Consider the following 57,671-nt stretch of genomic DNA (forward strand, 5'->3'; position numbering starts at 1 on the left):
GGCGGCGGAGGCGGCGGAGGCTGGGGATAACGGTGAATGGCGGCTGCAGGTTAGCCAGGCAACTAATTCAGAGAATTCTGCAGCCAAGTGGAATCACCTTGCGTCGCAGGAATGCGGCTTAATCAAAGAGATAGAGCCGGATTCTCAGTTCAATTTGAACGTATCCCGCTTGCGGATCCGGGCTACGATCTAACTCGTATCCGCTGATTGGCGCAGCGCCTCTGTCTCTGCCAACTGGATGCCCATTTCGACAAACGCGGAAAGAACGGAAAAGCGGTCCTCCAACGCAACGCGTGCCAGTCCGGCCAGAACCCCCGCACTCACAGCGCGGGCGGCTGTCGGCAAGGCCGATAGCGCTGGCGCCTCCATGGCTGAACCGTTGCCGTGCCGTCCTGCAGCCAGGGCAATCCAGGCGGCCGGCGTTGTTGGCTGCATTGCCGCAGCCTCGCTCACTTCCGGGCGATGGTGAGGGCTCTCCGGTTGGCTGACCCAGTCACGAACAACCGCGAGCAATTCCTGATCCCTGCTGTCGAGCAGAACGGTGAGGTGGCTCAGGCATTCATGGGCCCACCACACTGCAGCCCGCTCGGGAAGCAGGTAGGCACAGAACGTAATCGCCTCCTCGGGCACCCGCCCGGCCAGCAGGGCGCGGCAAAATTCGATTGAAGGCTGTTCGGTCGGAAGTGCCACCATGTCCCTGGAAACAGCGGGGCAGGCCATGAAAAGGTCCCGTGCCGTTTTGAATCGAAGCTCATTGGCCATGGCGCCACGCTTTTTCCCCAGGGAACAATCGACACTGAAGCCCTGGACCGGGCGGGTCAAGTCTCCAGTCCCTGGCAAGATGCGACTGCCCTCCATCACTCGTATGCTTGACGTTTATTGACAGACAACCGCTTCGCAATTTGGTATTGTCCGCAGTCGATGAAATCGATGCTCAAGACAGGAGTAACCGTTATGCGGTTGGGCAGTTTAGCCTTCGTGTTTACGGTCGCGTTTTATTCGACCCACGCTTTTGCTGATCCACTTCAGAAATCAGAAGACATCGTGAAGTTTTTTGACGCGGCGAGCGAGCTCGGCCCGCCGCGTGGAATTTGCGTCGGCACCGAAGAAGAGTGCAACAGCAAGAACAAGGCAGCGCCTGCCGAAAAAACCAGCCTCGACATGCTGATCAATTTCGGCCTTGATTCTGCGGAACTCGATGCGACTGCGCGCGCTGAACTGGACGAGTTCGCCAAGGCACTGAAGGACAGCCGACTGAGCACTTTGAACTTCGTTGTCGAGGGTCACACAGATGCATCCGGCTCGGAGCGCTACAACGAGGGGCTGTCGGAACGCAGAGCCAGATCGGTAACAACCTTCCTCACCTCGAACGGCATCGATCCTGCCCGCATCAAAGCGACAGGCCTGGGCGAAGCGAGCCCGCGCAACCCCAATCCATTCGATCCGGTAAACCGCCGGGTGGAAATGCGGATAAGGACTGAGTAGGGCCGCTCCGACCACCGAGGCACGGCCAGCGTCGACACGCCTGAAACTGGCTCGTCAGTTGTTGTTGAGCACGCCACCCACGGCCACACCGGTGCCGAAAATCAGCGCCTTGGTGAGGAAGTCGTTGTTGTCCGGCGGCGGAACATCCCGTCGAACCACGACCTGCTGCCTGCGGGGCTTCTGTGCCACCACCGGCTTTTGTGTGCGGGCCTTCTGTGCCACCGGCTTCTTTGTGCGGGCCTGCTGCACCTGTTTCTTCGGCTGTGCTCGAGCCAGATCGGCAGCGTAGCTGGCGCGCACCGAATCCATCATTGGATCCGTCTGGATCACCAGGAACGTCAGTTGCTCGCGTGTCAAAAAGGTCGTCTGCGGCAGGCCGTTTTTCGCTTGCCAGATGCCGATTGCCTGGCGGGTTTTTGGGCCTATGTTTCCGTCGATACGGCCAAGCTCGTTGCCCAAGGCTTCGATGCGCAACTGCAGATCGATGCGGCCCTGGCGATCGAGACCGATCGCGCTTTCCGTCAACTCGGTGCCCGGGGCCTGCTTCACCTCGTCCGAAACCCCAACCGAGGTGCGAACGGCTGAGCCGGAAATTGCGTTGGCCTCGTCCTCATCGACTGCCGGGACCTGCCGATCTTCGGCCTTCGGTTCGTTCAACTGGTCGATGTTCAGCCGTGCCACCGTGGCGAAGCGGCCGCTCGGAAACTGTTCAAGATAGGCTTCGTAGAACGGAATGGAATTGCGCTTGGAAGCTTCGTCCCACAGACGCTGCTCAACCTCCCAGGAAGGAGGCTCGTTGGTCACCGGGGCAGGCGCCGGTGTCATCGCGCCGGACGCACCAGCGATCGGTTTTGTGGCAGGCGCCGCTTCCGCTTTGGACTGTCCCAGGAAGACCTCGCGTCCCAGTGATGCGTTGTGCCAAGGTCTTTGGCGACCTTGTGTCGTTTCGGTCACCTGGCCGCGCACACGCGTCAGCGCGCTCTGGATTTCAACGCCAGGTTCAGTCAGGTGTCTGGCGAGCGCCGCGGAGTAGGGACTGTTTACGCCGTTGCCGTCGAAAGCGATGGCGCCGGGGTCGGTTGCATACGCAATCAAGACTCCGCCGGTTCCAACGCCGTCCGATCTTGCTTCAATCGGCGCCAGTCCGGAGCCAAACGAGGCGGAACGGCTCTTCGGCATCGAGGCGGCCAGCGTCCTGGCCAATGGATTGTCGCGGCAGGCATCGAGGATGATGACGCCGATCGCCGGCTCGGCTGGTAACGCTGCCATGAAGTCGTCGATCTGAACGGTGCGGGTCTTGAGATGAGCGGGCGATGTCAGTTCGGCGTCTATCGGAATCAAGAAATTCTTGCCGTCGACCTGCATGCCGTGGCCGGCATAGAAAATGACGGCGAGCTCGGCATCGTAGGATTGCTCGGTAAACCGACTGATGAGGCTGTGCATGCCTGCATTGTCTTGATCGAGCCCCTCGATCACCTGGAAGCCGGCATTGCGTAGCGTGGATGCGATGAGGTGCGCATCGTTGGCGGGATTGGGCAAGGCAACGGCATGGACATATTTACTGTTGCCGATGACCAGTGCTACGCGTTTGGCATCAGGCGCGGCAGCCTCGGCTCCAAGCGACGTGATGACCAACAGGACAAACCCGCTCAGAAAGACGGCAAATGCTTTCATGGTCCAGCCCTCCGCCCGCCGGGGCGCACTATCGATGTCTGCGCATGCCAAAATGGCTCCTGGGCGTATGTGATCTCGACCACAGTTTTGGTTCACAAAGGCCCAAAAAAAGTTGGCTATAGTAGCACTTGGCAGCAGGAACGCCAATGGACTAACGGCAAACTCGCGCGCCTCGAGAAGCACGTTCAAAGGGTATTCTGCATCGAGCCTATGAGAGCCGTGATCGCCTGCTTGTATTTTTCGAACTCGGGCGATGTCTGCCGGACTTCCGTCGTTGTCGTTGTTTGTTGGCTCACTTCAACCATCGCCGGGCTCAGCTTCCGCCCCATTTTCCTTTCGGCCCAGCTCACGACATAGCTGGCGGACTTGCCGGTGAGGAACGGGTTGGCTTGAATGACGGCCGATCCGAGCACGGCGTTCAATTGCGCCGAGCCCGGCGACGACAACACTTGATGGGCGCCTTCCATTCCCAGGAAATGACAGAGATAAAGCCGGCCGGCTGTGATCTGGTGGCCGCGTGCCCGAAGATAGGCTTCGCCTTCGCGCGCCAGATTGCTGACCATCTCGCGTGAGATGGTGGCGTCAAAACGCAGAGCGAGCAGGTCGGCGGTTGACAGTGTCCGCGCCAGTTCGGGGCGGTAGGTGTTCATCATCCGGATCCACGTCTTGGTTATGAACTGACCGGCGCCGGTCGCCGAAGAAAGCGGGTTCTTGGCGCGGGCTTTGCCGCCACTTTCGACTTGAACGATACGCTCGGTCAGGGTTTCGACAGCGGAAGCGTCCGTCGCGATTGCCGTAACCGTGCCCAGCGGATCGATGGCCTGGCCGTTGCGATAGAGTTCGAAATGCAGGTGCGGCCCGGTCGAAACACCGGTGGTGCCGATGTAGCCAATGATATCGCCTGCCTTCACCTTCGCGCCGACACCGCCCTTGTCAGCGAATTTCTGCATATGCGCATAGCGCGTCTCGCTGCCGTCCCCGTGCGAAATCTTCACCAAATTGCCGTAACCACTTCCATCGCCCTGAAAGACGATTTCGCCGTCGAAGGCGGCGGCTATCGGCGTGCCCAGAGGCGCCGCCCAATCGACGCCCTTGTGGATACGAACGGTTCCGAGGATTGGGTGCTTGCGTGGGCCGAAAGTCGAGGTCATGACCCCGTTGACCGGTGTGACCATGCCGTTGGCGACTGTCAGCGAGCGAACCTGATCGTCGCCGCTGACGCATGCATACTGGCCGTCGGTCTGCTGGAACACGAAACAGTCAAGGCTTTTCTCGCTACCCCGGACGCCAACATACAGCACCCGTCCGGCCGTCTCTTCCTTGCCACGCGGCCTTTGCGAATAGATCAGGACCAGACGCTGGTCTTCGCTGGCGAAGGCATCCAGATCCTGTCCTCGCGACAGATACATGATCGCTTCTCCGATCACGCCGGTTGGAACCTTGTTGCGCGCTGCTGTCGAGTAGATCGCGTCGAGCAGCCGGTATTGCCTTTTGTGCGTGCCTTGCGCCTGTGCGCCCGAGTAGTTGAATAAATCTTCGCGGACCCACGGGTCGACACCAGACACAAACACACCGGCGGCATTGCGCGTCAGCGTGCCGACAAATACGTTCTTGGCGTAGATCGAAACCTGCATGAGGGACATGGTTGTCGTCTCGCGCGTCGGCCTGAAACCGCGCATGGCGACGACATGACCTGGCTCAAGGCTCTCCCGATTGAAAAGCGCCTTCAGTGCCTCGCCTGCCAGCCTGGCATCCTCGGCGGAGAAATGCGCATCGAGCGCAACGCTGTCCAGGCTGCGGTCGTTGAGGATCTTTACGAAAATGTCCTCGGTAGCCTCGTATCGTTGATGTTCACTGATGACATTTGCAACGCTTGTGTTGTTTTCGATCTGGGTTTTCTGGAACGCGGGAAGGGCTGCCTCGCCTGAATCGATTGTTTCGCCCCAACCTGCTTCGGCATCATCGGTATCCCCCTGCGGGTCCGAAGCAACCGGAGCCTCGTTTGGAACGGGCGGTGGCTGAACATCGTTTTGCAGCTCGTCGGATGGCGCCGGCGCGGTCTGTCGCTGCGCCTGGAAGAAAGCGAAATCTTCTTGCGTCGACGGTATCGTTGTCATGAACTTTTCGCTGGCGCTAAGCATCACGTCGGACAGAATTTCGATCTGCGGAGAAACGCCGGCCTGATCCAGCTCTGCCGGCCGCGGGATCACCTGGCTTTTTGTTGCGCCGCCGGTGTCGGGCGCAAGGGTGATCCACATCGGGTCGCCCGGGAGATCGATGATGGCAGGCACATAGACAGATGCGTCGGCCGGCACATCGTCGGTTCCCTCGACGGCGCGCAACTCCTCATCTTCGTCGCCAAACGACCAATAATCGGCGGTGAGATAGAAGCCGGCAGCGATCGACAACAGGACAGCCACAGCAAGACCGGCAAGCAGCCTGCGCCAGAGCCTGCGTCTTCGCAGGGCGGCGCGCGCCTGCTTTTTCTGCCTGAAGCTTGTGTCGATACTGTGCGTCACGGATTGCTTCCGGTCAGAAAAAAGGTCCACCGCACCTGTTCAAGCGTATCGACTTCGAGAAATCGTGCGGCGATATGGCCGCGCTGCCAGCATTCATCGATGCCGCGTATCGAGAAACGCCGCCGGTCGATGCACATTTCGGTCGACCCGGTCAGGGTCGCATGGCCAAAAACGTCCGTCGCATAGATGTAGATGTAGCGGTTGGTGAGTTCCTCGCGGATGACGTTCACGCACTGATTTGCGCCGATGGTCCACCAGCCATCGGTCTGGTCCGCATTGTCGACCTTTTGGCCGACAGCGAGATTGACGACGTCGAGCGTCTGATTGCAGACGGTGAATTCGGCGCGCGCTTCGTGGGACGACAGGAGAGCCAGCAATGTCGCGCCCAATATCACCACAAGTCTGGTACGGCCTGTCAGGGCAAGCAGGCTGCGAAGCCAGTCACGCTGATTGTTGGGCGGGACAGCGGTCAGGAAGGAAAAACGCGAGCTGCGGAGGTCCATCGGCGTCCATGCTACCCGCCGAGCCGGAAGTACTTTGCCGTGGCGGAGAACTCAGCTCGGTTGGCGTCGATCTCTTCGAGTATCCTGGGCAACAGCAGCGCGGCTGGTGTCGGCTCGGAGAACGCCGCAGCGTGAATATCCTGTGGACCCGTGATCACCATTATGATCTGCGGCACGACCTTGCCGGCCGCCTTGTCGGCTGCGCCGAGATCGATCGGAATGTTGAAGGTCGCCTTGTCCGCTTGCGCCAGCATAAGATCGTCGAGGCTGAATGCCATGCCCCTGTGGTCGATCAGCAGCACGCTGGAAATCAGGCCGCCCTGCGTCACCAGCGTGCCACCGATCGGCGAGCCGCTCGGCACCGTCGTTCGATCGAGAACAAGCTGCGGCTTGTCAGCCGGCATCTGGTCCAGAAAGCGCAGAAAGTTGGTGACTTCGCATTGAGCCGGCTCAATGAGGCGGACGCTGATGTCCGGTTCGACACGGAATCTTGCCTGGAAATCGGACAGCATTCGTTCGAACGGCTGGACCTCCGTGCCCAATCCTTCGATGGCGGCGGCGGCCTCGGTTGCCGACGTCAACGTCGCATAGAAACAGTCGCCGCCGTTGAAGTCCCGCACCCAGGAGACCCGTTGCGCAGCGGGGTCGAGGGCATTTTTCGGCGGCAGTTCCAGGTCCGGTTTCGGCACGTTCAAGGCAACAGTGGCTTCGCCCGGCTGTTTGCCTGCCGCCGGCTCGTCCTGCTGCCGTTTTGCGTTCGCATCATCCGTCTGGCTTGCCGCGGGTTCGGGCACCCGCCCGGCCGCCTTGGGTTGTGCCTGCTGGCTGGCCGGCCGATCGGGCTTCCGGCTCTCCATCATTTCGGGCTGGACCGCTGCGGGCGGCGAGGCCTTGTCGGCCGGCGGCATTGGCGCGACCTGGATGCGCGGCGGAACCGGCGTTTCCTCGGTTGGCGAAAGGACTTCGGCGGGCGGTGTCGGCTGCAACTTTTGATCAGCCGCGGCATCTGCCCGATCTTCAGCTGGCGATGGCGCCTCGGCTGCCGCCGGCTCCGAGGTGTCCTCGGCGGCCGCCCGCTGCGGGGTTTCCTCGGTTGGCGAGAGGACTTCGGCGGGCCGCGTCGGCTCCAGCCTTTGATCCGCCGCGGCATCTGCCCGATTTTCAGCTGGCAACTGCGCTTCTTCTGCTGCCGGCTCCGAGATTTCCGCGGATGCCGCCGGCTCCGAGCTTTCTTCCGATGCCAACCGCTCCGGGGTTTCCTCGGATGGTGAGAGGACTTCGGCGGGCCGTGCCGGCTCCAACTTTTGATCCGCGCCTGCCTGACTTTCGGTTGGCGGCGCAGTGGCTTCTGTTCGTGACTGCTCAGGTGCAACTGCTTTTGCCGGCTCATCGCCCGGCGAATTTGCCGCGCTGTCCGTCGGACCCGGTTTGGATGCTTTTGGCGACAAGAACGCTGTGTCGCCGGCGGTCGGCGTGGAAGGCGCCATCACGCCGCTGAGATAAACGCCTGCACCCGACGCGACAGCCAATGTCGCCAGGACAGCGATCGCGATCGATCGGGTCCTGGCGGACTTTGCCGGGACCTTTGGCAAGACCGCCCGAGCAGGACCGGCAACTGGCGACGGCCTTGGCTCGGACAGAAGCGCCGGCCGGACATGCGGAACGAAGCGCTGCTCACCGGCGGCCGCCGGAGATTGACTTGCAATCTTGGGGCCGGCAATCTCGGGGCCGGCAAGCCTGGGGCCAGGCGCGGCGGTTCCCCCGGTTCGCGGCGTCCGGTCGCGCGGTGTGATCGACGTTGGCGGCCTTGTCTCCTCGTCCGTGTCGTCACGTGTCGCCCTGGCGATATCGGCCATGCTGATCGGCCGGTCTTGTGGGTCCGGCTGCAGCATGGCCTCGACAATTCCACGAAAATCGGCGTCGATGTCGGAGAGGTCCGGAACGGTTCGGCGTTTTTCCACGATCTCGTACTGGGAGCCGCCCATGTCGATCGGTTTCCCGCGCAGAGCAGCGGCCAGCACCAGGCCCAGGCTGTAGATGTCGGATTGCTCGCTGACATCGCCGCTGTACAGCCCGAGTTGCTCGGGAGAAACGTAATTGTACTTTCCCGCGAACTTTCCGCCGATCAGCGTCTCGCCGCCGACGGTCGCCGATCGCGCGATGCCAAAATCGATGATCTTTGCGCGATCGACCCGGCCTCCTGGCAGGATGATGTTATCCGGGGAGAGGTCGCGGTGTATCGCTCCGGCCTGGTGCACGGCGCTCAAGCCGGAAGCCAGACGATGGCAGAGCTTGCGCACGTCTTCCGTCGGCATCGGGCCACGTCCCATGATATCGAACAGCGATTGGCCGTCGACGAACTCCATGGCGAGGTAGGGGCGGCCGATACCCGGGTCGATCGTGAAGACGTGATAGCGCACGACCGCGTCGTGCGACAAATGATTGAGGATCGTCGCTTCCTTGCGGAACAGCGACAGGATCGTCTGGTCACGGGCGAACTCGGGCAATACGATCTTGATGGCGACATGGTCGCCGGTCTGGATGTTGTGGCCACGGTAGACTTCGCCCATGCCACCGAATGCGATTCGCTCGTCCAGTTCATAGATGCCGCTGAGTTGCGTGCCGACCGCTGTGGTGGCCACGTCAGGCGATATCCGCGTCTTGTCGTCGGCGCTCATCGGCCTCAGCCTTCCGCTCTGGAAGGACCGGGATAGGCCCCATTGCGCCCGTCTCCGATCTTGACGAGCACGATCGTGACATTGTCCGTTCCCCCGCGCGCCAGCACCATCTGCAGCAGGTTTTCGCAGGCCGCCTGAGGTGTCGCCGACACCGCCGCCGCCTCGATCTCGGCGTCTGTGACATGCGCTGTCAGCCCGTCGGTGCTCAACACGAATATGTCGCCCGGCATGATTTCGCCTTGCTGGAAATCGATCACGATCTCGTCGCTGACGCCGACCGCATGGGTGATGACGTTGCGGCGCGGCCAGGCGAGTGCTTCGGCTGCGCTGATCATGCCCTTGTCGAGAAGTTCCTGGACTTCGGTATGGTCCTTCGAAATCTGCGAGATCGAGCCGTTGCGGATCAGGTAGACGCGACTGTCGCCTGCCCACAGGCAGGCAAACCGCCCATCCATCGCCAGCAGGGCGGCGACAGTGGAGCCAATGGTTACCCCACGGGATTGCGATATCCTGCGGATTTCGGCGTTGGCCCGGCTCAGCCGGTCCTCGAAGCGCGCGCGCAGATCCGGTGCAGAGCTTGCAATGCCGATCGTTGCCAGATGATCGACGATGCTGGCCGAAGCGACTTCCCCGGCATCATGGCCACCCATTCCATCGGCTACCACCCACAGGCCGGTTTCCGGCTCGACCAGATAGCTGTCTTCGTTGAGCTCACGGACACAGCCTCTGTGGCTAACGCCGAAGCTTTCAAAGGGAAGGGCGACAGTGTTCACTTTGCCACCAAGCGCTTCTCAAGCGTCCTCTGCGGCGCCCCGTCAGGTGCTCGCTCGCGCCAGTTTGCCACAGGCTCGAACGTTAGAGTATCGAAATAAACGTCCGCCCATCTGTTGCCGATGGACAGCCGCACCGTGTTGGGAAATTCAAAAATCATCTCAAAACGCCTTTGGACAGCTGAACCCGGAAAGCGCAGGAAGGAAGAGAGGGTTTTGGTCCGAACTGGCCTGGACCGTATAGGCGACATCGCGTCCGCCGATCACGAAGCGGGCTTGCGTGTTGCCGCCGGTGCTGGTGATATCGGCCTTGTCCAGCAGGCGCTTCAGTGCCCACGGACCGTCGAACTTGATCGCGGACTCACGGCCCGGCATTTCGGGAATGAGGCTCAGGCTCGCCGACGCGGAAGCCATGCCGCTCGGCCAGGTCACCGTGCTTGGCGCGTTGCCGGCCTGGTTGCTTTGGACGATCTGGCCATCGACGTCGAGTACCGCCGTATCGGCATCGCCATGCAGTGAAAACGGTGTAAAGGTGACACTGACCGACGGCACCGAACCACCTGAAGGAAAGAAGGCGTTGCGGATTTCCGCCGCCAGCTGGAAGTTTTTCAAGGTCGACTTCGACAGGTCGCGCCCGAAACGCGCATCCTGCTTCCAGTTCCAGTCCTGGCCGGTCATGTCGATCAGCGATGCGAGATTCTGTGCGAAGAACCGGTCCATCAGCCCGCCTGGAGCGAACAGTTTCGCAAAATCCGCCATCGCAATATCCTCCGGGCCATCGCTGGCGAAGGGATAACGGCCCTCGACCATCTCCTCGCAGGCGCGCGTGACCGTCTGGTCGAGCAGCTGGTTCAAATTCGTCAGCGAGGTTTCTGCGACGTTGCCGTCAAGCTCGTCGGCGGTCGCAGTAACCATTCGGGCGAGTTGCTTGGGCAGCCGCGAGACATTGGCGCGAAGCGTGGATATCTGCAGCTGCAGATTCATGTTGGCGCGTTCCGTTTGCGAAGGGATATCGGCCGCCAATTGCAGGCTTTGATGGATGTCGCGGAAATTCTGGGTCAGTGCATCGATCGGGCGGCGCCCAGTGGGACCGCTCACCAAAGCCTGGAATGATCTGAATTGCGCTTCGATGTTCGCCCCGGGGTACTGGTTTTGCGCGCGAGCGGACCCCGTGCCGGCCCGGCTTTGCGATTTGCCGCCGGCGATTTGAATGCCGATGCGGGCCAATCCGCTGGCGATATCTGCAGCGTTTTGCGGCTGGTTTTGAAGCATGCCGGCTTCGGCCCCGGAGCCTGACTCTTCACTGGAACCAGCTTCTCGCGTCAGCGCTGTTTCGTCGGCTATCGCCGTAAAAAGCTGGTCGATTGGCGAGCTTGGTGACGCGGCGGCGGAGAGCGCGATATAGTCCGGCTTGTCCTCCAGCATTGGCTTGAACTTCAGCTTTTCGAGAACGCCGTTCCACGCCGCGGCGAACTCCCTGCCATAGCGCTCGACAAGTTCGGGACCGAGTTTTGGCAATTCCTGGTCGATGCCGCCTTGCTCGGCGCCGCCGCCGAGAACCCACTGGTCATCGACAAGCATCTGCGCGATGCGCGAGAGTTGTGCGAGATAGAAGTTGTTGAAGCCGCTATAGGTGTAGATACCGGGAACGCGCAGGCCCGACAGATCGCCACCATCGACACGCTCGAACAACAGCTGCGCTTCCGGGCCGCCTTTGACGGAGACTGAAAAATCGTCCAGTGCTGCGGCGTATACCGCCGACTTCACCAGGGCAGAGGCACGATCGGCAAGGCTCATGCGTCCGAGCGAGCGTTGAGCGGCTTCGACAAGTGGCTGGTTGAGTTCGAAAACCGGATCATAGGCGTCGTCCAACGCCAGCATGGCGCGCAGATGCTTTTCGAGTTGCGCCCGTCCCTCGCGGTTGTTTTCACCCGGATACCGGTTCTGCTCCCAGTCCTGCCTCATCCACGACACGATCAGTTCGTCGTCGACCTTGGGCGCCTTGCCGCCAAGCATCATGTAGATCTTCAGCGGTTCGTAGAGCGCGGTGGGATCAGCCATCCTGGCCTGGATCGTCCGTTCGGCCTGAAGCAGCAGGCGCGAGCGGAACATGCGCTCCAGCGCCTGCCGGTAAGCTGTCTTTGATGCCGAAAGCAGTCTTTGCCGCTGACTGAGACCGAACGTCTCCTGGATCGGGATCGGCAAGGCACCGGTGTCAAACCCGGCCGGCAGTTCGCGTAACTGGTCGAGCGGGCCGATGACGTTTTCAAGGTCGACGTCGGCGACTTCAGTGCTTTTGAGGAGCGGGTCTGCCGTCTCGCGATACTGGCTTGCAGCTTGCGTGGTGGAAGCGATCAGCGACCTGTTGGCTGAAAAGCTCAGGGCCAGGGTGCCCAGAGCCGCAGCAGCCATCAATGCTATTGCGCCAAGGCCGCCATACCTGGCGATCGCTGCACGCCTTTCAGCCGATTTGTCGTATGAAACCCAGCCGGATTCCGCGAAAATGACGCCGGTCAGAAGATCATGCAGGAAGAAGCTTTTGCCGGTGCCGGAAAGATGGGCGCGAGAAGCGCTGCCGAAACTGCGACCGATTGCGCCCAGCACCTGGTCGATCGGCGTGCCCTCCTGCGTGCCTGACGAAAAATAGAATCCGCGCAGGCTGACATTCACCTGGCTGCGGGCCGGATCGAATATGCTGGCGACGAAACCGGCAATACGGCTTTTCAGCGCGTCGAATTGAGCTGGAAAGCCAAAGATGGCTATGCGCGCGACCGGATCGGCCTCTTCCTGCAGGCGGTCGGCCATCTCCTCCGCCAGGCGCTTTGCCAGTGCGTCGAATTCGGCCGGTGCCTCACCGGCCATGTTCTTGCTGCGATCGGCGGTCTGGAATGTCGCGCCCCACACTTTGCGGCGGCGCTGCTCGTTGAAGCCGCCAAAATAATCCATGAAACCGGAGACAAGGTCGGCCTTGGTGAAGAGCAGGTACACCGGGAACTGGATTTTCAGTGTTTCGTGAATTTCGCGCAGACGGCTGCGTATTTCGACGACATGGGCGTCAAACTGCCGATCATCGAGGCTGATGAGATCGGCAAGGCTGATGGCCAGAATAACCCCGTTTATCGGTTGCCGGGTGCGGTATCCCTTGAGCAGCGACAAGAAGGCGAGCCAGCTCTTCTTGTCGCTCTGCGCATTGGAATCCTGCGTGGTGTAGCGCCCGGCGGTGTCGATCAGCACCGCCTGGTCGGTGAACCACCAGTCGCAGGATCGTGTGCCGCCAACGCCGGCCACTGGCTGGGCGTCGCCCGAACCGGCAAGCGGAAAATTCAGGCCCGAATTGACCAACGCCGTTGTCTTGCCGGCACCAGGCGGGCCGATGACGACGTACCAGGGAACCTCGTAGAGGAAATTGCGCTTGCCGCTCGACCGCTTGAGCGCAGCGATGGCTTCATTCATCCGAGTCTCGAGCACCTGCGAGTCGTCGTCCCTGTCGTCGTTGCGGGCGACTATCGTCTCGAGCGCCTTTTGCGCCTTTCGCTTTTGCCAGAAACGCACGCCATAAAGCAGCGTCGCGATCGCAACGATCACGCCGATGATCGTCACGCGCAGCCAGACGGGTGCCAGTGGACGCGTGTCGGCAAAGCGGATCAATGGTCCGGCAAACCAGACGGCTGCCGCGAAACCGGCCAACGCGATCGCGCTGAATATCCGCAGCAGCCAGCGCGTCATCGGCGCTTCCAAATGGCCGTGCTCACAGCGTTTCCTCCTTGGGGATCATCAAGTCGACACGGCGATTCTGGGCGCGGCCTTCCGGCGTCGCATTGTCGGCGATCGGTTCGTCTTCACCCTTGCCGTCGACGGTGATCCGGGAAGGCTTGCTGAACCGTGGCGCCATGACAGCTGCGACGGCCTTCGCCCGGGCGATGGAAAGGTCGAAGTTGGATTTGAACGGGCTCGATTTCCGCGGCTTCACATTGTCTGTGTGGGCGACGATCATGATCGGTCCAGGCTCCGGTTCCAGCGCGGCGGCGATGTCCGCGGCGATTGGTCCAAACTCCGGTTTTATCTCGGCCCTGCCGGACGGGAACAGCAGGACATTGTTGATCTCCACGATGATGAACCTGCCCTGCGTGCCGACGCTCAGCCCGCCGCGCGGGATAGTCTTGGCCAGTGCCGCATGGATGCGGTCGAGCTGGGAACGGGTAGGGGCGACAGGCGGAGCGACTTTCACCGGCGCAGCCGACGGCACCACGCTGGCGCGTTCGATGGCGATCGGCGTCGACGGATCGAGCGCCAGCAACCTGCCGGCAAGGGCATCGCCCTCGTTGGTAATGAAGATCCGCAATGCGAAGAATGCCGCCGTCAGCAGCGCCGACGCAGCCGCCGCAATCACCCAGAGCGGCAACCGGGCCGACGACTGTGGGCTGGACACCGCCAGGCTTTGCCAGTGGGGCGAGATGTCGTCGTCGGCGCGCGCCCTGAAGTAACGAAGCGTCTCGTAGACGTCGCGTCGAACGCGTTCGAGATTGTTGTCCTCGCGCGCAAGGCCTCGGTACTGGCCTTCGAACCCCAGCGACAGGCAGGCATGCATCAGTTCAAGCAAATCGTAGTGTGCCTCCGGCGCAGCCAGTATCTTGTTCAGCGCTTGGTAGAAGCCCGAGCCGGTGGGCACGACTTGAAAGAACTGTGACAGCATGCTGTGCTGCGCCCAGGCGTCTGTCTGGGGCCAAGGCAGGTTGCCGATGAGGTCGTCAGCAGTTTCGCAGAGAGCAAATTTTGCGATCCGTGCATCTTCTTCGGGAACACCGGCTTTCTCCATTGTCCGGTCGAATTTTTCGATCGCCTCGGCGACATGTTCCGCCAGTTGCTCCGCCTGCCTTTCGACAGCCATAAGCCTGAGCTGGCCAAACAGCATCAGCAAAGGAGCGGCCGCGGCGAGGATCTGATTTGCTGCGGAATATCTGACGTTGTCCGTGGCATGCAGCAGGATGTCCTGCTGAATGCCCGGCGCCGCCGCAACTGAGCCGGTTGCCGCCGCTGCGCCGGGGTCTGCCCCCTGATAAATCACGGTTCCGGATGTCCACCCCGGCGGTGCATGCCGAGCGACACTCGGATCGAATACCGTTGAATCCTTGACCCGCGAGGAACCGGGCTGCTCGTCGTCGGGAACAGGTCTGTGAGGAGCCGGCGCTGATTTCTCAGCGCGGCGCGGTGCGCGAAAAACGGTCTTGCCCGCTGGGCCGAAAGGATCGTCCTTCGAGCTCATCGCCATACGTCCGTCCACGCGTCAGTGCGGCGTGTGCGCCACATCAGGGCAAGACGGTCCCCGGCCGGGCGCAGGGACTGCAGGCGCAGGAACTGCAGGCGCTGCTGACGAGGGCAGTGTCTGGAGGAAGATCGACTATATCTTTCTAACCCGCCGTAACATGACATGTGCCGCAGACCCCCAGGTCAATCAGCCTTACCCGCTGGCGAACTGTCGAAAATGATCGTAAGCTTAGAAACGGTCGATTGGAACCAGATGCAGCGCTGCGAAAGGATTTTTCTTCGCCAACGACAGCGCCGTATCTTTGGGCTCGCCAGGGATACATTCCACCTGGTACGTGATCCGCTCCGCAGCCGAAGCTAAGCGCAGCAACCGATCCGATTTTCGGGGCACCTGCCAGGTTCAGTGCTCCCGGTCTACTTTTGCTTGTCGGCTTTGGCATAGGCTTCGCTGAAATAGGCCAGGAATATGTCCAGCATTCCGTTTTCGTGTGCTTCCTCCATGGTCCGCCATTTGGCGACGAAGGCGTCCCAGGCCAGGCCCTTCTTCGATGTGAACGACGTCGGTGGGAGTTTTTTGCTGATCGCCTCAGGCGACAAATCGTCAAGCAGCCGGGAGAGCGCAGCTTGCATGGCTGCATAGGTGGCAAATTCGTGCGTCTTGAGATCGCGGAACGCGTCTTCGACACTGTGCCTGGCATCAAGGTAGCCGGATCTGCGCCGCGCAAACATGATTTCGAGGATGTCGTCGGTTCCCGGGACGAACTTTAGGGGATTGTTGTCGGCAGCGCTGATCATCGTCCGGTGCGTGCTCTTGGCCAGTATTTTCGCAGCCGCACGAGCCTTCAGCAGCTGGGCCAGCTCCTCGACAACCGTCCGCAGCACCGCGCCGATTTCGGCGCCCACTTCATGCGGATCACGCGATTGAAGCAGTTCCGGCGCGATGCCGGCTGCGATCGCGATGTCCCGCAGCACCTCGTCTCTGGTCGTAGCGAGAGGCGCGGGCGGCGAAGCCACCGGTGCTCTCTGCCCGGGCCGTTGCTCCACCGGCTCGAAGAAAGCCTGGTCTGCGAAATTCTGCGGCCCGCCGGTTGCGACAGGCATTTGTCGCTGCGTCGAACCGTGGCTGCTTCGAGGATCACTTGTCGCGGCGCGCTCGTCATCAATCGAAACCAGGACGACATAGCGGCCGATCAGCAACCGGTCGCCTTGACCGAGCCGGTGAGGGCCGGCCATGCGCTGGGTCGATCCGTTGATGAATGTGCCGTTGCGCGAGATGTCGTGCAGCCAGAACGCGCCTCCCTGGTAACGCACTTCGCAGTGTCGGGCGGAGATGAACTTGTCGGGGTCGGGCAAGGTCCAGTCACAGGCCTCGCGGCCGATTTCAAAGCTGCGATCACGAGCGGAGTAGCCAGTCGACAGACCGGCGGGCAGGGAGACGACATTGTTGATCTGCAGCCTGATGAACATTCAAAATCGCCGTCGATCCTGTCGGGAAACTCGCCCAGGACACCCCATTATACCAGCAATTTCTGAGCGCGGCGGCACAGAAGCGTTCAAGTCGATGATTCGACAGGCGACCAGGCTGCAGCCGCCAAGGGTCCCCTTTGGTCGGTGCAAGACATGTGCTAGGCTCAGGCAGAAACGAGCGGCGGGAGGGGGCACGACCCATGCCGAACGAACGTGCCACGGTTGTGCAGACGCCGGTTGGCGCTGACCTGTTGACCTTCACGCATCTTGTCGGGCGCGATGAGATCAGTCGTTGTTTGGCCTATACGGTCGGGTTCGTAAGCAACAGCCCCGACGTCGATCCGCTGAAGATGCTGGGCGGTGCGGTTTCGATCGAAGGTGAATCCGATCCCAAACGCTGGTTCAGCGGCCTTGTCTCCGAGTTTCGGCTGGCCCGGATCGAGGACCGCCTGGCTTACTACGAAGCCGTCATCAGGCCATGGCTCTGGTTTCTTGGCAATACCACCGATTGCCGTATTTTCCAGAACATGAGCGTCATCGAAATCGTCGAGGAGGTTTTCTCGAAATACAGCACGGCAAAATTCGAGAAGCGCCTGCAAGGGTCTTATCCGCCGCGTGAGTACTGCGTCCAGTATGACGAGACCGATCTCGATTTCGTGCAGCGGCTGCTCGAGCACGAAGGCATCCTGTATTTCTTCGAGCATGACGAGGGCAAGCACACGCTTGTGCTCGCCGATGCCATGAACAAGCTCAAGCCGGCGCCGGGCTATGAAAAGGTGCCCTATCACTTTGAAGGGCAGGGCTCCCGGCGCGATGTCGAATACATCACGGAATGGATTCCGGGCAGCTCGGTGCGGCCGGGCGCCTATGTCCATACCGACTATGATTTCGAGAAGCCGGGCGCCGACCTGATGGCCAAATCCGCCCAGCCGTTCAGTCACAAGCTGGCCGCGGGCGAGAACTACCGCCAGCCGGGCGCGCATCTCGACGTCGGCCGCGGCGACAGCCTGGCCGCGATACGGCGCGAGGAAATCCAGGCCGTGCACCAGCGCATCGCTGCAGTCGGCACCGTGCGCGGCCTGTATTCCGGCTGCACCTTCAAGCTGGACGGCTTCCCAAGGGAAGACCAGAACCAGGAATATCTGGTGGTCAGCGCCGAATACAGGCTGTTCGATCCGGGCTACAGAGCCCTTGCCGACGTCGAAAGCGAGAACTTCAAGGTGATCCTCGGCGTGGCGCCGACCGCCTTGGCCTATCGCCCGCCGCGGGTCACGACACGGCCGATCATGCGCGGCCCGCAGACGGCGACGGTGGTCGGCCCATCCGGCGAGGAAATATTCACCGATAAATATGCCCGGGTAAAAGTCCAGTTCCACTGGGACCGTCTCGGCAAGAAGGACCAGAACAGCTCCTGCTTCGTGCGGGTGTCGCAGACCTGGGCCGGCAGCGGCTGGGGTTTCATCCAGATACCGCGCATCGGCCAGGAGGTGATCGTCGACTTCATCGAAGGCGACCCGGATCTGCCGATCATCACCGGCCGCGTCTACAACGCCTCGCAGATGCCGCCATACGGACTGCCGGGCAACGCCACGCAATCCGGTTGGAAATCCGACTCTTCGAAAGGCGGCGGCGGTTACAACGAGCTGATGTTCGAGGACAAGGCCGGCTCCGAACTGGTCAATTTCCAGGCGCAGAAGGATCACAACCTTCTGATCAAGAACGACCGCACCAAGCTGGTGCAGCACGACCAGTCCGACCGCATCGACCACGACGCCAAGCACTCCGTCGGCCACAACCTCGACGAGGACGTCGGCAACAACAAGACGGTCAAGGTCGGCGTCGACCAGACCACGGATATCGGCAACAACGACACCGAGACGGTGGGAGTGAACCGTTCGCTGACGGTGGGGTCGAACGAGACGATCAATGTTGGGTCAAACTCCACCGAGACAATCGGGGCCAACCATACGCAGACTGTGGCGCTTGTGCAGACGATCACGGTGGGCGCGGCGCGAATTGATTCTGTGGGTGCTGCCGAAACCCGAACCGTTGGGGCGGTTCAGATGAACACCATCGGGGCGACCCGCTCGGTCAGCGTGGGTCTCGGTCAGAGTCATGAGATCGGTGCCTCCGATACCTGGAAAGTCGGGGCCAGCCAAACCGTAAAGGTCAGTGCTGACCAAAGCTTCGACGTCGGCGGCGCCCACGTATCGCAGATCGGCAAGGCCAGATCGGCCAAAATCGGCGCCGATGACGCCACCGACATCGGCGGCGGGCACACCCTGAAGGTCGGCAAGGCCAGTGCCGTGGATGTTGCCAACGACGGCAGTTTCAAGATCGGCAAGAACTTTGCGATCGACGCCGGGGATTCGATTTCGCTGACGTGTGGGAGTGCCTCGATCACCATGAAGAAGGACGGAAACATCATCATCAAGGGCAAAGACATTACCGTCAACGGATCCGGGAAGATCAATATCAAGGCATCGAGCGACATCACCATGAAGGGTTCCAAAATCCACGAAAACTAGAGGAAAGCCTTGTTGTCAGTTCACTGATGGCGGGGTAGCGCCTTAACAACATCGCGTACCGGGAGAGAACGGCTGCTTTGCCCAAATGATCATCCTAGAGAATATTGTAGGGCAGCATGCTGAGCAGTCGGCATCGTTGTGGGCACAAAGGGACAGTCTAGCCCTTGACGATCCTCCAGATCTGGACGCCGTGGCGGCCATAGACGACAGATTGGAAATAAGCCTCGATGGCATAAGGGTCGCCAGCCGGGCGGCTTGGCCCTGTGTCCTCGCCCTCCATCAGGCATCGCCCGGCAAGGGTGAACTCTTCGTCGTGTCTTGGACGGCTCTCGAATTCGAGAGTGCCGATTATGTTGCGCAGGCAGTTGAAATGGGTCGCACCGCGATCGACGGCCCAGGGGGCCTGCTCGGCGCGCTGGCATGGCATGCGCCTCGCGTAATTGCGCCATGGGTGCGAGCGTGGATTGATGACGCGCGTGACCCGTTCAAGCGGTTCCTGGGCGTGTCGGCCTGCGTCGAACACCGCGTCGATCCAAAACAGATGCTGTCGTTGCGATTGCGCGATCCCGACACGTCAGTACGTGCGGCGACCCTTCGGCTGGTCGCGAAGCTCGGTCGCACCGATCTGACGGGCGAAGTCAGGAACGCGGGTGCCGATGAGGACCAGCAGGTGCGTTTCTGGGCGGCCTGGGCTTTGAGCGAACTTGGCTCGGGCGACTTCGCTGTTCCTGAACTGAGGAGGGTAGCAGTGCAGGGCGACGACAACGCGCTGAGCGCGCTTCGAGCTGCGGTGAAGGCGACGCCGATGAAGGAAGCGCGAAGCTGGATAGGCTCGCTGTATACCTCGCCGCAGAGCGCCTCCCTCGGGGTGAGAGCGGCGGGCATGCTGGGCGATCGATCGATCCTGCCGTGGTTGATTGAACAGATGGGCAATCCCGCCCTTGCCGTGACCGCGGGTGCGTCGTTTCTTGAACTGTTTCCCGAGGCGCGGCAGGAGAGCGATCTCTTTACGAATGACCCTGGCGCGGCAGGGCTTCGCTTCGAGGAATATTTTGGTGATCAGGCCGTAAGTGTCCCCCTTGCCGGCAAGGTCCTGGAATGGGGACAGCGCCAAGGACACATCAAATAGTCGGAATGAATGAATGAGCGGGGCGCCAGGCGGGCCGCTCGGATCACAGGACCACTGTCGAGTCTCAGCCAGCTGGCGCGAGCCGCTTGAGCGAACGTGCCGAGCTGTTGGCCAATGGGGCGTCCGGCGCACTTAACGCCAAGTCAAGAGCAGCGCATCGCCTCTGACGCAGCGTCCCGTTTGCAAAGACCTCCGCCAGACTCGCCGCCGCCAGAGGCTTGCCCTGCAGATACCTTTTACCCTGACTGAAGTCCGTCTGGTTGCGTCGCCACCATTCGCGAATCTTGCTGACATCGGGCCAGACCAGATCCTCGTCGCGAGCGAAATAGTCGGCTGGCGACGCATTCTCGAAATCCACGTCAGCCGGCGGCTTGATATGCATCCCTTCGCGCTCGATTGACATTCCGGTTATGGTCTCAAAACTTTCGCCGGCCAGCCGTGCGAGCTTCGGGTCGCGCATGCGTGTGGTCAGCCACGGCACGAAGATGGGGTCCCCCAGGGTGCCCGCCCCGGCAGCAATCAGACGTTCCTTCGAACGATCCCCACGCAGACTAAGCAGCCATTGCACGGCTCTTTGATGATCTGCGGCTCGCAACAGAAGTTGCACGCCCTTCCAACCAATCCCGTCGAGGCTGGCGTGCATCCGCAAGATTTCCAGCGCCTCATGCCTGTCTCCCAGCAGCACGCAGGACCATGCGGCCCAAAATCGACAAGTTTCGTGCGGGTCATTAAGCGCCGCCTTGATGTCGGAGAGCAGATCGACGCGCCCAACTTCCCCGGCCAGGCGCAAGGCTCTGGCGCGCACCGCCGGGGTATCGTTCAGCAACTCTGAAAGGCGCATCGCGGGGTCGATCCGCCGGACCGAACACGCGGCCAAACCAAGCAGGCGCCGGATGGGGCGCGGATCCTCCAAAAGGGAGCGTACCCATTCTTGAATTCGATACGGCTCGACCCAACCCAGGGCCGATACTGTGGCTCGGAACAAATCTGGAGATGCCTCGGCGAGATTTAGAACGTAGCCAATCCTGTTCTCGGACAGGCTCTCGAAGGCAAGGACGGCAGCCACGAAAGTCTCGCCCGGCTCCTGATACTGGTCGAAGGCCGTCTCGGCTACCTGCCAGCCCCACTCGCCCGAAACACGAAGACCGTCGATATGTGCCTCCAGCCGGTCGTCCAGTCTGCTCAAATTCTTGAGGTACTGATCGGGAGCATCGACCGCCCTGTCACGCTGCAGCCAAAGGAAGGCCGCGTCTTCGGCATGTTGTTCGACGATATGCTCGATAACGCGGCGCGACATCCGAGGCCCTAGTTAAGCTGGATCGAGCCACCTTTGATCTTGTTGGGGCCGGACGAGCGGCTGAGAATATAGGTTCCTCGCAAGATGATCTTGCCTGTGCGGGTCAGCGTGATGCTGGCCTTGCCGCAACGAAGAATTATCTCGCGTTCAGCGGAAAGCTCCAGGCGCTCGCCGTCCAGGGTCACGGCGACGTCCTTGGCGGCAACCGGCTGAGGACGCAGCAGGCGGCCCAGAATGATCGCGCGGTCGGGGTCGCCACTGTCGAACATCACCACCACATCACTCCCGAAATCCGAAGCCTCCAGCGTGGTGGCCGCGCGCGCAGAAACCAGCCTGCTTTCGATTCCGTGAGGGACCGAGACAATCGGGTCGCCTGACCTGTCGCGTCCCACGAAGGTGCCGATAACGAGGCCGTTGCTGAGGTTGCTGCCTGCGTGCGAGAAGTCGGGGCGATCATTCACTTGCATACCCCTTTTCGTAACCGTTCGAAGCATAGTCGCGCATGGAAGACGAAGCAACTCTGTAAGGCTCACGCAGCCAGAGAGGCATCGACCGCCGCCATTTGCACACAAAGGATGTAATTTTCCATTGTGCTGTATTTCACTTGGAGCGAATATTCTATGAAGTGCCAGGTTGCGTAACCCTCGAATTCCTCATCCAGCAAATGGTCTGGCGGGCGACCGATCTTTTGCATCATCTGTTCAGGTGAGTCGTCGAGCGAAAGCCCTTTCGGAAGCTGCCCGGGCCAACGTGCGCCCTCTGCCTCGTGCTCGCGATAAAACAGAACGTTTGCCAGCATCTGGTCGCGACCTCCATCTATATAGCGAAATCGCAATTCGATCCCGATATGCCTGGTGAAACTGGCAACCGATCCGGTTTCGTCTTCTTCCAGATTCTGGTCCAGACGTAACGGCGCGAAGGTCAACCGGACCTCCGGATCGGCTAGCGGCTTGCCCATTACCCGCTCGATCTGGTCGATCGTGGGGACCAAGGCGGCATCGTCCACATCAGCGGCCATGATGGGTGGGCGCATCAGGCACAGCACGAACCCGATCCGCGCGCCGTTGTCGACGTAGCTGACGGTCAACCGGCACTCTGGCATCTCCCAGGTATCGCGCAGATAGGATCGCCTGGTCGATTCGTAGGCTGCGAGTTTCGCCCGCACTGCGTCCCGGGTCTCATCGAGCCCGATGTTGAAGGGCAGTCGCCCTCGATATGGTTCCACCTCATCATGCTCGCGATAGAAGTACACCTGCGACAGCAGCATGGGTTCACTGTAGGGATCGAAATCATCGTCGCCGAGCAGATGCGCGCGCGCTTCGAACCCGAGTTCAATGCCGAGCTGTCGATTGATCAGCCAATCCTCGGCCGAAAGAACCGGGTCCTCGTCAGTTTCGTCGATGTCCATCGAGGGCTGACGAATGATGTTCAGGCTTGCAAGTAGCGCCTGCACGTCGGGATCCGTCGATGGCCGACCAAGAAGGGCAACTGATCTGCTGAAATCCATGAATGTCGATCGCAATCGCGGCTAGTCGGGTTCCGGCAGGCTTAGCATCAAGGCCTCGATCGAGGACCTGTCGCCGGTATACTGGGCGGTCAGCGTAAGATTGTCCGCAACGATCCAGCGATCCCACCCGATGTCGCCTTCCGACTCGCTTGGTTTGCCAAACCGGGCACGCAGATCAGACTGAGAAGAATCTCTTCTTATGTCGTAAGGCAACGGCCCCACGTAGGTGGAGGCCTTGTTCTTCTCGAGGCGGAGAACCACCCCGGTAAGAACGCAATTGCCTGACCCGACCGGAGGCAGGTCTTCAAAGAGTTCTGCGTCCTGGAAGTTCACGGTCATGCCCTGGATGTCGACGAGAAGATCCAATTCGTCGCGAGGCATTACGAGCCTCTTGGTGACCCCGGCCGATCGCAGCAAAGCTTTCACCGCGGGGTCTTCGGCCGTGCGACCGAAAAGATCGAGCCAATCCTTGTAACTTAGCTGAGTCATTGGAGGTCCACCTTGTTACATTTTGTGACTACTTGCACTCTTCTACAGCATCTCTGATCATCTGATCGAAATCGAATTTCTTGAGTTCCTTGACCGCATCTGCGTAGGCCGGACCGCAATCGGTGTCGTTGAGGTGGTCCTGCAGCGCTTTCGTATCTCGGTTAACAGCAGCGGTCATACTATCCTTCGATTTCGCATCCTGTCTGATCTGCTTCTTTGTGTTCTTGCTGCCGCAGGTTTTGCTGAATTTGCGATGTGACTTGCGAGGGATCACGATCGCCATGCCGCGGGATTCGATCTTTCCCTTTGCGCATTCGTAGACATCTGCGGACATCGTATTGAACATGACCTTCGCGCGCTTGAAAAGCGTGGCCTTGGCGGGGATATGGTCGCGTTCCCAGACCCTGGATCCGTCGGCGCGGCTTGCCTTTCCGCTGTTCTTGAGACTGCCATAGCTTTTACACTCGCCGCATTTGTGCATCGGCTTGTTGTCCGGAGCTTGCTTGTTTCCGGTCGAGGTGGCGGAGTTCTTAGCTCCCATTGTTTGTCATCTGATCGCCGAGCAGTTGAATGTTCTTGCCTTCTGCCTTCACGTCCATCGAGCCGGGCGCAACGAACTCGGTCTTTCCTTGCGTAGCCGACGATACTACGCCACCGCCGGTGCCCTGGCTCGCCACATCGGGCGACGGCGCGCTCATGTAGTAGCTGCCCTTGATGGCTATCTTCTTCCCCTCGATTTTGACCGTCGAGGTGGCATCCGACAGCCTATCGGCGGAACGTCCAAAATTCGGCAGCGGAACGGGCACGAACGGAGCCGGCGGTCCCGGCATCTTACATACATTGGGCACGTCCGCCGGCGCCATGTCTATGCTGCCCTCGGTCACCGGCGTTTTGGGCGGATTGACCCCAACGGAAACCATCATGCGGCCTTTCTTAGCGGATTGTCAGGGAAGTCCAGCAGCGTCACCGCGCGCTGGCCGCCTTCGGAACCGGCCCAGAGCGCCGCTCGCGAACCGTGACTGTAGCCCTTGCTGGAAGCGGCGTGGGCCAGCGCCGCAAACAGCGGTCCTGACGCCGCGCCGACATCGCCCCAGCAGTCGGCCGGATGCAAATAGTGAGTTGCCTCAGCTGAAAGATGCTGAACTCGCAGGATTGTGTAGACCAACTCCTCGCTGCGGTAACGCTGTCCATTGAGATCGCAGTAGGTGTCGGTGATTTTGCGCCGGTCTGCGTCAATGATCGGCCCGAGTCCGAGGAAGGCGGAACTCAGCCCTTCGCCCACACAAACCTCCTCCTCCCCGTGTCGCTTGATGCTGATCCGCTCGGGCGCAGTGCTGACGGCGCTCAGCCGCGCTAAGGCCCCCAGGCCCAGCTCTGATATCAGATTGCGACGTGCCAGCAGACACGCGCCCGCCGCCTCTCCTGGGAAGAAGCCGTCTCGGTTCACCTCGGATTTGAGTCGCCCCGTTTGATCCATCCAATCCAGCGTTTGATGGTCGTGATAGGAGTCCACGCCTGCCACCACCGCCAGATCCGTCTTGCCTTCATCGATCGCCTTGGCGGCGATACCGAACGCAAAGATTCCGGCAGCATGTCCGTGGGCCAGGGATTGCACGCGCAGGTTCGCCGGACCGAAGCGTTCAATAGCGGCACGGCCCAGCAGTTCGGCGATGCCATCCGGCAGCCCCGGCCGCGGCTCCGGCGTACAGATGACCAGCAGCGTTCTCAGGCCGCTGGTCGACAGCGCTGCAGCCTGCGGTAGTTGCAGCAGCATAGAAAGCAGCAGTTCCCTCATGCGCTCCGCCAGCGGCACATCAGAGCCCATGAGCGCATCCTGCGCCAAGCGAATGGGCTCGCCGTCCCGGTCGATGAGGAAGGGATGCTCGGAAATTGCCGATATTCCCGCCCGTACCGCTGCCGCAGCGCTTTCGGGGCGTAGGCCTACCGGGGTTCGCGCTGCAATGCCGGCCAGGCAGATCGTCGCCTTGGGGATATAGAACGCAGTGCCAGTAGCCGACATACTCCCCCCAATCAGATGAGCTTTTTCAAGCGTACGATGGTCTGATCGAGATAGTCGATATCCCGATTACACACGAGCGAGCTTTGCCAGACCATAATCACCCGCGGCACGTCCGGCTCGACGATCACCGTCGCCAGCGTGCCCCGGGTGTGAATCGTCTCGCGCTTGATACGCGTCGTGAAGCCAAACACCAGTCGCGGCAGATGGAATCGTATCGGGCCGTTCGGCGAGAGATTGATGAGCTGTACCGGCTCGCCGCCGCGCAGATAGCCGGCGATCTGTTGATCCCGCGGCGCGCAGCAATAGTAGTGAGAGTCGAGATCTTCCGCCCAAAGCGGGAAGCGCGACTTCTGCCAGGCCTCGTCATAGGTGCCTGAGAGTTCCCGGCGCGGCGACCAATGACAGGCCAGGGCATTGAAGCCGGCCGGCGCGGGGCGGCTGGCGACGGAAGAAACCAGGCTTGCCGGATCTTCGATATTGGGAAGCGGCCGCCCGAGACAGCCATTCGGGTTGGAGATGAAGCCCTGCCCGACCGGATTCCTCGCGTCCAGGCGATGATCCTTCGGATTGTTGGCAGTGCGATCCCAGCCGCCGAATGCGGCTTCATACCGGATCGGCATCTTGAGAAACGGGTCGGGGCTCGCGATGACACGTCGTCCGGCAAGGTTCACCGTCCACCAGCGATTGCCGAATACGCTCAGGCGCTTTTGAACCGGACCAACCTGGAATCCTACATCGAGCTCTGTGGTCGGCTTGCCGTTCGGTGACCAGGCGGTGCCGTTGACAAGCACGTCCGTGCACGGCTTTACCCCGAAAAAATCGGCCTCATAGATCAGGCTTTTCGCATAATCGCCGTCGAGAGGCTGCCCTTGTATGAACGGTGGCAGCTGGTCCCCCGAGGGCCGCGTGCTTCCGTCGGCCAGTATGTCGAAGGTAGCCTTCACGCAGACCAGCCAGATCTTGTTCGCGGCCTTGTCCTGAACCCAGCTTCCCATAGCCGGGAATCCTGTACCGTTGGATATTGCCCACATCAGCTGGTCTCCCAGCTTGCCACAAAGATCTGCTCCAGCGTCGCTTGCGGCGATAGCGGGTCAACATCGAACATGTCTGAACGGTCAGTCCACATCACCATGTCGCTAATGACCTCTGCCCCCGGCTCGACGGGCGGCACCGGCAGTTCGGCCAACGCAGTGTCCAGTTCATCAGGCGTCAGCTCGCCCCGCTGGGCAGCAAAGGCAGCCTCTTCAATCCCGTCAAACCAAGCATCGGCGTCGGCCAGCCGAACGGGTGCTTCAGCAAGCTGAACGACGACGCTGAGAGGGAACTGCCTGCCGACCCTGTCGGCGCTCTGCAGAATGATGCCCGCCGATGGCCCGAACGCAGCCGGGCCGGCCAGGAAGCGTAGCGCGGTGGTGCGCGGCCAGGTTTCCATGCCGATCAACGGCACGATGTGCTGCGCCAGCCAGCGGTCCCAGATGCGCACAAAATCCCCCGGCAGCCGCCGCGTGACGAAATCGCCGGTGGCGGGCATTTTGCCGTAAAAGCCGGGCAGGATCATATCTGTGGCGGACATGAGAATTTCTTGAACATCTGCAGATTGTAGGGATTTTCGACGCTGGCCGCCTTGAGCTCGAAATCCGCGTACATGCCTTGTGTGCCCAGTCGCAGGCTGTAGACGTCGGACAGCGAGGTGCCGGTGAAGCGGCCGCTGCGCAGCAGCCTCAGCCACGCCCAGCTGCCGGTTTCGTTCAGCATGACTTCGGGCGAGCCGTCGATCGGCTGGAAGGCGAGCGAGATGACCCCGGTGCCGTCCTTGCCGGGCCAGGTCATCGGTTGCGGCCGCGTCGCGTTGTTGTAGTAGACGAGGTTCTGGCCATCGAGATTGAGCGTCACGCGCGTGACGTTGGGCGACAGGTCCGTCGGCTGCAGTGTGAAGCTCATCACCGGGCCGGTACCGCCTGGAAACAGATCGTCGCGGATCCGCCTGGCCTGTTCGAACGCCGCCAGGGCCGCCGCGTCGAGGCCGAAATCGGCGCGCCATTTCCATGGCTGGCTGGCGGTGTCGACATAGCTGATCAAATGGTCGTTGATGAAGGTGTCGATCATCCCGGCCGGCCCGAACAGGCGGGCGAAATCGCGGACATTGACGTCGACCGCGCTTTCGGGGCTGAACGGATAGCGGTCGTTCAGCGCCGCCTGGCAGAACGGCAGGATGTCGGCGCGCCAGATGGCGTTGAGCTCCGAGGTGACCGCCTTCTGTGTCAGGCCGCTGGTGTCGCCGGCGATGCCGCCGAGCCAGTCGTCGACCGGATCGGGCAGGATCTGCGCTTGCCTGGCGACCGCTCCCGTCAGTTCGGCCAGCCCGCCCTGTTTCTTGATGGCGTCCTGCGGATCGGGATTGGCCGTGACCGTCTGCAGCACGTTCGAAAGTGCGGTCAGCGCCACCACCGCGGCGTCGAGTGCCGGCGGCTGGCCGTCGACCTCGGCAATCGCCCCCTTGAGCGGCTTGAAGTGTTCGGCCACCAGAGTGCCGGTAAGATCCACCTCGTTGGCGGAGCCTGCGCGCGGCAGCAGTTTTGCGCCTGTCTTCACGATCTTTCCAAGCTTCCCCAGCTTGCCGAGCAGTTTCGAGGTGCCCTTGGCTGCCGCCTTGTTGTCGGCCGGCGCTTCATCGGACCGGGTCAGCTCGGTCTCCTGGACGACCGCCGTAAGCAGCCGCTTCAGCGCCGAGTCGGCACTTGAAAGGTCCTTGAGGTTCTCGCTGGCGACATTCAGGTCGGCCAATGGCGCGAGCCTGATATCGCGCAGGATGCTGTCCCATTGCGCGATGTAGTCTTCGTAATAGAGTTTCAGGATATCCTCGGACAGCGCCGATACCGAGGTTTCGGAATTTTCCGAGCAGCCTCCGGCAAACACCGCCCGATCGAGCGCCGCCTGGGCGGCGACATCCTCGATCCGGTCGAGAATGGCATCGTGGAAGCCGGAATAGGTGAACGCGCCCGAAATGCCGACGCGCAGCGTCTTGTCGGAACGCCGTGCAAAAACCTTGGCGCCGTTGGGGCCGGCGAAATTCGCCGGGATCCATTCCTTGAGGCCGGCCACCGCCGGGTCGGCCAGCAACTGCCTGTAGGCACGCGCCGGCAGCGAAATCGTGCAAACCGTTTTCAGCGCCTCGGCAACCAGCGCCTGATCGGCTGATATGTAGCTGTCGTCGACCGTCATGCGACGGATCGCGGCAAGCTGGTGCTCTTCCGCATCGGCGGTCGGAAAGGGCGCCGCCGGTGCGAATTCCGGCAAATCGTTGACCCACCAGCTCTGGACGTAATCGGCGTCCATCTGCGACAGGCCGGTCATCATCCGATAGGTTTTTAGCGCCCCCAGCATGAAATCCGGATCGCGGATCTGCCGCCACATCGTCGCCTCGAGCAGGGCGACCATGTGCGGCTCGAGGACGTTGCGCAAAGCGTGCTCGTAAGTGTCGGCCTGCGCCCGCAGCAGCTCCGCCGACGCCGATGGCCCGAGCAGGTCCTGGGCACTGCTCGGCGGTGCGGTACGGGCATTTGCGACCTCGGCCATCGCATAGAGCGCGCTGTCGATGGCGGGCTGCTCCACCGATGCCGGGGTCGCGGCTGCCGCGGTCAGCGGCGCCTGCAGCGCTTCGAACTGGCCCGCCTGCGCTGCGATCGCATGGCGGTTGTCATAGTAGGACCAGGTGAACATCGCACCGGCCAACAGGGCGGCGGCGGCACAGGCTGCCGCGGCGCCACGCCAGATCCAGGCGCGGCGGCGCTGCGCCAGCGGATCGAACGTCCCCAGGCCGGCTTCCCTAAAAATGACCTCGGTCAGCAGGTTCTTCAGGAAAAAGCTGCGTTTTTCAACACGCGGCGCCGGCATGGCCCGCCGCGGCGGAAGACCAAAGGATGACGACAGCGCCGCGGTCAGCCGGTCGATGGGCGCCCCTTCCTGGGTCGCCGACGTCAGATAGAGGCCGCGCAGCCAGGCGGCTTCTTCGTAGCGGCTTTCGCCGAACATCGACTCGACCAGCACCTGGATCGGCTCGGACAGGCTCGTCAGCTGGGCGGGAAACCTGAAAATCTCGGCGCGGGCGGCGAGTTTGTCCTCGTCCTCCAGGCGCGGCACCAGCCGCCGCTCGAGTTCCGTCGCAAGGGTGGCGATTTCCCGTTCTATGGTCTTTGCGTCGACACGCGCATCCAGCGCGAAGGTCGTGCCCCACACCTGCTCGCGCGAGGCCGTCGACAGGCCGCCGAAGAAAGCCTCGAAGCCCTTGATCAGATCGGCCTTGGTCAGCATCAGATAGACTGGAAGGCGGATTTCGAGTCGGTCGTTGAGCTCTGCCAGGCGACGACGGATCTTGCGGCCATGAGCCTTGATGGCTTCGTCGCCCTCTGAAAGCGCATCGATCGAAAGCGCGACGATCACGCCGTTGAGCGCCCGGCGGCCGCGATGCTTTTTCAAGAGGTCGAGGAAGCCCAGCCATTCCGCCGCATCGACGTCGGGCTGGCTCTCCTGCTGCACATAGCGGCCCGCCGTGTCGATCAGAACTGCGTTCTCGGAGAAAAACCAGTCGCAGTTGCGCGTGCCGCCAACTCCCTGCAGATCGTCGGTGAGGTCGATCGGAAAGTTCAGGCCGGACTGGCGCAAGGCCGTGGTCTTGCCGGTGGCCGGCGGCCCGACGATCACGTACCAGGGCATCTCGCGCAGGAACTTGCGTCCGCCCAGCTTGCGGCGCTTCAATTCGACCATCACCTCGGCGAACTTGGCGCCGACGGCGGCGACGTTCTCTTCGCCGGGGCTCAGCGGTTTCTCCACCACGGGCGCAGCGATTTCGGCGACGAACATGCGGTTGGCCCGGATCGCCCGGCGCTGCGCGACGATCAGCCAGATCAGCCAAAAAATGACCAGCAGCGCAATGATGACGATGCGGACATTTTCCGAGGCGAAGGGTTCGTAAGCACCGACCCTGACGATCGGGCCGAACACCCAGATAACCAGAGAAAGCAGCGCGATGCCGATCAGCGTCCACAGCCAGCGCGATGTCAGAACCGCCCAGAGGAAGCGCAGGATGAACATCTCACAGCCTCTTTTCGACCAGCACCTCGACGCGGCGGTTCAAGGCCCGTCCCGCGCGGGTGCTGTCGTCGGCCACTGGATCGGTAGCTGCACGTCCTTCGAAACGAATGCGGTCCCGCGGCACACCGTTCTGGACCAGCATCTCGGTAATGGTTGATGCGCGCGCTTCCGACAGCCGCTGGTTGGTGGAAAGCGGATTGGACCGTTGCAAGGGAATACTGTCGGTATGGCCGACCACGGTGATGTTTCCGATCAGTTCCTGATTGGCGAGGATCACTTTGGCGATTGAACCGATCAGCGGTTCGAAGCCTTCCGTCAGTGTCGGCCGCGACGACTGGAACAGTTCGGGGTTGGAGGCCTGAATGATCAGCCTGGCCAGCGAAACGCTCTCGGTGCCGCTTAGCGCGGCTCTGAGATTAGCCGGCGCTCCGGCCTGAAACTCCGGCACCAGCGCGAAATCCACTGCCTCCGGCGGCGGCGCGTCGACCTGTGGCGATGTCCGGCTGATCTCGCCGCGGGCTGGCGGCGGCAAGGCACGAACCAGCGTCGAAAGCTCGACCGCCTGACTGCTCAGTCCCATCGACAGCCCGAGATAGATCCCAGTGGCGAGAACCGCCGCGCCGAGCCCCATCACCCAGATCGGCACGATGAAGCGCTGCGGCTCGTCGGATGCGATCACGCCTTTCCAGTTCGGCGACAGCGGCGCGCCGTCGGCGTCGGCATCGCGCAGAAAGCGCGCCGCAGCAACGCGAACCGCATTGAGCGAGCGGTCGCCCGACCGGCCTGGCACACGATATTTGCCGCGGAAGCCGAGCGCCAGGCAATGATATTGCAGTTCGAGCAATTCGCGATCCCGGTTCGGATGCCGCTCCAGTTCGTCGAGACGCGTGAAGAACTGCGTGCCGGCATCGACATCGCCTCGCAGCATCACCACAAGCGGCTGGCGCGGCCATGCGCTGGCGCCGCCCCATGGCGTGTTCAGGGCCAAATCATCGAGCAATGCCGCCACCACCCAGGCCGCCTGGTCGGCGCGCTCCAGGGAGGACCCCGCCGCCATTGCCGCGTCACGCGCCCGAACCAACTCATCGAGCAACCGGGTGCGCAACGCTTCCGGGTTTTCCGGCGCCAGCGCGCTTTCAAGCTCGGGCGCGAACTCGAGCAGCGGCGCGAATGCGTTGACCAGCGTGTTGGGATGGGTGCGCGACCGTTTGATTGGCACACCCGACAACAGTGGCGTCATCGGTCGCGGCATCGGCGCGCCGGTCAGTCGTATGCGGGTGCGTTCGCGATCCTCCGACAGTCCGAAAGGATCATCGCGGCTCATCATCTCACCTGTTTACCGAATAGCAGTCGACCTGCGGCTCGCTCGGCAGCACACCCGACACGCCGATGACGAAGCCGGGGGCATCGAGCAGCGAGGCCCAGTGCTCGCTTTTCTGATCCAGCTCGAGGCACAGCCGATCGCCATCGTAGGGGATTTCGCGCGGCTGGGAATGAAGCGGTTTCAGTGGAATGCCGGGTAGACGGGATTTCCACAGGCCCTCGAACTGATCGGCCGAACCGACGGTCGCCTGGTTGACGAAAATCTTGCGCAACGCATCTTCCGACAGCTCGGAGCCGACCCGGATGACGATCCGGCTGGCCACCAGCAGCTTCGGGTTGTCGATGCGGATTTTCCAGACGTTGGTCGAATGCCGCATGACCGGCAGTGCGCGTGATTTGGGCTCGATGTAGCGCAGGCTCAGGATGAGCGAGCGCAAGGCGTCGGCCAGCGCCGAATAGGCGGGGCCGGGCGCCATGTGATCGTAGGCGGGCAACTCGCTCAGCCGTCGCGCGCTCGAGCCATAGGTCGCCATTGAACCGGCAAGACCGGCAAGCTCCAGGTATAGCTCGGCCGGATGGAAGACATCCTGAGCCAGCATGTGGGCCAGCCGCGGACGCGCCGCATTGGCGAGATTGAGCATCAGCAGGTCTTCGACGCTGCGCCCGGGCCCGCCCATGACCATTTTGCCATGCGCCTCGGCGATCTGGTCGAGGCCGGTGACAACTTCCAAAAGCAGCTGCCGGTACCAGGCCACCGCTCCGGTAACCAGTGTCGGCGGCAGGAACGTCTCGTCCAGCGAGACGCCGCCGTCGGCTCGAACCCCTTTGATGTCGGCTATCGGCAGGGCGGTGTAGCCGCCAACCGATTTTCCCGGTGCAATCAGCAGCGCCTGCGGACGGGCGATTTCGATTTCTTCAGGATCCGAACCGCCCTGGACGGCGTCGCGCACCGAAACGATCCGCCCATGATAGCGTGCGCCCGTCGATGCGGCGTGCGCCGGATCGAAGCCGACACCGCCGGCAGGCTCGAGCGGCAGGGCGACCAGCACCGGTCCGGCGCCGGTATCGGCGGTGACCGGCAGCGGTCGTGGCGCGTCCATCAGGTCAGGGATGGAGAAGGGGGTTCCATCCGGAAAGATGCCGCGTGCCGACAGGATCGAGACCTGGCCGGCATCGAGCATTGCCTGGTCCAGCGTCAGCTGCTGAAAGCCGAACGTATGCAGCTGCCCGGCCTGCAACGCGCCGCGCACGGTCGCCTCGAAAAAGCGATCCTGCTGCTGAAAATGCTGGGTCCGGAGAAACAGGCCTTCGGACCACAGCACCCTGTTTGCATCGCTCATGCCGCTACTTCCTGCATCGAGCACCCCTTGCCCTGGCCGCTAGGCGGAAATGCCGCCGCTGCCAAGCGTGACGTTGACGGTAACTGTTGATCCCGACGACACCGATTTGGTTGTACGCCAGGTCCGGCCGCCGGGCTCGCGAACCAGGGCAACGAAGCCCAGCGCAGCCGCGTCCGGCTCGACCGTGATGGTTTTGGATGCGGTCTTTCCAGGCCCGACGGAGATCTGGTCGGATCCGATGAGATCGCCTGCGAGTGCGGAGCCGGCATCCCCCTGCAGCGCGAAATAATCGGCCGAGTTGAATTTGCCGGTGCTGCGCAGCCGCATCACCAGGACCGTCACCGGCCGGTCGCCGCCGCCTGGTCCCGGGTTCATGCCGGCCGCGCCGGTCAGGTTGACGGTCACCGCGGATGGTTTCGGCGGACCGCTCTGGCAAGCAGCAAGCAGCCCGGTTGCGCCCAGGGCAACGACAAATTCGCGGCGATCGATCATTTTTTCACTCCTCCTCATATGCATCCCGAAAATCAGCGCCGATTTCGCCGAGGAAGCTCGATTCCGCACTCTGGGCGATTTCACGATGGCGTTTCTGGTAAAGCTCCCACAGCCTGGCGCGGCGCCCGCCCGAAAGCACGGTTCCGATCGCGGAACTCGATTTGAGCTCTTCCTCGATCGCTGCCGGGTCAAAACGGTCAATCATTCGCCGCAAGGCGGACTGCACGCCTCGCCAGGCGCGCACATGATGTTGCGCGAGATCGCGGACGGCGTCGGCGATTGCCGCTTCACCGGCCAGAAATCCGGGGCTGCGCTCTGCGATGAGGGTCACGATGGCGTCGTCGACCGTCGGCAGAAACTTGAGCGGATTGACTTCAGAGGCCCCAACCACCGTCTGGGCGACGCGTGCGTTTCCTTTTTCCTCGGCTCGCTTGCGCAGCAGCTGCATCAGGCCTTCCATCATGAGCCGATACTCGCGACCGAACTTCTCCATTTCCGCGACGCTGTCGCGACCGGGAAACTCGGCTTCCTCGATGCCCATGCCTCGCAGGAACGCGCTGCGAAGGGCCATGTTCGCCGCCTGCGCCGCCGCCGGGGAGGGGGCGGGTCTGGGGGCAACGCCAGCACGTGGCGGAGAAGGGACAGCTGCCGCGGGGCCCGGCAGATCCCAGGGATTGGCCGGCTGCGGCTCTGGGGCGACGTGTTTGCGTTGACCGGCCGAGCCGGCGCCGTTTCTCAAATCGGGCGACGCGGCCGGCCCGAAGCCGAAACCGTCATCGAATTCGGAGGACTTTCTTGAAACGGGCTGGCTTGAAGCGGGCTCGCTTGCACCGGAAGGCACCGGATCGAAGCTGAATGGGTCTGCGGCGTCCGGCGCACCACGCGGTTCGGAATAGCCGGCGCCGTTCGGCGCCGGCGTCGCTACCGGGTCGAGGCTGAACGGGTCGTCGAAGGCAGGCGAACTGCGCTGGTTGGCGCGCTCGAACGCTCCTGGAACGGGTTGCTCGAACGGGTTCGGCAGATCGGCGGGACGCGGTCGGCGCGGCTCTTCTTCGACCGTGGCTGAAAAGAAGTCATCGCGGCCGATGCTTACCGGCGCTCGCGATGCCGGCGGTGACGGTTCGGCGAACGATTGGCTGGCCGCTGGTGCCTGAGCGACCGGCGTCTGCAGATCGACGCATACGATGTAGTCGCCCAGCCTCAGCCGCATGCCGTTCTGAAGACGGGCCGAGGTGCCGGTGCCGAGCGGGCTGTCGGAATCATTTATGAACAAACCGCTGCTTGATGTGTCGGTGACGAAATATCCTTCCCGCCCGCCGGTGATCCTGCAATGGGCGCGTGAAACGAACATATCGGGATCGTCGATCTGCCAGTCCGCGTCCGCGCTGCGGCCGATCACCAGTTCACCCTCGTCCAGCCGGGTCTGCCGTACCGCCTGGGTGCGTGGTCCGTGCTCCAGCGTCAGCAGCAGACTCATGCCGCGACCTCCGCCATTTCCGGCCGCCATCCGACGATCGTCCGCAGCCGCATATCGTCAGCATCGCCCCTTTCGGTGGGCCGCGCAAGCCAGGTGGTTCGGCCAAGCTGTACCGCTCCGATACGCGGCGGCGGCACAGCTTCGCGCGCGAGCACGATCCGCAGATCGACGTCGAGCGATTCCCCGACCATGTCGCGCACCGCCTGCTTGAACAGTTTCAGGCGTTGGCCGCCCGGCAGGAACGTCTTGAACTCCTCATAGCCGAGAGGGCCGACGCGGAGCTCGATCCTGCTTTGGCGGCTGAAAACGCGCGGGCCGATCGTCGCCCCGCGACCCAGCACTGCGTAAGCCTGGGTAAGCCGGGTCTGGAGCGTCGCCGGTATGGTCATCCAGGTGGCAACGAACTCCTTGATGGCGACCGGCACCTTGAACGCTTCCGCCAGGAACAGCGTCAGCCGCTCCGGACCGTCGACCTGGCTGGCGAGCGACGCGGCCTGGCGAAGCTTCACGGCGTCGAGATCGGGATTTTGGGTGCCGGGAAGTCCGGTTCCCGCCATCGCTTCAAGCATGGCCCTTACCCGGCCGCCGACCGCGCGTTCGACCTGTACCGCCGGATGCGCGTCCGCCCAGGCCCGATAGTACAGGGCGATCATCCGGTGTTGGAGAATATTGACGAAATCCACGAACGTCGTGTCGACGGTCTGTCGTGCGTCAGCGCCGGTGAACCAGCGCTGCGACAGACGATCGAGCACCCAGCGTGTCAAATGAAGCGGCATCGGGCCTTCCGGTCCCATCAGCCCGAGATTTGCAACGGTGACCCGGGCCGGTGTCCCGTCCGTCCCCGGCGTCTTGTCCTTCGCTTCGCGGAATTCAACCACGTCCTTGGCGGAAAAGCTGAGACGCACATGCTGTCCGAGCCTTGCCGGCTCGCGATCCGCGCGGCCGGAATAGCCGAACAGCCCGCCGCGTTGTTCGAGCCGGCGCAACAGTTCAAAAAAGTCGAACGTATCGTCCAGCTCTTCGGCCCGGCCCGGGTCGAGCTTGCCTAGATCAGGTAGCGATTGCCGGGCGTCATCGGCCATGGCACATCCTCCTGCTTCTGCAGCAGCCGCGTGCGGGTCCGCACAAAGCCGTTTATTCCGGCGTGACGGGCAAACAGCCGTGCAAGCAAGGCCGAAAGCAGCAATGTGCTTTGCCCGGCCAGGACCGATTGGTCCACATGCAATGTCACTTCCGTGCCCCGTCCGAAGCACATCGGCCCATCGATCTGCAGCCGTTCGATGACGGAGCGCGAGTCGATGCGAACGATCGAGTGCACGTTGCGAGCCAGGCTCGGATCTCCGCGGTCGGCATAAAGATCGAGCAGCGCATGCAACGGATCGACACCGCGCCCTTCCTTGGCGAGGCTGAGAAAGTTGAGGGCCAGCTGCGCCACCAGCCGCCATGCGAGATTGTCGGCGCGGGATTCGCCTTCGGCGCCAGCGGGCAGCGCCGCCGGGATCGCCGGCTGCGGCGGGCGCAAGGCACCGGTAAGCCGGACCGTTTCGACCGGATCGCCTGTCTCCAGCGTCAAGGTAGGGTTGTCGTCGAGGATCGGCAGATCGCGGTTGGTGCAAAGCGCCATGATGTCGAGACGCTTCAGCGGCCGGTTCGCCGGGTTTCCGGCCGGCCGTGAAACCGAAAGGAAAACGTCGTCTCCGGTGTAAGAAGTGCGGGTCAGGCCGTCGCGCCGTTCATCTTCGGTGGCCCGGCGGGGGCGCCGTTCGGTGGAATAGACCCAGCCATTGCTGCGGTTTTGCCCCAGGCTGAAGAGTTCTGGAATTTCGGCGTCAGGACCCTCGGCATCGGCGTCCTCGACATGGGTCACCCGATAGATTTCGAAGTCGCGCGCCCGCGTGCGGTCGGCATGCAACACTTGCCGCGTTCTGCGCGGATCGAGCTCGATGACGTTGCAGTCACGCTCGAACAGGTTGATGATCGGCGTCGCGAAAAGTTCGAAATCCGCCGGCGTCACATCGGCAAGCTCGGGCACCGGGCGCCGGAACATGAAGATGATCTCGACCCCGGCCTCGCATCGGCGCACGACCGGTTGCAGTCCTGAAACCCGCACGTAGTGAAAGCGCTCGGGCATCATGAAATATTCACGCAGCAGGCGGTAGCCTTCGAATGTCGGACGGGTACGCGGCATCAGCGCCTCGTCGTCGCTGATGCCGACCATTTCGGGTTCCGGCAACGGCGACAGCGGATTGGCCTTGCCCTCGGCGCGGGCGCCAACGGCCGAGCAGGCGCCGAAAATCGCGTCGAACAGCAATGGCGCTTTGGTGCGCCCGGCGAAATAGAAATCAAGCCGGTCGAGCGCCAATTCGCCGAGCTTGCCTTTTCCGGCCCGACCCAGCGTGATGCGCAGCGCCGCCTCGCCGCCTGCGCCGCCGATCGGTGTTATGCCGGCCGCCGCCAACCCGCTGCGATCCTGGAAATAGCTGACCGAATTGATGGTTATCGGCCACAGCGTGATTTCCTGCGCGGTGGTGAACGTGCAGCGCGTCGACAGGCCGGGTTGCAGGCTGGACACCAGCCGCGTGTTCCGCTTGATGACATGGCCGGCAATCATCGACTGGACTTGCTGGCCGGGTTTCAGCACTGCCATCGCCGTTGCCGGCGCCGGGGTAACCAGATCGGGGTAAAGGACATCCAGCACGCTGCGTGAAAACCGCGAACGCTCGGCGTCGACTTTCAACCGGGTGCGTGCAGCGAGGAAAGCGACGCCGTCGAGCAGCCGCTCGACATACGGATCCGGGCAGGGGACGGTATCGAGAGAAAGGTTGCGTGCCACCGCCGGATGCATGTCGGCAAATTCCGCCGCGAGTCCGCGGATATGGGTCAGTTCCTCCTCGTAATATTCTACGAAGACCCGATCCATCTCAGCTTTCCCTGAATTCGGTCCGCGCCAAACCGTTGTCGAGGTTGACTGTCGTGCGCAGGCGCATGCGTTCCGGCGTCGGCGTCATGATCAGTACAGCGTCTATCTCGATCTTCAGGCCCGCACTTTTGTCACCAAGGGTCACCGCTACCTTGGTTGCGCTTTCCTTGAGACGCGGCTCGAACGTGGCAAGAACCGAGCGGATCTCGCGCGCCAGCGCCTCGCGATCAAAGTCGCGCGACGAACGGCCCGAAAACGACGGCACGCCGTAGTTGACCACGCTTCGGCGCACTTCGGGAAAATCGGCCAGCGATGGCGGATTGTCTGCAGCCTGTTCGTTTTCGAAATCGGAAAGAAGCGGAACAGCTTCGAAACGCTCGGTGTTGAACAGGGCCTCGATGTCGCGCCGAACCGCCTCCCTGAGGACGCGGGCCGATACGACTACGCCACGGCTTTCGATCTCGGCGCGGTGTTGGGTCTGAAAGCCCAGGCGGTGCAGACGCCGCTTCTGATCGGCTGTCAGCTCCGCGTCGGCGTCGATAAGCCGCGCGCTGCCGGCAAGCAGCGTGTCCAGCCGGTCCGCGCCCAGCTCGTCCTGCAAGGTCTGGCGCAGCCCGTCGATCTCGGAGGTGACGCCCGGCAGGTCGTTGACGAGGCGGTCCCAAAGAGAGGGCTGGACCGCCTCGCGTTTCGCCCGCGAACTGCCGGTAACCTGCAGCTTGTCGGCGCCGGGCCGCCGCGCCTCACTTGCCGACATAGACATCCATTTCGATTTCGTCATCCTTGTCATAGACGAACTTGATCTTCTTGTAGGCGAAGCTGACCTCCTCCTCGATCAGGTCTTCCTCGTCCTCGGCCTGCGACATGTCGTATTCCATGATCGAGGCGTCGGTCAGGGTGACGACCAGATAGTCGCTGGTCTCGCCATCGATGGTCCGGCGGGCGGAGAACACAACTTCGTCCAGCGCCTTGTTGTCGAACAGCGCCTTTTTCAGATAGGGCGATGACTTGTCATAATGCTTGGTGAACTTGATCATCCCCAGCGACACGCGACCGCGGCGTGAGAGCGAATTCGGATCGTATGGCGCGATTATCTTGTAATCGACCCCGTGGACTTCGATTTCGTCCTCGTGGCCGTCTCGAACGCTTGGCCCTTTGATATCCGGAACTTTTAGAAAACCATCAATTTTCACGGGCATTGTCTTCCTCCAGCGTTTTCAAAACAAAACAGGATTATGTTGCTGTAAATCAAGCCTTTACGGACGGTAGTTCCGACACCAGACGAAGCGAGGCGTTGATACCCTCCAACTGGTAATGCGGGCGCAGATAGAAGCGGGCGTTGTAGTAGCCCGGCCGCCCCTCGACGCTGTCCACCTGGACTTCAGCGGCGGCAAGCGGGCGCTTGGCGCGCGCCTTGTCGTCGGCAAAGGCCGGGTTGGCCAGCACGTATCGGTTGATCCACTCGGTCAACCAGATCTGCATGTCCGACCGCTCCTTGAACGACCCTATCTTGTCGCGCGCGATGGCCTTGAGGTAATGCGCAAACCGCGAAACCGGGAACAGATAGGGCAGGTTGGCGCTCAGCCGCTCGTTCGACTGCGCGTCGGGATCGACCAGCCGGCCGGCGCGGGTCTCGTCGTCCTGCAGCGAATGCGCGCCGATGAAAGCCGCCAGATCGGTGTTCTTCCGGTGCAGGATCGGCATCAGGCCGAGCTTGGCCAGTTCCGCCTCGCGCCGGTCGTCGATGGCGACTTCCGTCGGACATTTCATCGCCACCGATCCGTCGTCGGTGGGGAAGGAGTGCACCGGCAGGTTGATGACCGTGCCGCCATTTTCGACGCCGCGGATCTGCGTGCCCCAGCCATAGAGCTTGTGGCTGCGGTTTATGTTCACGCCCATCGGGAAGGCGGCGTTCATCCAGACATATTTGTTGTGGTCGCCCTGGACCTCCTCCTCGAAGGTGAAACCCTTCACCGGAACGGTGTCCGTGCCGTAGGGAAGCCGTGCCAGGACGCGGGGCATCGTGAGGCCGATATAGCGCGCATCCTCGCTCTCGCGCAGCGATTGCCACGAGGCGTAGGCGGCGTTGGAGACGATCTGCTGCAGGTCCTGCGGGTTCGGCAGTTCCTGCCAGCTGTCCATGCGGAACAGGCGCGGCGAGGCCGCCGCGATGAACGGCGTGTGCGCCGAGGCGCAGACGCCCGAGATGTTGCGCAACAGGCCGACGTCACGCGGATGGTTGGAGAATTCGTAGGCGCCGATGAGGCAGCCGATCGGCTCGCCGCCCAGCATCGAATACTCGTCCGTATAGACCTTCTTGAAGATCGGGCTCTGGTCCCACATCTGGCCTTCATAGTCTTCAAGCGTGTCGGCGAGCTGCTCCTTGGAAATGTTCATCACCCGGATCTTCAGCTTCTGATCCGTCTCGGTGTTGTTTATGAGATACCAAAGGCCGCGCCATGTGCCTTCCATTTCGCGCACTTCCGGCGCGTGCAGGATCTCGTTGACCTGCTCCGACAGCATCTTGTCGATGCCCGCGATCAGCGACTTGATCGACTTGATCGCGTTGGACGAGATGGTCGTGGTGTCGGATCGCGACTGTGCCGCCAGCGCGAGATTGCGAACGAGTTGCTGCAGTTTCTCGCTGTCGTCCTTCTTGACCTTGAAATCCTTTTCCAGGAGCCCGCTGAATTCTCCGAGATCGATGGTCTCCGCCTCGGCGGCGACGGCTGCGGTCTTTTGCTGTTCGGCCATGACTACACCTCAACCTTGTCTTCGTCCGACAATGCCTGGCTGGCGATTTTGCCAAGAAGCGGCTCGTTGTTCAGAAGCTGCGCTATGCGCTTTTCGGCGTCGACGCGGCCATCCATGAAGCCGAGCAGTTCTTCGAGCTGGCGACGCATCTTGAGGATCTCGGCCAGTTGCGGGACTTGCTCGGCAATCTTGTCCGGGGCGAAGTCGCCCATCTTGGTGAAGGTAAGATCGAGTGCTAGCTCTTCGTCCCGCTCGGCGCCCTCCGCCTGGGGCAGCGTATTCTTCACGCGGGCTTTGACGCGCGGCCCAAGCGCCTCCATGAAACGCGGGAAGCGGTTCGCATCGGTCTCGACAAAGGAGCGGTCCAGCACCGACTTCATCGCTTCCTTGGTCTGTGAAGCGCCGGAAAGATCGGCCATCACCCCCATGACGAACGGCAATTCGATCGTCGTCGGGCTGCCATAGGTTTCCACGTCATAGGCGATCTGCACGCGCGGAGCGCGGTTCCGTTCGATGACTTTCGCTTTGCTTTCAGCTGCCATGGCTCGTTACCTTTCATCTTTCTGGGCCGTCTTCTTGGCATCGGGAACGCCGGCAAGCAGCCGGAATTCCTTCAGCCCCGACGGGGCGAGATCTTCCATCAGTTCAACGAAATCCATATGCACCATCCGGCGCACCCGGCGGGCCAGGTGCGGGATCGGGCTCGACGGTTCGGTGCGGTCATAAAAGGCGACGACGAGGTCGAGGCATTTCACGACGTCGTCGCGCGAGGAAATCCGCTCCGGCAGCCTCGTGCTCGGTTCCGCGTAACTCGCCACACTTGCCATAGTATCGGCTCCATGGCCCTTTGCAGGCATTTGACCGTTTCGAGCAGGCATTTCCGGATCTGCAGTCGTGGGGGCTGGCTCGGCTGCGCCGTTCGTCGCGGTCTCGATTGCCGAATTCCGTTCGAGGGTCGACAGCAAACGCTGCAGAAACCGTTTCAATTCCGGAACAGCGGCGCCACCGCCCTGCAGACGGACGTTGAGAGCCGTCTCGACGGCATCAAGAGCGGTGATCGCCGCTTGAGCATCGGCAATGAGCGACATCATCTCCGCATTGGCTTGATCGGCCTGCGCCTTACACCCGCTATGAACCCGGTTCAGCAGTTGACCGTGCGCGCTGGCCAGCGTTGCCTTTTCCGCCGCATTCAATCCCGAAGCCGCTTCCAGAAGCATGACCCGCTCGTCGAGTGCGGCTTGTTCCAGATCGCGTCCGCTGATCGGTCCCATAGGGCGCGGCGCGAAGAAAATCATTCGCCGCAAGTCCGCCAGCAGCCCGTCCTGGCCATTCTGGAGGTCGAGCAGGGCGTTGATGCGACGCAAGGCGGCGTCGCGTGGTGAAGCACTGGGCCGCAGGGCCGGGTGCATGGTCTCCCAATGCTGATCGAAGCTCCGCGCAACAAGGGTCAGGCCATGTGCGAGCCCGGCGAGCCGCTGTTCATTGGCCAGCGCGCGCGTGACAATGACGAGCAGGCGCAGATCCCGGCCATGCGCACGCAATTCCTCCGCCTTGTCGAGGACGGCAGGCCAGTCGACCGGAATGGTGCTTTGCGACGAGGGCTGGTTGTGTCCGCCATGGACGACCTTGACCTGCGGCTCGGTGAGACGCTCCAGCTCATGAAAGGCTGGATCGTTGCGCAAATCCTCCCCTGACGGATTTTCACCGTCCAGCGGATTCAGCCAGAGTGCGAGATCAAGCACACCATCCCCCAGCGCGCGGCTCGTGGGCCGTGCCTGACCCAACGTTACCACACTGCGACACTTTACCACAATTTAGTTGATGCTCAATCTTAATACGAGCCTGCAACCGGCGCGCTGGGCTCAAAAGTGCTGGCGGATTTGTCGAACCCTGTCGGTGAACGCATCGCCAACAGGCGCGGCGTTCGATGGCGTTGCAGCCGATGGCGCCGGCGCCTGCCGGGACGGAAGAAATCGACTGAATCGCACACCCGGACGCCCCGCTCATAAACGCTCTTTGTCAAGTCGCTGCTTATGTGGCAGTTTGTTGGCTGGCAGATTGGAGGGGCAAGTTCGATGGAACAGCGCCGGTCGTCGCAGAGCTTTAAACGCAAGGAACTGGTCGGCAAGCTCAACCCCATCTGTTTGCGCGCCTTCAAGGCTGCGGCCGACACCGCCAAGCTGCGCGGCAATCCTTATGTCGAGCTCGTTCACTTCATCGAGCAGCTGGTGCTTTCAGAGCGATCGGATGTGCAGCTGATACTGGCAGACGCCGGGGTGGATGCGAGCCGGCTCACGGCCGATATGACCCGCGCCGTCGACAAGCTGCCTTACGGCGCCACTTCGATCGAGGAATTTTCCGATCATATCTTTCACGCCATCCAGGAGGCCTGGGGCCTGGCGGGACTGGAATTCAGCGTCGAGGAAGTGCGCAGTGCGCATATTCTGCTCGCCTGCCTGAAGACGCCGGTGCTGGAAGGCCTGCTGTCGAAGATCAGCGGCGAATTCGACAAGATCGATGCGCAGGCCGTTATTGCGCGGTTCGCGGACGTCATGGAGGGTTCGCTCGAAGCCGGCGCCTCGACTGCGGTTGCCGCCGCCGAAACACCGCGGCGGGCTCCGGGCGCGGATTCGGCGCTGGCCAAATATGCCACCGACCTGACCCAGCGCGCCCGCGACGGCAAGATCGATCCGGTCGTCGGCCGCGATCCCGAGATCAGGCAGATCGTCGATATCCTGATGCGGCGCCGGCAAAACAACCCGATCCTGACCGGCGAGGCGGGGGTCGGCAAAACCGCGGTCGTCGAGGGCTTTGCCTTGCGCATTGCCGAGGGCGACGTGCCGCCGACGCTGCAGGGCGTCAGCGTGCGCATGCTCGATGTCGGCCTGATGCAGGCGGGCGCCAGCGTAAAGGGCGAATTCGAAAAACGGCTGAAGGCGGTCATTGACGAGGTGCAATCCTCGGAAACGCCGGTCATCCTCTTCATCGATGAAGCGCACACCTTGATCGGCGCCGGCGGCGCGGCAGGAACCGGTGATGCGGCCAATCTGCTGAAGCCGGCGCTGGCGCGCGGCGAGCTTCGCACGATCGCGGCGACGACCTGGGCCGAATACAAGCAGCACATCGAGAAGGACCCGGCGCTTACCCGTCGCTTCCAGGTCGTCAAGATAGATGAGCCGTCGGAAGCGGTCGCCGTTCTCATGCTGCGTGGTGTCGCCGGTGTCCTCGAGCAGCATCACAAGGTGCAGATACTCGATGAGGCGATCGAGGCGGCGGTCAGCCTGTCCCACCGCTACATCCCGGCACGGCAACTGCCCGACAAGGCCGTGAGCCTTCTCGACACCGCCTGCGCCCGTGTCGCCATTTCGCAGCATGCCACCCCGGCCGAGGTCGAGGACATCATGCGCCGCCGCCAGGCGCTGGAGGTCGAGCGCGCCATCATCGGCCGCGAGGCAGCGATTGGCATCGACGTGGCCGACCGGCAGGCTCGGGTCGAAACCGGGCTTGCCGAGACCGAACTCACGCTTGCTGCCGCGCAGCAACGCTGGGATCGGGAAAAGGCGCTGGTTGGCGAGATACTCGAACTGCGCGCCAGGCTGCGCGGCGAGGGTGTGCCGCTCGACGCCGTGGAGCCTTCGGGGGCGGTGGCCGAAACCGCAGGCGCCGATATATCTGAGATCAAAGCGCCCGAACCCGATGCGCCCGAACCCGATGCGGAAGCAACGGCCGCTGCCGGTCCTTCTCCACCCGACCCGGCTACCGATCTCGCGCGGCTGCGCGAGCTGATGGCCGAACTCGCAGAAGCGCAGGGCGAGACGCCGCTGATCCTGCCGTCGGTCGACCGCAACGCCGTGGCGGCGGTAGTGCAGGACTGGACCGGCATCCCGACTGGCCGGATGCTGTCGAGCCAGACCGAAAAGGCGCTGCGGCTCGCCGTCACGCTGTCCGAGCGCGTGGTCGGTCAGGATCACGCCATGGAAATGATTGCCAAGCGCGTGCAGACCAGCCGCGCCGGGCTCGGCGCGCCCGAAAAGCCGGTGGGGGTGTTTCTGCTCTGCGGTCCCTCGGGCGTCGGCAAGACCGAAACCGCGCTGGCCCTGGCCGAGACGCTTTATGGCGGCGAGCAGAACCTCATTTCGATCAACATGTCCGAGTTCCAGGAGGCGCACACCGTCTCAACCTTGAAGGGCGCGCCACCCGGATATGTCGGCTATGGCAAGGGCGGCATCCTCACCGAGGCGGTCCGGCGCAAGCCCTATTCGGTGATCCTGCTTGACGAGGTCGAGAAGGCGCATCCGGACGTGCACGAAATCTTCTTCCAGGTCTTCGACAAGGGAATGATGGACGACAGTGAAGGCCGCCGGATCGATTTCAAGAACACGCTGATCCTGCTCACCTCGAACGTTGGTTCCGAAGTCATCATGGACCGGACCAGCAGCGGCACGGTGCGGGCGGGGCTCGACGATCTCGACACAGCACTGCGCGCCCCGCTGCTGAAGGTTTTTCCAGCGGCCTTCCTGGGCCGGGTGGTGACCATCCCTTATTACCCGCTCTCGGACATGATGATCGAAGCGATCACCCGCCATCAGTTCGCCAAGATCGCCCGCCGGCTGCGCTCGAGCAACGATGCCGAGTTGGTGATCGGTGACGGTGTCATGGATCTGGTCAAAGCCCGCTGCACCGAGATCGAATCCGGCGGCCGAATGATCGACGCCATTTTGACAAACACGCTTCTGCCGGAGTTGAGCCGTGGCGTGCTGAACCGGTCGCTCGAGGGCGAGAAGATGACGAAGGTGACGGTTGGAGCCTCCGAAGGAGGTTTCACCTATTCCTTCGAATAGCTGAGCAGAACGTGGGACCCCGATTCACTCGGCGGGCTGGACCGGCTGCGCGGTGGGTTTCGCGGAGCCGCTGGCCCGCCGTCAGCATGCCGCACCCGGCCGATCGGAAGATGTCGTTTTACCCAGGGCCGTTGCGCGAGGCACCTCTTATGGTCAGATGCCTGACACGGCGCGATGCAGCTCCAGCTTTGGCGATGGCGGGCGCACTGCATTATTGATATTGTACGCCCAGAACAGGCGCGCAAATGACATCCACTTCAGAGAAGGCCGATGCGGTCGAGCAGTTGCTTGACACACCTGAACTCGCAACCGCACTGGAAAGCGAACAGTTCAAGAAATTCCTTGACCAGGTGCCGATCGCCATAGCCGTTGCAGACCTGGCCGCTGAGGAGCGTGTAGTCTACGCCAATCCGGAGTTCGAGAAACTGTCAGGCCTGACGGTCGCTAGGCTAACTCGAGAAAACTGGTCGGCCCTTTCGGGCACAGGCCTCCACAAGCAGGAGGACCGCCCGCTGGCCGAGGCCGTGGTTCGGGAGACCGATTTGGTCGGCACCTACAGGCTGGAGCGCAACGAGGACAAGCTGCCGATCGTCGACGTTTATTCCAATGTCATCGAGGACGACAACGGCAAGGTCTGCTTCCGGTTGGTGGCGCTGGTCGACGTATCTGCCCATGGCGAAGCGGCGGATCAGCGCTCGGTGGAGGAGCGTGTCAGCGAGAAAGACACGCTGCTGCGCGAACTGCAGCACCGGGTGAAGAATAACCTCCAGATGATCACCGCCCTGATACGGCTTGAAAGCCGCAATGCGACTGAGGCCGACCGGAGACGGTTTGAACGGCTCGCCGGTCGCGTCGACGCCCTGGCGATCCTCTACCAGACGCTGACGGCCGACGAGCAGAAGGATGAGGTCGATCTTGGCGTCTATCTCAGCCAGATCGCGTCCGCGGTGATGAGCTCGCATGCAGTCGAGGGGATCCGCCTCGATATGAGGGTGGACACATACCCGGTGTCAATCAACGTCGCCATGCCGGCGGGACTGGTCGTGAACGAATTGCTGACCAATTCGCTAAAACATGCTTTCCAGGGGCGCGAAGGCGGCACGATAACGCTGCACAGCATCGTCGATGGCGACGGCTGCCGGGTCATAGTGGCTGACGACGGAATTGGGCTGCCGGAAGGCGAGACGTGGCCCAAGCCAGGCAAGCTCGGAGCGCTGATCGCGCACTCACTGACCGAGAACGCCAAGGCGCAGCTCGCCGTCGACTCCCGCGCCGGCAAAGGGACGAAGGTGACCATCGTCTTCAAACGATCAGCGGCAGCAAGCTGAAACCCAACGAAGGCAGTTGGCTTCATGTTGCGGCCTACTTTTGTGTTGCGCCCGAACAGCAGCCCCTATTCGATGCGGTTTCGCGCGTCGGTTGCATCGCAGCCCCAGACACGCTACTATACCGTCTCGCGTTCCCGGGGGGGAAGGTGGATGAGCATCGTCCATAGGGTCGGTCCAGTTCTAGATCAGGCGATTGCCGCAGTCCTCAACAGGGCCGGCTATGGCGACATCGTCTCGGTCAAAGCGGCATTAAACCAGGTTCGGCAGGCTGCACCTGGTTTGGTCGCATCCAATGACGATCTGACCGAAGCTATACTCGAAGTCGCTGCTGCTTTGGGCCTGTTGGTGGCTTTCGATGAGCACGAGCAGTATCCGCTCAATCCCGCTTAGTTATCCGGTCACCGCTCGGAAGGTTGTTAGCGAAATAATCCGCCCCTTCATGGAACCCTTTAGTAATCGGCGAGTTGCGTTCAGAGCTAAAGGTGACCGTCATGGCAACCCAAGAGAGCGATCGTGGCTTCCGAGAGTTGGTTCGGAAGATAATCGTCGGAGTCTACGCAAGCGGTTAGAACTGGAGGACGATCAAACCCTGTCGCCGAGCCTGGCCGCATTAGCTTTGAAGCTTCAGAAGGAGCTTGAGCGGCGAGAGCAAGAGGTGGCCGACAAGAACCCCAATCGCCCTGAAGTTCGTCATGGCACCTCGTCCTCTGGACCATGATGGCAAAGCGCGACAGAGCGGTCGTTTCTGCTAGGCCACTCGCGAAACCGCTTGCTGATCCAGGTCGCATCTAGCGAGTCCGAAACGCCAGCGATGGTTCGTTGCCTCACGTCTGCTCTGGTAGAACAAGGTCAGTTTCCCGCCCTCGATCATCACGGTCGAATGGCCGTTTTCCCCAGGCTCACCAGGGTCAAGCACGGGGCCGACCGACACGTAAGGACCCTTGACGTCGTCGGCGACGGCGAAGAATACACGCTGACGACTTCCGCGCGGACCGTCGGGAAGGAAGCAGGTGGCGTTGAGAAGCACGCGACCGTCGGGTAATTCGACCAGTTGGGCGCCCTCGATCCCCCATTCATAGTCCGGATGCTCGCGCGCATTGTGATGGGGCACATCGAGATGATCCAATATCTTGCCGAGTCGTTTCCACGGCCCGAACCAGGAATCGGATTGGCTGCGCGCCAGATAGACGTCAGGCTGCGGCACCCTGGTGAATTTAGGCATGCCTGAATAGACGATGTAGCGCTTGCCGCCGATGATCGCCGGATGGGGATCATAGATCCCGTCCTCATCGGTGTCCGGCAGGGACAATATCGCCGGATTCAGCACCACCCAATGAAAGCCATCATTGGACACAGCATGCTCGCAACGTCCGCCCGACTTCATGAATTCGGTCTGAATAAACATATGGAAGACGCCGCATTCATGAATGACGCCGGGCGCCGCAATGCCCGATCCGGTTACCGCCAAGTCGAGCGCCTCATGCTCAGTCCACGGCCCATAAAGGTCAGGAGCCGTGGCATGTAGTATATTCCAGCTCTCGGTTGTGACAGTGCCGCTGGAACCGAAGACGTGCCAAAGCGCGCCGTCGAACACCGGACAAGGATCCTTCAGATCATCCACGGACTGCGGGTGAAACAACGGAAAGACGTTGGTTTCAAAGTTGAACTTCATTCCTTGCGGCTCTCTCACGGTGGCTGCCTGCATCGACCCATGCGTCGGGCCATCTGTGGCGACCAAAACGAATCATGCGCAGCTCATTAACTCTTATACCTGCGCTCATGAATGGTTGTTGAACGATTGAGCGGATTTCAGCCGTTCTGTGGCAATGCGCCACATTTGGCGAGATCTGAAGCTGCAAGGGCCTCCGCCTTGGCCGAGGCGACATGTCCGCCGGGTGTTGGTAGCAGCGCCGCTTCTCTTCGAACAATTGCGCAAGTGGCCGGCTCGGCGGCTACAGCCAATTAAAATCCGTGGAACAACTTATTCAAATGAAAGTTAGATGTGCGGATGAAGGCTTCATCAGGAGCGTGCTTCGATTAACATATGTTAATCTGGAGAATTACAAGATATAACCAAAGAGGCTTCTTACATGAAAATAGCGGGTGGCAAAAATAATAAAACAAATATCCCCATAAAATCGTCAATTATACTTTGCTTTTCTCACCTCAGGTGGGATTTCGTACACCAACGCCCGCAGCATATTCTAACGCACGCCTCAAAACAGCAGCAGCTAATTTACTTTGAGGAGCCGATCTACGAGGAAATACGCTACCCTTCGATGCGGGTGAACGATCGGTCTGCAAGGATCACAATCGTAACCCCGGTTCTTCCGGCCGGCATTTCCGCAACAAAGGCGGACGCTATCCAGCGCAGATTCGTCGACCAGATCGTCACCTCAACTCCGCATGACCGGCTGACTGTATGGTACTACACGCCCATGGCGCTGCGTTTCAGTGACCATATAGCCTGCGATGTATGCGTCTACGACTGCATGGATGAACTCTCCGCCTTCAAGAACGCGCCGGCAGAGTTGCAGCAGATGGAAAAAGCGCTGTTCCAGCGCGCTGATGTCGTGTTCACGGGCGGGCAGAGTCTGTACGAGGCCAAGCGAAGCCTCCACAAGTCGATTTTTCCCTTCCCCAGCAGCATAGACGTTTCGCATTTTCACAAAGCAAGAGAGCCCGGCGATGACCCTGTAGACCAGACAGACATACCTCACCCGAGAGTGGGCTTCTTCGGCGTGATCGACGAACGGCTCGACATCGAGATGATCGCACAGGCGGCTGCGGCAATGCCCGAAGTGCATTTCGTCATGCTCGGCCCGGTGGTCAAGATCGACCCGCTAAGCCTGCCGCGCGCAAATAACTTACATTGGCTGGGTGCCAAGTCCTACGCCGACCTACCTCGCTATCTCAGGCACTGGAGCGCCGGCTGGATGCCCTTCGCGCTCAATGAGGCGACACGCTATATCAGCCCGACCAAAACTCCTGAGTTCCTGGCCGCCGGACTGCCGGTGGCCTCCACGGCGATTGTGGACGTCGTGCGCACCTATGGTGCCGAAGGCCTGGTCGACATTGTTGACGCCGACGACATCGAAACCAAGCTTCGGTCCCTTCTGTCACGTCCCCGGAATTTCCTGTTGAAGGAGGTCGATGCCTACCTCGCTAACATGTCCTGGGAACGAACGTGGGACGCAATGGCTGCCCATATTCAGCGCGCCTATGCAATGAAAAGCATTGTGCCTTTGCGCCGGGGAGCCTGACCATGTTCGATTGGTTGATTGTCGGCGCCGGCTTCGCTGGCAGCGTGCTCGCCGAACGCATCGCGTCGCAACGGCAGGAAAGCGTCCTGCTCATCGACCGGCGAAATCACATCGGCGGCAACGCTTATGACTGTTACGACGAAGCTGGAATTCTGGTCCACCGCTATGGGCCGCATATATTCCACACCAACGCCCGATCGATCATCGACTATCTCTCGCAATTCACCGAATGGAGGCCTTACGAACATCGCGTACTGTCTTCGGTCGACGGAAAACTGCTGCCGATACCAATCAACCTCGACACGATCAATCGCCTGTACGATCTTGAATTGACGCCCGAGCAGTTGGAGGAGTTCTTCGCATCCCGGCGAGAAACGGTCGAGGAAGTCCGGACCGCCGAAGACGTGGTTGTGAGCACCGTTGGCAGGGAACTCTACGAAAAATTCTTTCGCGGCTATACAAGGAAGCAGTGGGGCGTCGATCCGGCCCAACTAAGCAAGTCCGTGACTGCGCGGGTCCCTACCCGGACCAACCGCGATGATCGCTACTTTGGCGACACTTTCCAGAATATGCCGGCGGGCGGGTATACACGCATGTTCCGGCGCATGCTGGACAACCCAGGGATCAAGATCATGCTGCAGACCGATTATCGCGAAATTCGCGACAAGATCCCCTTTCAGCGGATGATCTACACCGGGCCGATTGATGAATATTTCGACTGGAGCCTTGGTCGTCTGCCTTATCGGTCACTGCGGTTCGAACACGTGACGCTTGATTGCGAGCAGTTTCAGCCGGTCGCCGTTGTCAATTATCCGCAGACGGAAAACTATACCCGCATTACCGAGTACAAGCATCTGACCGGTCAGCAGAGCCCGAAGACCAGCCTGACTTACGAATATCCAACCGATATCGGCGATCCTTATTATCCGGTACCGCGGGCGGAAAACGAGGCGCTGTACAAACGCTATGAAGCACTGGCAGCGGCGTGCCCCGACGTGTGGTTCGTCGGGCGCCTGGCCACGTACCGCTACTACAATATGGATCAGGTTGTCGGTCAGGCTTTGGCGACGTTCGCGCGCATTCAACAGTGCCTTCCGGCAAACGGCACCGTGCAGATGCTTGCGCAGCGGACGACGCTCGGCCAACATTCGGAGCAGTTCCCCACCTACTGACGTGGCCCGTCCCTTCTTCGACCGCTACGAAACACCTGCCGCGAACAATCTGCGCTGGCGATCCAATTCATCGGCAACCGGCTGGCGAAGACTGCGCGAACCGTCGGCATGAATCGTAGAGAACAAGCCGACTTCCGCGTGGCGCGAATTGTCCCAGCCGGGATACGCGGTCACCGGGTACAGACATATACCCTGAACCGGGGCACCACGGCTCATTGCGTCACGGACCTCATCGCAAACATAGTGGAGCCATGCCGGCCGGCCTGATCCTTCAGCGCCTGTCTCGGCGATGAACATGGGCTTTCTGTAGCGCTCTGCGACTTCCACCAACATGTCGGAAAGCGCCCGATGTTCGTGGTGGCCCATCGGTATCGTTGGCCCCCGAAAGTACCATTGGTTGTGCGGATAAAAGTTGAGCCCGATGACGTCGACACAGTCCTCGCTGCCGCCCAATTCAGGCTCGGCACGGCCCGTCAGCATGTCATAGGCTTCAAACTGGCCCTGACGAACATTTTCCGCGCGCCGCTGCTCGGCGCGAGTGCGGTCACGAGGAGCGACATGGATTAGCGGTTCAGCCCAGATGAACCTGCAATCAGGTTCGGCATCCCGCATCGCTTTCACGCCCGCAACCGCTGCCCTCACAAGCTGCCGCTTGAACCATCCCTGCTTCTTCGGCCCCACGCGCGGGAAATAGCCGACCTCTATCGCCCATGCAAAGAATGAGATTTCATTGATGGGACATACTAGGGGAGCTGTCCCTGCAACGGAGCGGTGAACCCGGACAGCCTCAGCGGCGAATCGCACATAGGCCTCGGTGAAGCCTGAGCCACCCTGGTCGACATGATCCGGCGAGCCGTAGTGAAAGATATCCCAGATGACCTGCACCCCGGCGGCCTGAGCTGCTTCGATCATCGATATCCAACCCGACCAATCGAAAACTCCTGGCGCTGTTTCAATCAGGTGCCAGCGCAAGCCGTCGCGAATCGTGCGAAGCCCAAGGGCAGCACAACTGCGATAGTCGCCGAGGGCGTGCGTGTCGTGTGCGGTCGCGCGGATCAAATCGAGGCGCACTCCGTCGCCGCGCCGATGCGATGAACACTCGAAACCAGCCATGAAGAAGCTGGCAAACGCGGACCGGTACTCGCCTGGCGGACGCGCCGGATTGCTGCTCATACGTGCAACCCCTCGGCCAGGGCTCGCGCCGGCGCTCCCGCCGGGCGGCCGGCGATTGCCAGTCTCGACCGCCACAATTTCCTTCGGGCCTCCATCACGTCGTCCCCTGAGCGGTAAATGCCGTGCAAGCGTAGACTGTTGACCAAGCAAGCGTGAGCGGAGCCGAGTCCAGGTGTTGCCGGTGAGCAGACGTTGACCTCAGGATGAAAGACTGGCGCTCTGAAGCCGCGCCTCGCCAATCCGTTGTCGGGCTGGATGATGGAATCCGAGGAAGGAGAAGATCGCACGCACGACAACTATAAAGCTGATGAGATGAAAGCACACGCAATCTCCCCCACAATCCTACCGAACTTGCCTGGGACCGTGAGGTTCCCCTTCGGCTGAAGTTTGTCTGGTCGGGCAGACGACCGCCAACCTGGAATTCTGCCCTTGTCGACGAAGCGACGCACGACACTTCCGCTCCCTCGTCATGTCCGCAGCGAGGGTTCTCACATCGCTATCAGAATCGAGCGTGCGTTCTGCGCCTGCAACTTCTCTGGGTGATCGGTCGACATCACCAGCTCCGCGCCGCTCTTGAGGTAAGGCGCCGCTGCGTCGAGACAGGGCATCGATTTACTGCAAAATGGGGCGAAAGGAGCATTGGCCTGCCAAGCCCGGCGAAACATTTTGCCACCGCGGCAGTTATACTGCTCCGCGGACGAAATTCGAGCATGCCTTGAACGACATTAGATTGGCGATACCGCTGGTCGGCGAAGTGGAAGACTCCGCGCCGAGATCGGCTGCGGGCCTGCCTTGGATCAAGATAGCCGGTTCCTATTTCGTCACCGAGGACGGCGAGGCATGGACGCCGATCGGCCAGAATGATGCGGTAAGCTGGCCCGAACTCAATGGTCTGTTCCGGCGCGCCGATATGGCCGGCGTGGAAGATCATCTCCGTTGGCTGAAGGAAAGCGGCGTCACCTGCCTCAGGCTGATGCTGGAATACGCCCAGGTTCGCCACCGCTACTTCGAGAAGCCGCAGGGCCGCTTCGTCCCGGCGATGGTGCAACTGTGGGACGACCTCTTCCGTCTTTGCGAAAGACAGGGCTTGAGAATCCTGCTCACCCCCTTTGATACGTTCTGGCAGTGGCTCCACTGGCGCCACCATCCCTACAACCGCCACAACGGAGGCGTGCTGGACCACCCGTCGCGATTCCTGGTCTGCGCCGATACGCGCCGGGCGATCAAGGCGAGACTGGAATTCGTGGTTCGCAAATGGAGCGGCAGCGGAGCCCTTTTCGCATGGGACCTCTGGAACGAGATCCATCCCGAGCAGGCTCAGGGCAGCGCGGATGGCTTCGGCGCCTTCATCCATGATCTTAGCGATTTTGTGCGCCGCCTGGAAACGTCACTTTACGGCCGCTCTCACCCGCAGACAGTTTCGCTGTTCGGACCTGAGCTTCGCTGGCGGCCCAAAATGCCGCTGGCGGCGCCGATCTTCCGTCACCCCGACCTCGATTTCGCCTCCCTGCATCTCTATGAGGAGGGCACAATTGACGACCCCAGTAACACGGTGGCGCCGGCGCTCGGCATGGCGCGAATCGTCGGACAGGCTCTGGGTGAAATTCATGACGGCCGCCCTTTTCTCGATTCCGAGCACGGCCCGATCCACTCGTTCAAAGACAAGAAGATCACGCTTCCTGAACCTTTCGACGACGAATATTTCCGCCATTTGCAATGGGCTCACCTGGCGGCGGGGGGTGCCGGTGGCGGCATGCGGTGGCCGAACCGCACCCCGCACGTGCTCACCCCCGGCATGCGGCGGGCGCAGCGTTCGCTGGCCGACTTCCTGCCCCTGATCGATTGGGTTTCGTTCCGGCGTGCCCATCTCGGCGACAAGATGCGGGTTTCCGGACCCGACATCGCGCCGGTCGCCTGCGGCGACGATTGCCAGGCAGTGGTCTGGCTGGTTCGCAACGACACGATCGGGCGAAACGGCATGCTGCGTGCCCGCACTGCGCCCATTCCTGCCGTCCTGGAGCTGCCCGGGTTGGCTCGCGGCACCTATCGCGTCATCGCCTGGGACACCGCGGCCGGCAGGCAAACAGCGGAATGGCAGGCGAATTCGGATGGCTGGCTGAAACTTGATGTGCCGCCGTTCTCCGCAGATGTCGCGCTTGCCGTCCACCGGATCTAGGGAGGCAACTCGCGCGATGCCGTTCAGTGATCTCGCGTCGCCCTAGACAAAGTCGATAGAGGCGGAAGCTGTCCCAGACATTTCCGACCGTGGCATGCAAGTCAAAGCTTTGGTCCTTCGTCATGGCGATGGCGGCCACTCACCCTGCCAGTTTTTTTAACGGAGGCGGGAACATGGATGCTGCCTCGCGGTTGGATCCCGGGTAGCTAATTCGCAGCCTGAGGAAAGCGGCCGAACCCGCTTTCTTAAAAGAAGCAGTAATTCCGCAACCCCGTTCCGTGACATGCGAATTGCCGCGGGAGTTGCTGCGACGCCGCGAACCGCCCCTATCGGAGATTACGCATGCGAGCGCTGGTTTGGCATGGAAAAGAAGACATACGTTGCGACGAGGTTACCGACCCCGAAATCGAGGACCCGCGCGACGCCATTGTCAAGGTGACGAGCTGCGCGATCTGCGGCTCGGACCTGCATCTCTATCACAACCTCATTCCGGCAATTCTGCCCGGCGACATTATGGGCCACGAAATGATGGGTGAGGTGGTGGAAGTTGGATCCGGGGTAATCGGCGCGCTTAGGACGGGAGACCGCATCGTCGTCCCCTTCACCATCATTTGCGGGGAATGTGACCAGTGCAAGCGCAAGAACTTTTCGGTCTGCGAACGAACCAACCGCAACAAGAATATCGCCGACAAGGCGTTCGGTCACACGACGGCCGGGCTGTTTGGGTATACCCATCTGACCGGCGGTTACCCGGGCGGTCAAGCCGAGTATGTTCGCGTGCCATTTGCCGATGCAACGCACATCAAGGTACCGGTCGGGCTCTCCGATGAGCAGGTCCTTTTCCTTGGCGACATATTGCCAACTGGCTGGCAGGCTGCTGTTCAGTGCGAGATCGAACCGTCCGATACCGTAGCGGTTTGGGGCTGTGGCCCAGTGGGGCAGATGGCAATCCGCAGCGCCATTCTTCTCGGTGCCACCCAGGTCGTGGCGATAGATTGCCTGCCCGAACGCCTATCCATGGCCGGAGCAGGCGGCGCGGTCACCATCAACTTCCTGGAGGAGAGCGTTGTTGAAAGGCTGAACGAGCTTACAGGCGGCAAAGGGCCAGACAAATGCATCGACGCGATCGGGATGGAAAGTCACGTGTCCTTTCGTCAACTAGACACCGTTTATGACCGCGCGAAGCAGATGATGATGATGGAAAACGATCGGCCCCACGTGCTGCGTGAAATGATCTATGTCTGCAGGCCAGCCGGCGTCATCTCAATCGCGGGCGTGTATAGCGGGTTCGTCGACAAGATCCCGATGGGCCAAGCGATGAACAAGGGCCTGACCTTCAGGATGGGCCAGACGCATGTGAACCGCTGGACCGACGATCTACTGCGCCGCATCGAAGAAGGTCAGATCGACCCGTCGTTTGTCATCACCCACACTGCCGGGCTCGAACAAGGACCCGAGATGTACAAGATCTTTCGCGACAAGCAGGACAGTTGCGTCAAAGTCGTACTGAAGCCATAGGATCAGTGTCATGAACATGCTTAGCAAATTAGGCAATCTCAGCAGACGGCCAAGCGACCCAAGGGTCGTAAAATCTGGCCCGAAGGCGCTCGCGCCCTCCGATATGGTAGCGCGCAAACTCGGATGGTTCAGCATTGCGCTTGGCATTGCCGAACTCATAGCCTCCGAGCGCATCGCCCGCGCATTCGGCTTGCCTGGCAAGGGAGGCGTGATCCGTGCCTACGGAGCGCGAGAAGTCAGCAGCGGCATTCTGTCCTTGTCGGTGGACAAACAGTCGGGACTTTGGAGCCGTGTGGCCGGTGATGGGCTCGACATCGCAACACTCCTATGGGCGTTCCGGCATGACAATCCAAAACGTGGCAACGTCGGACTTGCATTGGTGCTCGTTGCCGGTGTGACACTCATCGATTTATTGACCGCGCAAAAGGTAAGCGCCCGGCACGCTCGCGGCCGCCGGCAAGCCCAGGATTTTAGTAACCGCAGCGGTTTCCCGCGCGGTCTTGAAGCTGTGCGGGGCCTTGCACGTAAAGACATGTGACCTGCCTGCCAGAATTGAGCGGTGGCTAACTGGCGCGAACCTGATCTCCTTGTCTCGGCGTCCCCGCCGAACGCCCGGCGCTGATTGCGCAGATACTTTGACCTATCCGGAACCGCAATTTCAGGAGATCGTTGCTCCAGGCAACAGGCATTGCCGCATGCCGTGCCTGTTGCGGGGTGCACCGTTCCAAACGGCAGGCTAAGCTACGGCTATGCCAGCGACCCAAGAGTGTGACATCCGGGCTAGCCGGGCATGATGCCGGTCCCAGGCTGCAGAAATAGGCAGTTTGACGGGTGATGCTGTCTGCCCCCGTCGTCACATCCTGCGTCGCAGCGCGGTCAGCCGCCAGTAGTCTGATCTGATCGACCAAGTCCCTTCTTTGTAGCGAGTTTTTGCTTTTCTTTCAGCAGCCGAACGATCGCGTCGACAGGCGGCGCAAGGTCGGGCGGCGACTTGCTGTTCGAGCGCCACAAGTATCCAAGGAATGTTCTCAGTATGCGCATTGTCGTTACCTCCTGGACCACCAAACTTGGCTTGGGCGTTGTTGTTCCTGAACGGCAGGCCAAGCGCCCCTGTCCAGGGGCGAACTCACCACGTGGCAAGCAGGCGGCTGGAGTCTTGGACGGGATAGCGGTTCTGGAACTCTTTCCTCCAGAACTCAGCCGTGATCGCTCCCGGTTGCGGACGCTCTTTTATTCTTCCGACCTGGAACTCGGGGAGACGGTCGAGGAGGCTTGGCTGAATAGACCGAGGGCAGGTTCTGGCGGTTGGCAGGGGCGCAGGTGCCTTGGCGATCACCGAAAGCTGAAGGAGCGGTGCGTCCCGCCCCTCCGAATGGCGCTACTGGGCCGCATGTTCGACTGCCCAAAAGGTCGAGGCTCAATCTGGAAAACGACGTGAAGTGCTCGCGTCTCGGATTGTGGCAAATTGCATG

44 protein-coding genes are annotated in these 57,671 nt (G+C 61.6%); 12 read left to right on the forward strand and 32 right to left on the reverse strand.

The window, feature by feature from the left end; genetic code table 11:
• On the forward strand, positions 1 to 193 hold a 193-nt coding region (locus AC0L3O_RS31255; protein ID WP_473617558.1), incomplete at its 5' end, for a hypothetical protein.
• Here the strand turns inward: AC0L3O_RS31255 and AC0L3O_RS31260 are convergent.
• Positions 190 to 822 (reverse strand): DUF6931 family protein, encoded by a 633-nt coding sequence (locus AC0L3O_RS31260; protein ID WP_473617559.1) that lies wholly within the window; start codon positions 820 to 822, stop codon positions 190 to 192. The two genes, AC0L3O_RS31255 and AC0L3O_RS31260, sit on opposite strands and share 4 nt — an antisense overlap.
• Positions 823 to 954: 132 nt before the next feature.
• Here AC0L3O_RS31260 and AC0L3O_RS31265 point away from each other — a divergent pair, with 132 nt between their 5' ends.
• Positions 955 to 1,485, forward strand: coding sequence for an OmpA family protein (locus AC0L3O_RS31265; protein WP_128172594.1), 531 nt, complete (start codon positions 955 to 957; stop codon positions 1,483 to 1,485).
• Between the two features lie 54 nt (positions 1,486 to 1,539).
• Here the strand turns inward: AC0L3O_RS31265 and AC0L3O_RS31270 are convergent, their stop codons facing one another.
• From AC0L3O_RS31270 to tagH (AC0L3O_RS31305), 8 genes are all read right to left on the reverse strand, one after another.
• A complete protein-coding gene (locus tag AC0L3O_RS31270) occupies positions 1,540 to 3,159 on the reverse strand; it encodes a caspase family protein (RefSeq protein WP_473617560.1) in 1,620 nt (539 codons plus the stop codon).
• A gap of 185 nt (positions 3,160 to 3,344) precedes the next feature.
• The gene (locus tag AC0L3O_RS31275) at positions 3,345 to 5,678 is read right to left on the reverse strand and encodes a M23 family metallopeptidase (RefSeq protein WP_473617562.1); all 2,334 of its coding nucleotides are present in this window, start codon (positions 5,676 to 5,678) and stop codon (positions 3,345 to 3,347) included.
• Positions 5,675 to 6,181 (reverse strand): DUF1036 domain-containing protein, encoded by a 507-nt coding sequence (locus tag AC0L3O_RS31280; protein WP_473617563.1) that lies wholly within the window; start codon positions 6,179 to 6,181, stop codon positions 5,675 to 5,677. The genes AC0L3O_RS31275 and AC0L3O_RS31280 overlap by 4 nt, the downstream gene beginning before the upstream one ends.
• An 11-nt stretch (positions 6,182 to 6,192) precedes the next feature.
• The gene (locus tag AC0L3O_RS31285; protein WP_473617564.1) at positions 6,193 to 8,859 is read right to left on the reverse strand and encodes a serine/threonine-protein kinase; all 2,667 of its coding nucleotides are present in this window, start codon (positions 8,857 to 8,859) and stop codon (positions 6,193 to 6,195) included.
• A gap of 5 nt (positions 8,860 to 8,864) precedes the next feature.
• Positions 8,865 to 9,632, reverse strand: coding sequence for a PP2C family protein-serine/threonine phosphatase (locus AC0L3O_RS31290; protein ID WP_128172598.1), 768 nt, complete (start codon positions 9,630 to 9,632; stop codon positions 8,865 to 8,867).
• Positions 9,633 to 9,791: 159 nt separating this feature from the next.
• Complete coding sequence (gene tssM / locus AC0L3O_RS31295) at positions 9,792 to 13,355, reverse strand: type VI secretion system membrane subunit TssM (RefSeq protein WP_473535151.1); 3,564 nt, start codon at positions 13,353 to 13,355, stop codon at positions 9,792 to 9,794.
• A 22-nt stretch (positions 13,356 to 13,377) separates the two neighbouring features.
• Entirely contained in the window at positions 13,378 to 14,694 is a 1,317-nt protein-coding gene (tssL, locus tag AC0L3O_RS31300; RefSeq protein ID WP_473617566.1) for a type VI secretion system protein TssL, long form, read from the reverse strand.
• Between the two features lie 614 nt (positions 14,695 to 15,308).
• Positions 15,309 to 16,361, reverse strand: a complete 1,053-nt coding sequence (gene tagH / locus AC0L3O_RS31305) for a type VI secretion system-associated FHA domain protein TagH (RefSeq protein ID WP_473535153.1) — start codon at positions 16,359 to 16,361, stop codon at positions 15,309 to 15,311.
• 200 nt (positions 16,362 to 16,561) lie between these two features.
• On the opposite strand from tagH (AC0L3O_RS31305), the gene AC0L3O_RS31310 reads away from it, so the two are divergent.
• Positions 16,562 to 18,889 (forward strand): type VI secretion system Vgr family protein, encoded by a 2,328-nt coding sequence (locus AC0L3O_RS31310; RefSeq protein ID WP_473535154.1) that lies wholly within the window; start codon positions 16,562 to 16,564, stop codon positions 18,887 to 18,889.
• 85 nt (positions 18,890 to 18,974) lie between these two features.
• A complete protein-coding gene (locus AC0L3O_RS31315) occupies positions 18,975 to 20,018 on the forward strand; it encodes a HEAT repeat domain-containing protein (protein ID WP_473617567.1) in 1,044 nt (347 codons plus the stop codon).
• Between the two features lie 64 nt (positions 20,019 to 20,082).
• Here the strand turns inward: AC0L3O_RS31315 and AC0L3O_RS31320 are convergent, their stop codons facing one another.
• From AC0L3O_RS31320 to tssA, 21 genes are all read right to left on the reverse strand, one after another.
• Complete coding sequence (locus AC0L3O_RS31320; protein ID WP_287228701.1) at positions 20,083 to 21,315, reverse strand: TIGR02270 family protein; 1,233 nt, start codon at positions 21,313 to 21,315, stop codon at positions 20,083 to 20,085.
• A gap of 8 nt (positions 21,316 to 21,323) precedes the next feature.
• The gene (locus AC0L3O_RS31325; protein ID WP_287228703.1) at positions 21,324 to 21,782 is read right to left on the reverse strand and encodes a DUF6484 domain-containing protein; all 459 of its coding nucleotides are present in this window, start codon (positions 21,780 to 21,782) and stop codon (positions 21,324 to 21,326) included.
• Between the two features lie 62 nt (positions 21,783 to 21,844).
• Positions 21,845 to 22,822: a hypothetical protein gene (locus AC0L3O_RS31330; RefSeq protein WP_287228704.1), complete on the reverse strand. Its 978-nt coding sequence runs from the start codon at positions 22,820 to 22,822 to the stop codon at positions 21,845 to 21,847.
• Between the two features lie 21 nt (positions 22,823 to 22,843).
• Complete coding sequence (locus tag AC0L3O_RS31335; RefSeq protein WP_287228705.1) at positions 22,844 to 23,203, reverse strand: hypothetical protein; 360 nt, start codon at positions 23,201 to 23,203, stop codon at positions 22,844 to 22,846.
• Positions 23,204 to 23,339: 136 nt separating this feature from the next.
• A complete protein-coding gene (locus AC0L3O_RS31340) occupies positions 23,340 to 23,852 on the reverse strand; it encodes a hypothetical protein (RefSeq protein ID WP_287228706.1) in 513 nt (170 codons plus the stop codon).
• Complete coding sequence (locus tag AC0L3O_RS31345; RefSeq protein ID WP_126040110.1) at positions 23,842 to 24,234, reverse strand: PAAR-like domain-containing protein; 393 nt, start codon at positions 24,232 to 24,234, stop codon at positions 23,842 to 23,844. The genes AC0L3O_RS31340 and AC0L3O_RS31345 overlap by 11 nt, the downstream gene beginning before the upstream one ends.
• Positions 24,231 to 25,331, reverse strand: a complete 1,101-nt coding sequence (locus AC0L3O_RS31350; protein ID WP_287228708.1) for a beta-ketoacyl synthase N-terminal-like domain-containing protein — start codon at positions 25,329 to 25,331, stop codon at positions 24,231 to 24,233. The genes AC0L3O_RS31345 and AC0L3O_RS31350 overlap by 4 nt, the downstream gene beginning before the upstream one ends.
• Before the next feature lie 11 nt (positions 25,332 to 25,342).
• A complete protein-coding gene (locus AC0L3O_RS31355; protein WP_287228710.1) occupies positions 25,343 to 26,362 on the reverse strand; it encodes a DUF2169 family type VI secretion system accessory protein in 1,020 nt (339 codons plus the stop codon).
• Positions 26,362 to 26,889: a type VI secretion system-associated protein TagF gene (gene tagF / locus AC0L3O_RS31360; protein ID WP_473617569.1), complete on the reverse strand. Its 528-nt coding sequence runs from the start codon at positions 26,887 to 26,889 to the stop codon at positions 26,362 to 26,364. The genes AC0L3O_RS31355 and tagF overlap by 1 nt, the downstream gene beginning before the upstream one ends.
• Positions 26,886 to 30,422: a type VI secretion system membrane subunit TssM gene (gene tssM / locus AC0L3O_RS31365; RefSeq protein WP_473617571.1), complete on the reverse strand. Its 3,537-nt coding sequence runs from the start codon at positions 30,420 to 30,422 to the stop codon at positions 26,886 to 26,888. Before tssM (AC0L3O_RS31365) ends, tagF begins: the two co-directional genes overlap by 4 nt.
• Position 30,423: 1 nt before the next feature.
• Positions 30,424 to 31,746, reverse strand: coding sequence for a type IVB secretion system protein IcmH/DotU (icmH, locus tag AC0L3O_RS31370; RefSeq protein WP_473617572.1), 1,323 nt, complete (start codon positions 31,744 to 31,746; stop codon positions 30,424 to 30,426).
• 4 nt (positions 31,747 to 31,750) lie between these two features.
• Positions 31,751 to 33,085: a type VI secretion system baseplate subunit TssK gene (gene tssK, locus AC0L3O_RS31375; RefSeq protein WP_023801305.1), complete on the reverse strand. Its 1,335-nt coding sequence runs from the start codon at positions 33,083 to 33,085 to the stop codon at positions 31,751 to 31,753.
• A gap of 39 nt (positions 33,086 to 33,124) precedes the next feature.
• Positions 33,125 to 33,577, reverse strand: coding sequence for a type VI secretion system lipoprotein TssJ (gene tssJ / locus AC0L3O_RS31380; RefSeq protein ID WP_027154116.1), 453 nt, complete (start codon positions 33,575 to 33,577; stop codon positions 33,125 to 33,127).
• 4 nt (positions 33,578 to 33,581) lie between these two features.
• Positions 33,582 to 35,054, reverse strand: coding sequence for a type VI secretion system-associated FHA domain protein TagH (gene tagH, locus AC0L3O_RS31385; RefSeq protein ID WP_473617574.1), 1,473 nt, complete (start codon positions 35,052 to 35,054; stop codon positions 33,582 to 33,584).
• Positions 35,051 to 36,136: a type VI secretion system baseplate subunit TssG gene (gene tssG / locus AC0L3O_RS31390; protein ID WP_473617575.1), complete on the reverse strand. Its 1,086-nt coding sequence runs from the start codon at positions 36,134 to 36,136 to the stop codon at positions 35,051 to 35,053. The genes tagH (AC0L3O_RS31385) and tssG overlap by 4 nt, the downstream gene beginning before the upstream one ends.
• The gene (gene tssF / locus AC0L3O_RS31395) at positions 36,100 to 37,974 is read right to left on the reverse strand and encodes a type VI secretion system baseplate subunit TssF (RefSeq protein ID WP_473617576.1); all 1,875 of its coding nucleotides are present in this window, start codon (positions 37,972 to 37,974) and stop codon (positions 36,100 to 36,102) included. Before tssF ends, tssG begins: the two co-directional genes overlap by 37 nt.
• A gap of 1 nt (position 37,975) precedes the next feature.
• A complete protein-coding gene (tssE, locus tag AC0L3O_RS31400) occupies positions 37,976 to 38,731 on the reverse strand; it encodes a type VI secretion system baseplate subunit TssE (protein ID WP_473617588.1) in 756 nt (251 codons plus the stop codon).
• Entirely contained in the window at positions 38,718 to 39,173 is a 456-nt protein-coding gene (locus tag AC0L3O_RS31405; RefSeq protein ID WP_023801311.1) for an Hcp family type VI secretion system effector, read from the reverse strand. The genes tssE and AC0L3O_RS31405 overlap by 14 nt, the downstream gene beginning before the upstream one ends.
• Positions 39,174 to 39,222: 49 nt before the next feature.
• Positions 39,223 to 40,728, reverse strand: coding sequence for a type VI secretion system contractile sheath large subunit (tssC, locus tag AC0L3O_RS31410; RefSeq protein WP_236378436.1), 1,506 nt, complete (start codon positions 40,726 to 40,728; stop codon positions 39,223 to 39,225).
• A gap of 2 nt (positions 40,729 to 40,730) precedes the next feature.
• Positions 40,731 to 41,270, reverse strand: a complete 540-nt coding sequence (gene tssB / locus AC0L3O_RS31415) for a type VI secretion system contractile sheath small subunit (RefSeq protein ID WP_027154109.1) — start codon at positions 41,268 to 41,270, stop codon at positions 40,731 to 40,733.
• A gap of 6 nt (positions 41,271 to 41,276) precedes the next feature.
• Positions 41,277 to 42,470: a type VI secretion system protein TssA gene (gene tssA / locus AC0L3O_RS31420; protein ID WP_473617578.1), complete on the reverse strand. Its 1,194-nt coding sequence runs from the start codon at positions 42,468 to 42,470 to the stop codon at positions 41,277 to 41,279.
• Between the two features lie 333 nt (positions 42,471 to 42,803).
• On the opposite strand from tssA, the gene tssH reads away from it, so the two are divergent.
• From tssH to AC0L3O_RS31435, 3 genes are all read left to right on the forward strand, one after another.
• Entirely contained in the window at positions 42,804 to 45,569 is a 2,766-nt protein-coding gene (gene tssH / locus AC0L3O_RS31425; protein ID WP_473617579.1) for a type VI secretion system ATPase TssH, read from the forward strand.
• A 245-nt stretch (positions 45,570 to 45,814) separates the two neighbouring features.
• Positions 45,815 to 46,897: a sensor histidine kinase gene (locus AC0L3O_RS31430; RefSeq protein ID WP_473617581.1), complete on the forward strand. Its 1,083-nt coding sequence runs from the start codon at positions 45,815 to 45,817 to the stop codon at positions 46,895 to 46,897.
• Positions 46,898 to 47,047: 150 nt separating this feature from the next.
• Complete coding sequence (locus tag AC0L3O_RS31435) at positions 47,048 to 47,287, forward strand: hypothetical protein (RefSeq protein WP_287216988.1); 240 nt, start codon at positions 47,048 to 47,050, stop codon at positions 47,285 to 47,287.
• A gap of 358 nt (positions 47,288 to 47,645) precedes the next feature.
• Here the strand turns inward: AC0L3O_RS31435 and AC0L3O_RS31440 are convergent, their stop codons facing one another.
• Positions 47,646 to 48,602: a glycoside hydrolase family protein gene (locus AC0L3O_RS31440; protein ID WP_287216985.1), complete on the reverse strand. Its 957-nt coding sequence runs from the start codon at positions 48,600 to 48,602 to the stop codon at positions 47,646 to 47,648.
• A 385-nt stretch (positions 48,603 to 48,987) separates the two neighbouring features.
• Here AC0L3O_RS31440 and AC0L3O_RS31445 point away from each other — a divergent pair, with 385 nt between their 5' ends.
• On the forward strand, positions 48,988 to 50,160 hold the full coding sequence (locus AC0L3O_RS31445) for a glycosyltransferase family protein (protein ID WP_473617582.1): 1,173 nt from the start codon (positions 48,988 to 48,990) through the stop codon (positions 50,158 to 50,160).
• Positions 50,161 to 50,162: 2 nt separating this feature from the next.
• Complete coding sequence (glf, locus tag AC0L3O_RS31450) at positions 50,163 to 51,332, forward strand: UDP-galactopyranose mutase (protein WP_287188145.1); 1,170 nt, start codon at positions 50,163 to 50,165, stop codon at positions 51,330 to 51,332.
• Positions 51,333 to 51,356: 24 nt separating this feature from the next.
• On the opposite strand, the gene AC0L3O_RS31455 is transcribed toward glf, so the two are convergent.
• The gene (locus AC0L3O_RS31455) at positions 51,357 to 52,505 is read right to left on the reverse strand and encodes a glycoside hydrolase family 1 protein (RefSeq protein WP_287216981.1); all 1,149 of its coding nucleotides are present in this window, start codon (positions 52,503 to 52,505) and stop codon (positions 51,357 to 51,359) included.
• A 715-nt stretch (positions 52,506 to 53,220) separates the two neighbouring features.
• Here AC0L3O_RS31455 and AC0L3O_RS31460 point away from each other — a divergent pair.
• From AC0L3O_RS31460 to AC0L3O_RS31470, 3 genes are all read left to right on the forward strand, one after another.
• A complete protein-coding gene (locus AC0L3O_RS31460) occupies positions 53,221 to 54,681 on the forward strand; it encodes a glycoside hydrolase 5 family protein (RefSeq protein WP_473617584.1) in 1,461 nt (486 codons plus the stop codon).
• A gap of 342 nt (positions 54,682 to 55,023) precedes the next feature.
• A complete protein-coding gene (locus tag AC0L3O_RS31465) occupies positions 55,024 to 56,199 on the forward strand; it encodes a zinc-dependent alcohol dehydrogenase (RefSeq protein ID WP_473617586.1) in 1,176 nt (391 codons plus the stop codon).
• Positions 56,200 to 56,209: 10 nt separating this feature from the next.
• Complete coding sequence (locus AC0L3O_RS31470; RefSeq protein WP_473617587.1) at positions 56,210 to 56,737, forward strand: hypothetical protein; 528 nt, start codon at positions 56,210 to 56,212, stop codon at positions 56,735 to 56,737.
• Positions 56,738 to 57,671 lie beyond the last annotated feature (934 nt).

The sequence above is a fragment of the Mesorhizobium sp. WSM4810 genome, from assembly GCF_055811235.1.

What these genes read in the sequence shown, in the direction of transcription:
- tssM (WP_473617571.1), bottom strand. Translation starts at nt 30,422, where the DNA reads ATGTTCATCCTGCGCTTCCTCTGGGCGGTTCTGACATCGCGCTGGCTG.
- AC0L3O_RS31265 (WP_128172594.1), top strand. Translation starts at nt 955, where the DNA reads ATGCGGTTGGGCAGTTTAGCCTTCGTGTTTACGGTCGCGTTTTATTCG.
- AC0L3O_RS31465 (WP_473617586.1), top strand. Translation starts at nt 55,024, where the DNA reads ATGCGAGCGCTGGTTTGGCATGGAAAAGAAGACATACGTTGCGACGAG.
- tssJ (WP_027154116.1), bottom strand. Translation starts at nt 33,577, where the DNA reads ATGATCGATCGCCGCGAATTTGTCGTTGCCCTGGGCGCAACCGGGCTG.
- tssB (WP_027154109.1), bottom strand. Translation starts at nt 41,270, where the DNA reads ATGGCAGCTGAAAGCAAAGCGAAAGTCATCGAACGGAACCGCGCTCCG.
- AC0L3O_RS31435 (WP_287216988.1), top strand. Translation starts at nt 47,048, where the DNA reads ATGAGCATCGTCCATAGGGTCGGTCCAGTTCTAGATCAGGCGATTGCC.
- tssG (WP_473617575.1), bottom strand. Translation starts at nt 36,136, where the DNA reads ATGGCCGATGACGCCCGGCAATCGCTACCTGATCTAGGCAAGCTCGAC.
- AC0L3O_RS31335 (WP_287228705.1), bottom strand. Translation starts at nt 23,203, where the DNA reads ATGCCTCGCGACGAATTGGATCTTCTCGTCGACATCCAGGGCATGACC.
- AC0L3O_RS31430 (WP_473617581.1), top strand. Translation starts at nt 45,815, where the DNA reads ATGACATCCACTTCAGAGAAGGCCGATGCGGTCGAGCAGTTGCTTGAC.
- tssM (WP_473535151.1), bottom strand. Translation starts at nt 13,355, where the DNA reads ATGACGCGCTGGCTGCTGCGGATATTCAGCGCGATCGCGTTGGCCGGT.
- tssE (WP_473617588.1), bottom strand. Translation starts at nt 38,731, where the DNA reads ATGTCGGCAAGTGAGGCGCGGCGGCCCGGCGCCGACAAGCTGCAGGTT.
- AC0L3O_RS31405 (WP_023801311.1), bottom strand. Translation starts at nt 39,173, where the DNA reads ATGCCCGTGAAAATTGATGGTTTTCTAAAAGTTCCGGATATCAAAGGG.
- tssC (WP_236378436.1), bottom strand. Translation starts at nt 40,728, where the DNA reads ATGGCCGAACAGCAAAAGACCGCAGCCGTCGCCGCCGAGGCGGAGACC.
- tssF (WP_473617576.1), bottom strand. Translation starts at nt 37,974, where the DNA reads ATGGATCGGGTCTTCGTAGAATATTACGAGGAGGAACTGACCCATATC.
- AC0L3O_RS31270 (WP_473617560.1), bottom strand. Translation starts at nt 3,159, where the DNA reads ATGAAAGCATTTGCCGTCTTTCTGAGCGGGTTTGTCCTGTTGGTCATC.
- AC0L3O_RS31445 (WP_473617582.1), top strand. Translation starts at nt 48,988, where the DNA reads ATGAAAATAGCGGGTGGCAAAAATAATAAAACAAATATCCCCATAAAA.
- tssH (WP_473617579.1), top strand. Translation starts at nt 42,804, where the DNA reads ATGGAACAGCGCCGGTCGTCGCAGAGCTTTAAACGCAAGGAACTGGTC.
- tagH (WP_473535153.1), bottom strand. Translation starts at nt 16,361, where the DNA reads ATGTTCATCAGGCTGCAGATCAACAATGTCGTCTCCCTGCCCGCCGGT.
- AC0L3O_RS31350 (WP_287228708.1), bottom strand. Translation starts at nt 25,331, where the DNA reads ATGTCGGCTACTGGCACTGCGTTCTATATCCCCAAGGCGACGATCTGC.
- AC0L3O_RS31455 (WP_287216981.1), bottom strand. Translation starts at nt 52,505, where the DNA reads ATGAGCAGCAATCCGGCGCGTCCGCCAGGCGAGTACCGGTCCGCGTTT.
- AC0L3O_RS31315 (WP_473617567.1), top strand. Translation starts at nt 18,975, where the DNA reads ATGATCATCCTAGAGAATATTGTAGGGCAGCATGCTGAGCAGTCGGCA.
- AC0L3O_RS31325 (WP_287228703.1), bottom strand. Translation starts at nt 21,782, where the DNA reads ATGCAAGTGAATGATCGCCCCGACTTCTCGCACGCAGGCAGCAACCTC.
- AC0L3O_RS31440 (WP_287216985.1), bottom strand. Translation starts at nt 48,602, where the DNA reads ATGCAGGCAGCCACCGTGAGAGAGCCGCAAGGAATGAAGTTCAACTTT.
- AC0L3O_RS31355 (WP_287228710.1), bottom strand. Translation starts at nt 26,362, where the DNA reads ATGTGGGCAATATCCAACGGTACAGGATTCCCGGCTATGGGAAGCTGG.
- AC0L3O_RS31320 (WP_287228701.1), bottom strand. Translation starts at nt 21,315, where the DNA reads ATGTCGCGCCGCGTTATCGAGCATATCGTCGAACAACATGCCGAAGAC.
- AC0L3O_RS31310 (WP_473535154.1), top strand. Translation starts at nt 16,562, where the DNA reads ATGCCGAACGAACGTGCCACGGTTGTGCAGACGCCGGTTGGCGCTGAC.
- tagH (WP_473617574.1), bottom strand. Translation starts at nt 35,054, where the DNA reads ATGAGTCTGCTGCTGACGCTGGAGCACGGACCACGCACCCAGGCGGTA.
- tagF (WP_473617569.1), bottom strand. Translation starts at nt 26,889, where the DNA reads ATGATCCTGCCCGGCTTTTACGGCAAAATGCCCGCCACCGGCGATTTC.
- tssK (WP_023801305.1), bottom strand. Translation starts at nt 33,085, where the DNA reads ATGAGCGATGCAAACAGGGTGCTGTGGTCCGAAGGCCTGTTTCTCCGG.
- AC0L3O_RS31280 (WP_473617563.1), bottom strand. Translation starts at nt 6,181, where the DNA reads ATGGACCTCCGCAGCTCGCGTTTTTCCTTCCTGACCGCTGTCCCGCCC.
- glf (WP_287188145.1), top strand. Translation starts at nt 50,163, where the DNA reads ATGTTCGATTGGTTGATTGTCGGCGCCGGCTTCGCTGGCAGCGTGCTC.
- AC0L3O_RS31470 (WP_473617587.1), top strand. Translation starts at nt 56,210, where the DNA reads ATGAACATGCTTAGCAAATTAGGCAATCTCAGCAGACGGCCAAGCGAC.
- AC0L3O_RS31345 (WP_126040110.1), bottom strand. Translation starts at nt 24,234, where the DNA reads ATGATGGTTTCCGTTGGGGTCAATCCGCCCAAAACGCCGGTGACCGAG.
- AC0L3O_RS31340 (WP_287228706.1), bottom strand. Translation starts at nt 23,852, where the DNA reads ATGGGAGCTAAGAACTCCGCCACCTCGACCGGAAACAAGCAAGCTCCG.
- icmH (WP_473617572.1), bottom strand. Translation starts at nt 31,746, where the DNA reads ATGAGCCGCGATGATCCTTTCGGACTGTCGGAGGATCGCGAACGCACC.
- AC0L3O_RS31330 (WP_287228704.1), bottom strand. Translation starts at nt 22,822, where the DNA reads ATGGATTTCAGCAGATCAGTTGCCCTTCTTGGTCGGCCATCGACGGAT.
- AC0L3O_RS31285 (WP_473617564.1), bottom strand. Translation starts at nt 8,859, where the DNA reads ATGAGCGCCGACGACAAGACGCGGATATCGCCTGACGTGGCCACCACA.